General features: G+C 71.9%; 61 protein-coding genes and 3 pseudogenes (1 of these 64 only partly in view). 23 read left to right on the top strand and 41 right to left on the bottom strand.

Annotated elements, in window-relative coordinates:
- From ABZS66_RS07905 to ABZS66_RS07885, 5 genes and pseudogenes are all read right to left on the bottom strand, one after another.
- On the bottom strand, positions 1–485 hold the start of the coding sequence (locus ABZS66_RS07905) for an ABC transporter permease (protein WP_354756222.1). 700 nt of this gene lie to the left of the window's left edge; the window shows 485 of its 1,185 coding nt (coding positions 1–485); it begins with the start codon at positions 483–485; the stop codon falls past the left edge of the window.
- Positions 485–1,159: pseudogene (locus tag ABZS66_RS07900) on the bottom strand (ABC transporter ATP-binding protein); the annotation flags it as partial. The gene ABZS66_RS07905 and the pseudogene ABZS66_RS07900, both read right to left, overlap by 1 nt.
- Entirely contained in the window at positions 1,156–2,493 is a 1,338-nt protein-coding gene (locus ABZS66_RS07895) for an HlyD family efflux transporter periplasmic adaptor subunit (protein ID WP_354756221.1), read from the bottom strand. The gene ABZS66_RS07895 and the pseudogene ABZS66_RS07900, both read right to left, overlap by 4 nt.
- Before the next feature lie 10 nt (positions 2,494–2,503).
- Positions 2,504–3,922 (bottom strand): basic secretory protein-like protein, encoded by a 1,419-nt coding sequence (locus tag ABZS66_RS07890; protein ID WP_354756219.1) that lies wholly within the window; start codon positions 3,920–3,922, stop codon positions 2,504–2,506.
- A 63-nt stretch (positions 3,923–3,985) separates the two neighbouring features.
- Positions 3,986–4,906 carry a proline dehydrogenase family protein gene (locus ABZS66_RS07885; RefSeq protein WP_354756217.1) on the bottom strand — a complete coding sequence of 307 codons (921 nt, stop codon included), beginning with the start codon at positions 4,904–4,906 and terminating at the stop codon, positions 3,986–3,988.
- A gap of 78 nt (positions 4,907–4,984) precedes the next feature.
- Here ABZS66_RS07885 and ABZS66_RS07880 point away from each other — a divergent pair, with 78 nt between their 5' ends.
- Both ABZS66_RS07880 and ABZS66_RS07875 read left to right on the top strand, forming a co-directional pair.
- Positions 4,985–5,572 (top strand): CGNR zinc finger domain-containing protein, encoded by a 588-nt coding sequence (locus tag ABZS66_RS07880; protein WP_354756215.1) that lies wholly within the window; start codon positions 4,985–4,987, stop codon positions 5,570–5,572.
- A gap of 227 nt (positions 5,573–5,799) precedes the next feature.
- Positions 5,800–6,000, top strand: a complete 201-nt coding sequence (locus ABZS66_RS07875) for a cold-shock protein (RefSeq protein ID WP_354756214.1) — start codon at positions 5,800–5,802, stop codon at positions 5,998–6,000.
- A gap of 64 nt (positions 6,001–6,064) precedes the next feature.
- Here ABZS66_RS07875 and ABZS66_RS07870 read toward each other — a convergent pair whose 3' ends face one another.
- Positions 6,065–6,868, bottom strand: coding sequence for a sugar phosphate isomerase/epimerase (locus tag ABZS66_RS07870; RefSeq protein ID WP_354756212.1), 804 nt, complete (start codon positions 6,866–6,868; stop codon positions 6,065–6,067).
- A 40-nt stretch (positions 6,869–6,908) separates the two neighbouring features.
- On the bottom strand, positions 6,909–7,838 hold the full coding sequence (locus ABZS66_RS07865) for a Ppx/GppA phosphatase family protein (protein WP_354756211.1): 930 nt from the start codon (positions 7,836–7,838) through the stop codon (positions 6,909–6,911).
- 61 nt (positions 7,839–7,899) lie between these two features.
- On the opposite strand from ABZS66_RS07865, the gene ABZS66_RS07860 reads away from it, so the two are divergent.
- Positions 7,900–8,724: a hypothetical protein gene (locus ABZS66_RS07860; protein WP_354756209.1), complete on the top strand. Its 825-nt coding sequence runs from the start codon at positions 7,900–7,902 to the stop codon at positions 8,722–8,724.
- Here the strand turns inward: ABZS66_RS07860 and ABZS66_RS07855 are convergent.
- Positions 8,701–8,925: a hypothetical protein gene (locus ABZS66_RS07855; protein WP_354756207.1), complete on the bottom strand. Its 225-nt coding sequence runs from the start codon at positions 8,923–8,925 to the stop codon at positions 8,701–8,703. The two genes, ABZS66_RS07860 and ABZS66_RS07855, sit on opposite strands and share 24 nt — an antisense overlap.
- A gap of 76 nt (positions 8,926–9,001) precedes the next feature.
- Here ABZS66_RS07855 and ABZS66_RS07850 point away from each other — a divergent pair, with 76 nt between their 5' ends.
- On the top strand, positions 9,002–9,649 hold the full coding sequence (locus tag ABZS66_RS07850; protein ID WP_354756206.1) for an acyltransferase: 648 nt from the start codon (positions 9,002–9,004) through the stop codon (positions 9,647–9,649).
- A gap of 81 nt (positions 9,650–9,730) precedes the next feature.
- On the opposite strand, the gene ABZS66_RS07845 is transcribed toward ABZS66_RS07850, so the two are convergent.
- Positions 9,731–10,414, bottom strand: coding sequence for a response regulator transcription factor (locus tag ABZS66_RS07845; RefSeq protein ID WP_354756204.1), 684 nt, complete (start codon positions 10,412–10,414; stop codon positions 9,731–9,733).
- A gap of 77 nt (positions 10,415–10,491) precedes the next feature.
- A pseudogene (locus ABZS66_RS07840) lies at positions 10,492–11,529 on the bottom strand (ATP-binding protein); the annotation flags it as partial.
- A gap of 206 nt (positions 11,530–11,735) precedes the next feature.
- Here ABZS66_RS07840 and phoU point away from each other — a divergent pair.
- Entirely contained in the window at positions 11,736–12,392 is a 657-nt protein-coding gene (phoU, locus tag ABZS66_RS07835; RefSeq protein WP_354756202.1) for a phosphate signaling complex protein PhoU, read from the top strand.
- A gap of 49 nt (positions 12,393–12,441) precedes the next feature.
- On the opposite strand, the gene ABZS66_RS07830 is transcribed toward phoU, so the two are convergent.
- On the bottom strand, positions 12,442–13,194 hold the full coding sequence (locus tag ABZS66_RS07830; protein WP_354756201.1) for a phosphoglyceromutase: 753 nt from the start codon (positions 13,192–13,194) through the stop codon (positions 12,442–12,444).
- Positions 13,195–13,258: 64 nt separating this feature from the next.
- Here ABZS66_RS07830 and ABZS66_RS07825 point away from each other — a divergent pair, with 64 nt between their 5' ends.
- Genes ABZS66_RS07825 through ABZS66_RS07815 form a run of 3 tightly spaced genes read left to right on the top strand, consistent with a single transcriptional unit; the run spans position 13,259 to position 16,072 of the window.
- Entirely contained in the window at positions 13,259–14,482 is a 1,224-nt protein-coding gene (locus ABZS66_RS07825; protein WP_354756199.1) for an MFS transporter, read from the top strand.
- Between the two features lie 56 nt (positions 14,483–14,538).
- On the top strand, positions 14,539–15,723 hold the full coding sequence (locus tag ABZS66_RS07820; RefSeq protein ID WP_354756370.1) for an MFS transporter: 1,185 nt from the start codon (positions 14,539–14,541) through the stop codon (positions 15,721–15,723).
- Positions 15,724–15,757: 34 nt separating this feature from the next.
- Complete coding sequence (locus ABZS66_RS07815; protein ID WP_238010890.1) at positions 15,758–16,072, top strand: STAS domain-containing protein; 315 nt, start codon at positions 15,758–15,760, stop codon at positions 16,070–16,072.
- Here the strand turns inward: ABZS66_RS07815 and ABZS66_RS07810 are convergent.
- The 4 genes from ABZS66_RS07810 to mshA form a co-directional block, all read right to left on the bottom strand.
- Complete coding sequence (locus ABZS66_RS07810) at positions 16,067–17,098, bottom strand: chlorophyllase (RefSeq protein WP_354756197.1); 1,032 nt, start codon at positions 17,096–17,098, stop codon at positions 16,067–16,069. The genes ABZS66_RS07815 and ABZS66_RS07810 overlap by 6 nt on opposite strands.
- A 337-nt stretch (positions 17,099–17,435) precedes the next feature.
- Positions 17,436–18,908: a glycosyltransferase family 39 protein gene (locus tag ABZS66_RS07805; protein WP_354756195.1), complete on the bottom strand. Its 1,473-nt coding sequence runs from the start codon at positions 18,906–18,908 to the stop codon at positions 17,436–17,438.
- 10 nt (positions 18,909–18,918) lie between these two features.
- On the bottom strand, positions 18,919–19,422 hold the full coding sequence (locus ABZS66_RS07800; RefSeq protein ID WP_354756193.1) for a YbjN domain-containing protein: 504 nt from the start codon (positions 19,420–19,422) through the stop codon (positions 18,919–18,921).
- On the bottom strand, positions 19,419–20,720 hold the full coding sequence (gene mshA, locus ABZS66_RS07795) for a D-inositol-3-phosphate glycosyltransferase (RefSeq protein WP_354756191.1): 1,302 nt from the start codon (positions 20,718–20,720) through the stop codon (positions 19,419–19,421). Before mshA ends, ABZS66_RS07800 begins: the two co-directional genes overlap by 4 nt.
- 134 nt (positions 20,721–20,854) lie before the next feature.
- On the opposite strand from mshA, the gene ABZS66_RS07790 reads away from it, so the two are divergent.
- From ABZS66_RS07790 to ABZS66_RS07780, 3 genes are read left to right on the top strand one after another with little or no spacing between them, the layout of a single operon-like run.
- Entirely contained in the window at positions 20,855–21,610 is a 756-nt protein-coding gene (locus tag ABZS66_RS07790; protein ID WP_354756190.1) for an SDR family oxidoreductase, read from the top strand.
- Between the two features lie 2 nt (positions 21,611–21,612).
- On the top strand, positions 21,613–22,362 hold the full coding sequence (locus tag ABZS66_RS07785; RefSeq protein ID WP_354756189.1) for a class I SAM-dependent methyltransferase: 750 nt from the start codon (positions 21,613–21,615) through the stop codon (positions 22,360–22,362).
- A gap of 9 nt (positions 22,363–22,371) precedes the next feature.
- Entirely contained in the window at positions 22,372–23,166 is a 795-nt protein-coding gene (locus ABZS66_RS07780; RefSeq protein ID WP_354756187.1) for an EI24 domain-containing protein, read from the top strand.
- Here the strand turns inward: ABZS66_RS07780 and ABZS66_RS07775 are convergent.
- The 15 genes and pseudogenes from ABZS66_RS07775 to mtfM all read right to left on the bottom strand — a co-directional run bounded on the left by ABZS66_RS07775 (position 23,138) and on the right by mtfM (position 33,105).
- Positions 23,138–23,896 carry a maleylpyruvate isomerase family mycothiol-dependent enzyme gene (locus ABZS66_RS07775; RefSeq protein ID WP_354756186.1) on the bottom strand — a complete coding sequence of 253 codons (759 nt, stop codon included), beginning with the start codon at positions 23,894–23,896 and terminating at the stop codon, positions 23,138–23,140. The genes ABZS66_RS07780 and ABZS66_RS07775 overlap by 29 nt on opposite strands.
- A gap of 390 nt (positions 23,897–24,286) precedes the next feature.
- Complete coding sequence (locus tag ABZS66_RS07770; RefSeq protein ID WP_354756184.1) at positions 24,287–25,024, bottom strand: alanyl-tRNA editing protein; 738 nt, start codon at positions 25,022–25,024, stop codon at positions 24,287–24,289.
- Positions 25,025–25,114: 90 nt separating this feature from the next.
- On the bottom strand, positions 25,115–25,543 hold the full coding sequence (locus tag ABZS66_RS07765; protein WP_354756183.1) for a hypothetical protein: 429 nt from the start codon (positions 25,541–25,543) through the stop codon (positions 25,115–25,117).
- Positions 25,540–26,112 (bottom strand): sigma-70 family RNA polymerase sigma factor, encoded by a 573-nt coding sequence (locus ABZS66_RS07760; RefSeq protein WP_354756181.1) that lies wholly within the window; start codon positions 26,110–26,112, stop codon positions 25,540–25,542. The genes ABZS66_RS07765 and ABZS66_RS07760 overlap by 4 nt, the downstream gene beginning before the upstream one ends.
- A gap of 8 nt (positions 26,113–26,120) precedes the next feature.
- On the bottom strand, positions 26,121–26,888 hold the full coding sequence (locus ABZS66_RS07755) for a hypothetical protein (RefSeq protein ID WP_354756179.1): 768 nt from the start codon (positions 26,886–26,888) through the stop codon (positions 26,121–26,123).
- A 34-nt stretch (positions 26,889–26,922) separates the two neighbouring features.
- Entirely contained in the window at positions 26,923–27,810 is an 888-nt protein-coding gene (locus ABZS66_RS07750; protein ID WP_354756177.1) for an alpha/beta hydrolase, read from the bottom strand.
- A 6-nt stretch (positions 27,811–27,816) separates the two neighbouring features.
- Positions 27,817–28,143 carry a DUF2516 family protein gene (locus tag ABZS66_RS07745; RefSeq protein WP_354756175.1) on the bottom strand — a complete coding sequence of 109 codons (327 nt, stop codon included), beginning with the start codon at positions 28,141–28,143 and terminating at the stop codon, positions 27,817–27,819.
- Between the two features lie 69 nt (positions 28,144–28,212).
- Entirely contained in the window at positions 28,213–28,647 is a 435-nt protein-coding gene (locus ABZS66_RS07740; RefSeq protein WP_354756173.1) for a hypothetical protein, read from the bottom strand.
- 62 nt (positions 28,648–28,709) lie between these two features.
- Positions 28,710–29,042, bottom strand: a pseudogene (locus ABZS66_RS07735) (helix-turn-helix transcriptional regulator); the annotation flags it as partial.
- 69 nt (positions 29,043–29,111) lie between these two features.
- Positions 29,112–30,065, bottom strand: a complete 954-nt coding sequence (locus ABZS66_RS07730; RefSeq protein WP_354756172.1) for an asparaginase — start codon at positions 30,063–30,065, stop codon at positions 29,112–29,114.
- Complete coding sequence (locus tag ABZS66_RS07725) at positions 30,058–30,891, bottom strand: 3-keto-5-aminohexanoate cleavage protein (RefSeq protein WP_354756171.1); 834 nt, start codon at positions 30,889–30,891, stop codon at positions 30,058–30,060. Before ABZS66_RS07725 ends, ABZS66_RS07730 begins: the two co-directional genes overlap by 8 nt.
- A 31-nt stretch (positions 30,892–30,922) precedes the next feature.
- Positions 30,923–31,987 (bottom strand): folate-binding protein, encoded by a 1,065-nt coding sequence (locus ABZS66_RS07720; RefSeq protein WP_354756169.1) that lies wholly within the window; start codon positions 31,985–31,987, stop codon positions 30,923–30,925.
- The gene (locus ABZS66_RS07715; RefSeq protein WP_354756167.1) at positions 31,981–32,406 is read right to left on the bottom strand and encodes a transcriptional repressor; all 426 of its coding nucleotides are present in this window, start codon (positions 32,404–32,406) and stop codon (positions 31,981–31,983) included. The genes ABZS66_RS07720 and ABZS66_RS07715 overlap by 7 nt, the downstream gene beginning before the upstream one ends.
- Positions 32,407–32,416: 10 nt before the next feature.
- Positions 32,417–33,004, bottom strand: coding sequence for an FABP family protein (locus ABZS66_RS07710; RefSeq protein WP_354756166.1), 588 nt, complete (start codon positions 33,002–33,004; stop codon positions 32,417–32,419).
- Positions 33,001–33,105 carry a small membrane protein MtfM gene (mtfM, locus tag ABZS66_RS07705; protein ID WP_354756164.1) on the bottom strand — a complete coding sequence of 35 codons (105 nt, stop codon included), beginning with the start codon at positions 33,103–33,105 and terminating at the stop codon, positions 33,001–33,003. The genes ABZS66_RS07710 and mtfM overlap by 4 nt, the downstream gene beginning before the upstream one ends.
- A 12-nt stretch (positions 33,106–33,117) precedes the next feature.
- Between mtfM and ABZS66_RS07700 the strand changes: the two genes are divergently transcribed.
- Positions 33,118–33,492 (top strand): DsrE family protein, encoded by a 375-nt coding sequence (locus ABZS66_RS07700; protein WP_354756162.1) that lies wholly within the window; start codon positions 33,118–33,120, stop codon positions 33,490–33,492.
- Here ABZS66_RS07700 and ABZS66_RS07695 read toward each other — a convergent pair.
- Genes ABZS66_RS07695 through ABZS66_RS07685 form a run of 3 tightly spaced genes read right to left on the bottom strand, consistent with a single transcriptional unit; the run spans position 33,489 to position 36,691 of the window.
- Positions 33,489–35,345 carry a M91 family zinc metallopeptidase gene (locus ABZS66_RS07695; protein ID WP_354756160.1) on the bottom strand — a complete coding sequence of 619 codons (1,857 nt, stop codon included), beginning with the start codon at positions 35,343–35,345 and terminating at the stop codon, positions 33,489–33,491. The two genes, ABZS66_RS07700 and ABZS66_RS07695, sit on opposite strands and share 4 nt — an antisense overlap.
- The gene (locus ABZS66_RS07690; protein WP_354756158.1) at positions 35,345–35,671 is read right to left on the bottom strand and encodes a hypothetical protein; all 327 of its coding nucleotides are present in this window, start codon (positions 35,669–35,671) and stop codon (positions 35,345–35,347) included. The genes ABZS66_RS07695 and ABZS66_RS07690 overlap by 1 nt, the downstream gene beginning before the upstream one ends.
- Before the next feature lie 42 nt (positions 35,672–35,713).
- On the bottom strand, positions 35,714–36,691 hold the full coding sequence (locus ABZS66_RS07685) for a Gfo/Idh/MocA family oxidoreductase (protein WP_354756156.1): 978 nt from the start codon (positions 36,689–36,691) through the stop codon (positions 35,714–35,716).
- 56 nt (positions 36,692–36,747) lie between these two features.
- Between ABZS66_RS07685 and ABZS66_RS07680 the strand changes: the two genes are divergently transcribed.
- Entirely contained in the window at positions 36,748–37,164 is a 417-nt protein-coding gene (locus tag ABZS66_RS07680) for a hypothetical protein (RefSeq protein WP_354756155.1), read from the top strand.
- A gap of 9 nt (positions 37,165–37,173) precedes the next feature.
- Positions 37,174–37,935 (top strand): NUDIX hydrolase, encoded by a 762-nt coding sequence (locus tag ABZS66_RS07675; RefSeq protein WP_354756154.1) that lies wholly within the window; start codon positions 37,174–37,176, stop codon positions 37,933–37,935.
- On the opposite strand, the gene pstB is transcribed toward ABZS66_RS07675, so the two are convergent.
- From pstB to ABZS66_RS07645, 6 genes are all read right to left on the bottom strand, one after another.
- Positions 37,932–38,708, bottom strand: coding sequence for a phosphate ABC transporter ATP-binding protein PstB (pstB, locus tag ABZS66_RS07670; RefSeq protein ID WP_354756152.1), 777 nt, complete (start codon positions 38,706–38,708; stop codon positions 37,932–37,934). The genes ABZS66_RS07675 and pstB overlap by 4 nt on opposite strands.
- A 15-nt stretch (positions 38,709–38,723) precedes the next feature.
- Entirely contained in the window at positions 38,724–39,806 is a 1,083-nt protein-coding gene (gene pstA / locus ABZS66_RS07665) for a phosphate ABC transporter permease PstA (RefSeq protein ID WP_354756150.1), read from the bottom strand.
- Complete coding sequence (gene pstC / locus ABZS66_RS07660; protein ID WP_354756149.1) at positions 39,806–40,795, bottom strand: phosphate ABC transporter permease subunit PstC; 990 nt, start codon at positions 40,793–40,795, stop codon at positions 39,806–39,808. Before pstC ends, pstA begins: the two co-directional genes overlap by 1 nt.
- Before the next feature lie 29 nt (positions 40,796–40,824).
- On the bottom strand, positions 40,825–41,943 hold the full coding sequence (pstS, locus tag ABZS66_RS07655) for a phosphate ABC transporter substrate-binding protein PstS (protein ID WP_354756147.1): 1,119 nt from the start codon (positions 41,941–41,943) through the stop codon (positions 40,825–40,827).
- Positions 41,944–42,180: 237 nt separating this feature from the next.
- Complete coding sequence (gene mshD, locus ABZS66_RS07650; RefSeq protein WP_354756145.1) at positions 42,181–43,092, bottom strand: mycothiol synthase; 912 nt, start codon at positions 43,090–43,092, stop codon at positions 42,181–42,183.
- An 8-nt stretch (positions 43,093–43,100) separates the two neighbouring features.
- Positions 43,101–43,802, bottom strand: coding sequence for a response regulator transcription factor (locus tag ABZS66_RS07645; RefSeq protein WP_354756143.1), 702 nt, complete (start codon positions 43,800–43,802; stop codon positions 43,101–43,103).
- Positions 43,803–44,012: 210 nt separating this feature from the next.
- On the opposite strand from ABZS66_RS07645, the gene ABZS66_RS07640 reads away from it, so the two are divergent.
- The 6 genes from ABZS66_RS07640 to ABZS66_RS07615 all read left to right on the top strand — a co-directional run bounded on the left by ABZS66_RS07640 (position 44,013) and on the right by ABZS66_RS07615 (position 48,211).
- A complete protein-coding gene (locus ABZS66_RS07640) occupies positions 44,013–44,942 on the top strand; it encodes a hypothetical protein (protein WP_354756141.1) in 930 nt (309 codons plus the stop codon).
- Positions 44,943–45,054: 112 nt separating this feature from the next.
- A complete protein-coding gene (locus tag ABZS66_RS07635) occupies positions 45,055–45,825 on the top strand; it encodes a DUF2993 domain-containing protein (protein ID WP_354756139.1) in 771 nt (256 codons plus the stop codon).
- 31 nt (positions 45,826–45,856) lie between these two features.
- A complete protein-coding gene (locus tag ABZS66_RS07630; RefSeq protein ID WP_354756137.1) occupies positions 45,857–45,949 on the top strand; it encodes an Ms5788A family Cys-rich leader peptide in 93 nt (30 codons plus the stop codon).
- Between the two features lie 211 nt (positions 45,950–46,160).
- On the top strand, positions 46,161–47,012 hold the full coding sequence (locus ABZS66_RS07625; RefSeq protein WP_354756135.1) for a sulfurtransferase: 852 nt from the start codon (positions 46,161–46,163) through the stop codon (positions 47,010–47,012).
- Positions 47,013–47,026: 14 nt separating this feature from the next.
- A complete protein-coding gene (locus tag ABZS66_RS07620; protein ID WP_354756133.1) occupies positions 47,027–47,338 on the top strand; it encodes a DUF1416 domain-containing protein in 312 nt (103 codons plus the stop codon).
- An 84-nt stretch (positions 47,339–47,422) separates the two neighbouring features.
- Complete coding sequence (locus ABZS66_RS07615) at positions 47,423–48,211, top strand: hypothetical protein (RefSeq protein WP_354756131.1); 789 nt, start codon at positions 47,423–47,425, stop codon at positions 48,209–48,211.
- Between the two features lie 711 nt (positions 48,212–48,922).
- Here ABZS66_RS07615 and ABZS66_RS07610 read toward each other — a convergent pair.
- Positions 48,923–50,998: an ATP-dependent DNA helicase gene (locus ABZS66_RS07610; protein WP_354756129.1), complete on the bottom strand. Its 2,076-nt coding sequence runs from the start codon at positions 50,996–50,998 to the stop codon at positions 48,923–48,925.
- Here ABZS66_RS07610 and ABZS66_RS07605 point away from each other — a divergent pair.
- Positions 50,997–51,497, top strand: coding sequence for a DUF402 domain-containing protein (locus tag ABZS66_RS07605; RefSeq protein WP_354756128.1), 501 nt, complete (start codon positions 50,997–50,999; stop codon positions 51,495–51,497). The two genes, ABZS66_RS07610 and ABZS66_RS07605, sit on opposite strands and share 2 nt — an antisense overlap.
- On the opposite strand, the gene sigJ is transcribed toward ABZS66_RS07605, so the two are convergent.
- Positions 51,480–52,355, bottom strand: a complete 876-nt coding sequence (gene sigJ, locus ABZS66_RS07600) for an RNA polymerase sigma factor SigJ (RefSeq protein WP_354756126.1) — start codon at positions 52,353–52,355, stop codon at positions 51,480–51,482. The two genes, ABZS66_RS07605 and sigJ, sit on opposite strands and share 18 nt — an antisense overlap.
- A 368-nt stretch (positions 52,356–52,723) precedes the next feature.
- Here sigJ and ABZS66_RS07595 point away from each other — a divergent pair, with 368 nt between their 5' ends.
- Positions 52,724–53,350: a DUF47 family protein gene (locus ABZS66_RS07595; protein WP_354756124.1), complete on the top strand. Its 627-nt coding sequence runs from the start codon at positions 52,724–52,726 to the stop codon at positions 53,348–53,350.
- Positions 53,351–53,352: 2 nt separating this feature from the next.
- A partial coding sequence (locus ABZS66_RS07590; protein WP_354756368.1) for an inorganic phosphate transporter occupies positions 53,353–53,883 on the top strand: 531 nt, incomplete at its 3' end.

The raw sequence follows: 53,883 nt of genomic DNA, 5'->3' as shown, positions 1-53,883 counted from the left end.
AAGAGCGCGTGGGCCACGCTCCAGCCGAGCACGGCGACGCGCCGCTGGGTGTCGACGTCGGAGCGGCTGAGGTACGTGCCGCGGGCCAGGTGACGCACGAACACCTGCGGCGTCGTCTCGATGACGCCGTTGATCGTGGCGAAGGTGTCGGCGGCCCCGGCGGCGACGGTCTCGCCGGACGCCACCGTCACGGCCACCCGGTTGCGGTCACCGACGATCTTGGTGACGGCGTCGACGTCGGAGAGGTCCAGCCGGGACACGGACGGCGCCGAGCCGATGTTGACCTGCCCCGGCACGACGATGAGCAGGTTGGAGCCGAGGCCCTCGACCTGCTGCTCGATCTTCTGCTTGGTGCCGGTGCCGATCGCGACCAGGACCACCACCGCGGCGACGCCGATGATCACCCCGAGCATCGTGAGCATGCTCCGCAGGCGGTTGGCCCGGAGCGCGTCGATGGCGACCCGCCACGCCTCAGCCAGCCTCATGACACGATCTCGCCGTCGCGCATCACGATCCGGCGGGCGGCGCGGGCGGCGACCTCGTTGTCGTGGGTGACGATCACCAGGGCCACGCCCTGCTCCCGGTTCAGGGCCTCCAGCAGGGCCAGGACGGCCTGGCCGTTCCTGGTGTCGAGGTTGCCGGTCGGCTCGTCGGCCAGCAGCACCTGCGGGTCGGTGACCAGGGCGCGGGCGATCGCGACCCGCTGCTGCTCGCCGCCGGAGAGCTGGTTGGGCCGGTGGTCGAGGCGGTGGCCGAGGCCGACCCGCTCCAGCACCGCCCGGGCCCGCCTGCGGCGCTCGGCCGCCCGCGTGCCGCGATAGACCAGCGGAAGGGCGACGTTCTCCACCGCACTGGTGCGGGCGAGCAGGTGGAACGACTGGAAGACGAACCCGATCGTCTCGTTGCGCAGCCGGGCCAGCTCCTGCGGCCCGAGCCCGGCCACGTCCCGGCCGCCGATGAGCAGCCGCCCCGAGGTGGGCCGGTCGAGGCCGCCCAGCAGGTGCATGAGCGTCGACTTCCCGGAGCCCGACGGCCCGATGATCGCCACATAGTCGCCGGCTTCGACGGTAAAGCTGACCCCGCGCAGCGCCGGGACGGTGACGCCGTCGAGGGCGTACTCCCGGGTGACGTCCTCGGCGACGAGCGCGGCGGGGCTCATCCCGGCAGTTCCATGCCCTGTTTGACCTTGTCGGTGCCGCGCACGACGATCCGGTCGCCGTCGGACACCCCGGCGAGCACCTGCACCCGGTCCTGGCCGGACACGCCGACGGTGACCGGCGTCTGGACCGCCCTGCCGTCGCGGACCAGCCACACCACGTCCTCGCCGCCGACGTTGAACACGGCGGCCGCCGGGACCGTCACCGCGTTCTGGATCGAACGCACCTGCAGGTGGGCGACCGCGTTCATGCCGGGCCGCGGCGTCGGGGCGGCCCGGCCGTCGTCGAACTTCCCGGCGCCCAGCGTGAGGCGCGTGCGATACGAGACCCCGCCGCGCGCCGAGGTCGTCGGCAGCACGTCGGCCGACAGCACGGTGGCCTCGTAGGCGGCGCCGGGGGCCGCGTCGAGCTCCACCCGCGCGGTCACTCCCGGCTGCACCAGCAGGACGTCGGTCTCATCGATCTCGGCCATGAGGCCCAGCTGCGAGAGGTCGACCACGGTGAGGATGGCGGCGCCGGCGGAGACCTGGCCGCCGACCGGCACGGCCGGGTCGATGCCGGGGCCGGTCTGCTGCGGCGACTCGACGGGGAGGCTGCCGGCGCCGAGCAGCTCGGTGATCGACGGGGCCGAGCCGGCCGAGGTGCCGCCCAGCTGGACCACGCCCGCCACCGGCGCCCGCAGGGTGAGCGCGTCGACCGTCGACCTCGCCAGGTCGTACGCGCTCTGCGCCTGAGCCCGCTGGGCCGCCGTGAGCGCCGACATCGCCTGGTTGACGCTCGCCAGGCCGCGCTGCACCGAGGCGATCAGCGCCCGGGCCGAGGCCGCCGCCTCCTGATACGTCTTCTCGGCGAGATCGAGCTGGTTCAGCAGCGCCTGCCGTACCGCCGGATCCGCCACCTTCTCCGCGGCCTTGCGGGCGTCATCGAACGCCTTCGCTGCGGCGTCATCGGTCTTCTTCTGGGTCGCCGAGAGGTTCTTGACGCTGCCGCCGCCTCCCCCGGCACCCTTCAGCGCGTCGAGGGCCTGGCCGGCCGCCGCCAGCCGCTGCTGGGCCGACGGCGAGTCGATCACCGCGAGCACCTGGCCGGCGGCGACGGTGTCGCCCGGCTTGACCGCGAGCGTGGCGAGGGTGCCGTCGGCCGCCGCGGTGAGGGTGGCGGCGGCCCGGGCGGTGATGGTCGCGGGGGCATCGACCACCTCGACGACGTCGCCGCGGCCGGCGCTGCCGAGCCCGATGTCGTTGTCCTCGCCGCCGCAGGAGGCCGCGGTCAGCGAGACGATGCTGAGCAGGCCGACGAAGACGGTGAGCTGGACGCGCGGGGGAACGCGATGCACGCTCGCAATCTTAGATACGGTTCTTGATGTTCTTCACACAGTCGGCGGCCACGTCGTCCCAGCCGACGCCGAAGGCCTTCGATGCCGCCTCGTCGAAGGCGACGCCCTGCCGCGCGGCGAGATCGAAGAACTGGAGCATGCGGTCCTCGCCGAACCGGTCGACCAACCGCTGCACGGACAGGTACGCGATGCCGTAGCGGCCGCTCACGTCGGCCGTCGACGTCCCCTCCGGCGGGTCGTCCAGCGCGATCTCGTTGTTCTTCCAGTGGCCGCTGCGGACGAACGTGCGCACCTCGCCCATCGCGCCGAACGGCTTGCCGGTGCCCTTCACCCGCACGTACTCGGCGATGCCCTCGACGAGCCACCACGTGTTGTCGTAGGAGCGGTCGACGTGCGCGAGCGTCACGACGTGCGTGAACTCGTGGCGCAGCACGTCGAGGGTCTCCTTGGTGTCGACCCGGGCGGCGTTGAGCACGATCTCGGTGGCGTCGGCGGTGAGTGGCAGCGCGAAGCCGGCCACCCAGTTCTCCTGCTTCATGCCGTACCAGGACGCCCACTCGTCCGGCCCGGCCAGGTAGACGACGTACCGCGACGGGGGCGACCCCCACTTGGCGTAGCGGTCGGCCAGGGCGGCGGCCCGCTCCGCCGCGCTCAGCATCGACTGGAGGCGGCCGGCGTACTTCGGGGTGGTCGACAGCACCACCCGGTCGCCGACGGCGGTGCGCAGCTCGCTGGCCTCCCACGGGCGCGGCCCGAGGTCCTGGCTGGTCCCGAAGTCGAGCAGCGTGACGGTCTTGCCCGCGATCTTCCAGCGGGTGGCGGCCTGGAGGTTCATGCGGTCGCAGGTGGTGACGACGTAGCAGTACTGCACGAAGACCGTGGCCGACGCGGTGCCGTCGGCGGCGGTGTCGACCTTGCCGACGAGGGCCGCGTCCCAGACCTTGACCTGCAGCTGCCGGAGCGAGGCGTAGCGCTTGGCCAGCCGCTCACGCAGCTGCGGTACCGAAGCATCCACCGCCGCCAGGAAACCCCCCTCGTCGCCGGCGAGGAGGCTCGCACCCTGCTCCGTCAGCGCGAGGCGGACCCGGCCGTCGAGCGTGGTCGGCGCCGGGCCCTTGGTGGCGCCCGGCGTGGCCTTGGGCCCGGCGCCGTCCGACCGGCCGGGCCCCCGCTCGCCGCCGGTGACGGCGCCCTGGCCGACGAGCGTGCGCGCGCGGTCCTGCCGGACGGTCGCGAACGCGATCGCGGCCGGTGGCGCGACGAGCAGCACGGCCAGGGCGACGAGCAGCACGATCCGCACCACCCCGACCCGGGACGGCTGGGCCGGCGTGGGCGGCGGGAACGGGTAGTGGGTGGGGCGCTGGTGCGGCAGCGGCGGGTGGCGCAGGTCTTGCGCGTATCCCGTCGCGTCCGGTCGCTCCCCTTCCATCACTGCCGGACCGTACGCGAACCGGTCAAGTGGTCGCGTCGCCCGTATGGACGAGATGTCGCATTAGCCCTTTGATCGCAGTGCCCTCGCGAAAAAGGCCAGGTTGGCCGGTCGTTCGGCCAGCCGGCGCATCATGTACGCGTACCACTGCGTGCCGTAGGGCAGATAGACCCGGACGGTGTACCCCAGCTCGGCCAGCCGGCGCTGCTCGTCCGGGCGCACGCCGTACAGCATCTGGAACTCGAACTCGTCCGGCGTGCGGTCGAACCACTTGGCGCGGTCCTCGCCGATGGCCACCAGGCGGGGGTCGTGCGTGGCGATCATCGGGTGGCCGGCGCCGGACATCAGCACATTGAGGCAGCGTACGTAGGACTTGTCGACGTCGAGCCGGCGCTGGTACGCGACCGACTCGGGCTCGTTGTAGGCGCCCTTGCAGAGCCGGACCCGGGAGCCGCTGACCGCCAGCTCACGGCAGTCGGCCTCGGTGCGCCGCAGGTACGACTGGACGACCGCGCCCGTCGTCGGGAAGTCGGCGCGCAGCCGGGCCAGCACCTCCAGCGTCGAGTCGGTGGTGGTGTGGTCCTCGGCGTCGAGCGTGACGGTGGTGCCGGCCTCGGTCGCCTTGGCGCAGATCGCGCGGGCGTGCTCGTAGGCGAGCTTCTCGTCGAAGACCTGGCCGAGGGCGGACAGCTTCAGGCTGACCTCGGCGGCGGGGGTGAGTTCGGCGGCGTGCAGGGCGTCGAGCAGCTTGATGTACTCGTCGCGGGTCGCCTCGGCCTGCTGGGGGTTGGTGGTGTCCTCGCCCAGGAAGTCGATCGTGACCGCCAGCCCGTCGGCGACGAGGTCACGGGTGCACGCCAGGGCGTCGTCCGCGTGCTCACCAGCGATGAAGCGACGCACGATGGACCGACTGACCGGGGCGGATTCAACGAGCCGCTCGACCCTGTTTGAGCGGGCGGCGGCGAGGATTGCCGATCTGAGCATGTGCCGAGCGTAAACAGATCGGACCGGGTCCGGTGACGCCTGGTCGCCAGTGTGGCATTTCTTGACTACCTTGGTCGGGTGGACTTCGACGCGTATGCGCGGACCGCCGTCGACATCGTCAACGCGCCGCTCGAAAGCATGCAAGACCTCTCCGCACTGTTCGGCGAGGACAGTTGGCAGACGGCCGAGGCGACGGAGCGTGACCTCGTCGCCCTCCGGCGCGCTCGCAAACGCCTCCGGGAGGTGTTCGAGCACGGCTCCTCGGGCCGTGACGTCGCGGCCGTCGCCGAGCTCAACGCGCTCCTCGAGGCGTATCCGATGCAGCCGCGCATCTCCGGCCACGACACCCACGACTGGCACATGCACGTGACCGGCCGGGGCTCGTCCGTGAGCTCGGAGCTGCTGGCCGGCGCCGCCTGGGGCCTGGCCGTGTGGCTGTGCGAGCACGGCAGTGCCCGGTTCGGCGTGTGCGCCGACGAGCGCTGCGGCAACGTGTATCTCGACACGTCCTCGAACTGCTGCCGCCGGTTCTGCTCGGAGCGGTGCGCGACGCGCTCCCACGTCGCCGCCCACCGCGCCCGCAAGCGCGCCGCCGAAACCGGCGCCACGCTGGCTCCGGTACAGGTCACCACGGGCGAGGCCGATCGGGCGGTCGTCTCGGCGTAAGGCCGGGTCCAGCGCCGATCGGCCCCGGCCGAAAAGCATTGAGAAAACCGAAACGGGCCACAGGGCCGCTCGCCGCGGCATATCTTGCGTGATGTGGTTCGCTTTACCGCCTGTCCGACTTGTCGGACAGGCGGGGTTGGGCGATGCGGGGACGCTGCGGTCTGTGGCGACCCCGGACACCGGGTAAGACCCCGGATCACAACGCCCTACGAAGGAGTAACAGCACCATGGCCCAGGGAACCGTGAAGTGGTTCAACGCTGACAAGGGCTTCGGCTTCATCAGCGTGGACGGCGGAAACGACGTCTTCGTCCACTTCTCCGCGATCGTCTCGGAGGGCTACCGCAGCCTCGACGAGAACCAGCGCGTCGAATTCGAGATCAAGCAGGGCCCCAAGGGCCCCCAGGCCGAGTCCGTCCGCAGGATCTGACCCACCCACGACTTTGCCGCCCCCGGCGCTCTTGCCGCAGCGCCGGGGGCGTCGTCGTGCGTGCTCAGGCCACCGGGGACGGCGTGGCCAGGTGCTGGCGGGCGAAGCGGAGCGACTCCGCCAGGTCGGCCTCGCGGTCGGCGCGGCTGCGGGACTTCCGGGTGCCCACCTCGACCGCGACCGAGCCGGTGAAGCCGCGGGAGTCCAGGGACGCCAGCAGCTCGGCGCAGGGCTGGGTGCCGCGGCCCGGGACCAGGTGCTCGTCGCGGCCCTTGCCGGTGCCGTCGCCCAGGTGGACGTGGGCCAGGTTGCCGCGCATCGTGTCGGCCAGCTGGATGGCGTCGGTGCGCGACGCGGCACAGTGGGAGAGGTCCAGCGTGTAGGCGTCGAAGCCGATCAGCGTCGGATCCCAGCCCGGTGCATACGGGACGAACTCCCGGCCGACGCCCCGCAGCGGGAACATGTTCTCCACGGCGAAGCGGATGCCGGGGTGCTGCCGGCCGAGCCTCAGCAGGCCGGACTGGAACGTCCGGGCGTAGTCGCGCTGCCACGCGAACGGCGGGTGCACCACGACGGTGTCAGCGCCCAGCGTGTCGGCGAGCTCGGCGGCGCGGCGCAGCCGCTCCCACGGGTCGGGGCTCCACACCCGCTGGGTGACCATGAGACATGGGGCGTGCACAGACCGCACCGGCACGCCGTAGTGCTTCGACAGCCCGACAAGCGCCCCCGCGTCCTGGCTCACCGCGTCGGACCAGACCATGACCTCGACTCCGTCGTAGCCGAGCGAGGCGGCCACCTCGAAGCCGGCCGCGGTCGGCTCGGGGAAGACGGAGGAGGTGGACAACAGGACCGGAACTTGACGACTCACAACACCAGGCTAGCCCGACCGGGGTAGCGTCTCTTGTCGATCAACTCGACTCCAGCACTTCCAGCCGGCGAAGAATCACTCCTTCGCGCAGTGCCCACGGGCAGATCTCGACCTCGTCGATGCCCAGACTGCGCATCGTGACCTCGGCCACGACGGCGCCGGCCAGGATCTGGTGCGCGCGGCCCGGGCTGACGCCGTCGATCTCGGCCAGCGCCCCCGACGGGATCCGGCGGATGAACGACAGCACCTGGTGCAGGCCGACGCGGGTGAGCCGGCGCGGCATGCGGGGGCCGGCGTTCGACGGGGCGGCCCCGGCGAGGCGGGCCAGCGTGCGGAACGTCTTCGAGGTGGCGACCGGGCGGTCCCAGCCGCTGCCGGCGAGCTTGTCGACCGCCTTGGCGACCTCGGCCTCCGCGTACTCGTACAGCGCGTCGACCGACGCCGCGGTCGGCGGGTCGCCGTGCAGCCGCTCGCGGGTGAGCCGGCCGACGCCGAGCGGCACCGACATCGCCACGTCGGGCTCCTCGTCGATGCCGGCCGCGAGCTCCAGCGAGCCGCCGCCGATGTCCATGACCAGCAGCCGGCCGGCCGACCAGCCGAACCAGCGGCGCACGGCCAGGAACGTCATGATGGCCTCGGCCTCGCCGGAGAGCACCTGAAGGTCGACGCCCGTCTCCTCGCGCACCCGCTTGAGCACGCGGGCGGAGTTGCGCGCGTCGCGCACCGCCGACGTCGCGAATGCCAGCAGGTCGTCGGTCTCCAGCCCGGCGGCGGCGTCGCGCGCCTCGGCCACCGCCGCGACGAGGCTGTCGGCGCCGGTCCTGGTCAGCTCGCCGTTGGCGCCGATCCGTTCGGCGAGGCGCAGCTCGGCCTTCTGCGAGTGCGCCGGCCACGGGTGCGCGCCGTGGTGGGCATCGACGACCAGGAGGTGGACCGTATTTGAGCCCACATCGAGCACACCGAGACGCATCGCTTCACCGTAGTCGCGTCGGGTTGCGGCCGTCCGCGCAGGACGGCGTACGCTTCGTCAAATGGACATCCACGTCGAGGTGCTCGACTCGGACGACCCGCGCGCCCTCGAGGTCGACCTCGACTTCCCGCGCGAGTGGCTGGAGTTCGCCGACCCGGCCGATTCCGACCACCTCATCCGGGCCGACCTGACCTGGCTGCTGTCCAACTGGACGTGTGTGTACGGCAACGGCTGCCACGGGATCGTCGAGGGCGCACCGGAGCAGGGCTGCTGCTCGCACGGCGCGTTCTTCACCGACGAGGACGACCAGAAGCGGGTGCGGGCCGCGGCCAAGCGGCTGACCCCGCAGCACTGGCAGCACTACCGCAAGGGCTTCAAGAACTACACCGAGATGGACACCATCGACGGCGAGAGCCCGGCCCTGCGCACCGCCACCCGGCCGGGCGCCGGGTGCGTGTTCCAGAACGACACCGACTTCGCCGGCGGTGGCGGCTGCGCGCTGCACGGGCAGGCCCTGCGCGACGGGGTGCACCCGCTGGAGTACAAGCCCGACGTGTGCTGGCAGCTGCCGGTACGGCGGGACCAGGACTGGCGCAAGCGCGCCGACGGCACCAAGGTGCTCGTCTCCACGCTCGGCGAGTTCGACCGGCGCGGCTGGGGCGAGGGCGGCCACGACCTGCACTGGTGGTGCACGTCGTCGCCCGAGGCGCACGTCGGGGCCCAGCGGCTCTATCAGGAGTACGAGCCGGAGCTCACCGCGCTCGTCGGCAAGGCGGCCTACGCGAAGCTCGCCGAGCTGTGCGCGGCCCGGGCCGAGCAGGGCATGATCGCGCCGCACCCGGCCACCGAAGCCGCCCGCAAGCTAATCCCCCTCCGCCCCGTCTGAGCTCTCACCCGCCCGCCGCTGCCGCCGGGCCCGCGACACGAGCGGGTAGCCCACGGCCACCAGCGCCAGGCCGATGACGATGCTCGGCAGGGACTCGGGCCAGGTCGCGGCGCCGACGGCGGTCCACGCCGAGCTGGCGGCCAGCAGCAGCCCGACCAGCATCAGGAGCATTCCGGCGGGGCGGGTGTTGAAGTCACGCACGAGAGCCGACGGTACGGCGAGGGTGGTGTCCGGTGTGCGACAACCGGCGAACCCGCTGCCCCGATAGGTTCGATCCGTGAGTGAAGAGATCTTTCCGGGAGTACAGCTCGGCGAGGGCACCGTCGTGGAGCCGGGCGCCCGGATCGGCGTGCCGCCGCGGGGCCGGGAGCCGGGCGAGCTGCCCACCGTCATCGGCCCGAACAGCCGGATCCGCTCCGGCACGGTGATCTACGCCGGCACGGTCATCGGCGAGCGGTTCAACTCCGGACACGGCGCCATGATCCGCGAGAACAACGTCATCGGTGACGGCTGCTCCGTCGGCACCAACGCGGTGCTCGAGCCGGGCAACCGGATCGGCGACGGCAGCCGGGTCCACTCGCACTGCTTCCTGGAGAACGTGACCCTCGGCCGCCGGGTCTTCCTCGGCCCGGGCGTCGTGTTCACCGACGACCCGCACCCGCCGTGCCCGCGCTACGACGAGTGCGTCGGCGGCGCGACGGTCGACGACGACGCCTCGATCGGCGGGAACGCGACGATCCTCCCCGGTGTCCGGATCGGCGCCCGCGCGCTCGTCGGCGCCGGCTCGGTCGTCACCCGGGACGTCCCGTCCGACACGGTCGTCGCCGGCAGTCCCGCCCGGGAGCGGCGCAAGATCGACGAGCTGGTGTGTGCCCCGGGCCACTTCGCCAAGCCGTACGAGTGGCGCGCGGCACTCGACTCCTGATCCCGGCGCCAATTCGAGCCAATTCGAGCCAAGCGGAACGGCCGGCTCCCCACCCCCGGGGACCCGGCCGTTCGGCGGTCTCTACGGCTCGAACTTGTAGCCCAGGCCGCGGACCGTGACGATGAAGCGCGGCGCGGAGGGCTCGGGCTCGATCTTGGAGCGGAGGCGCTTCACGTGCACGTCCAGGGTCTTCGTGTCGCCGACGTAGTCGGCGCCCCAGACCCGGTCGATCAGCTGGCCGCGGGTCAGGACCCGGCCCGCGTTGCGCAGCAGGAGCTCCAGGAGCTCGAACTCCTTCAGCGGCAGCTGGACCGCGTCGCCGGCCACCGTCACCACGTGGCGGTCGACGTCCATCCGGACCGGGCCGGCCGACAGGGTCGGCGGCGCCAGTTCGCCCACCGCGTCCACCTGGCGGCGGAGCACGGCGCGGATGCGGGCGACCAGCTCGCGCGGCGAGTAGGGCTTGGTGACGTAGTCGTCGGCGCCGATCTCCAGGCCGACCACCTTGTCGATCTCGCTGTCCCGAGCCGTGATCATGATGATCGGCACGTTGGACTTCTGCCGCATCTGCCGGCACACCTCGGTGCCGGACATCTCGGGGAGCATCAGGTCGAGCAGGACGATGTCCGCGCCGGTGCGGTCGAACTCGGTCAGGGCCTCGGTGCCGGTCGCGGCGATGGAGACCTCGAAGCCCTCGCGACGGAGCATGTACGACAACGGGTCGGAGATCGAGTCTTCGTCCTCGACCACGAGTACGCGCGCCAACGTGCTGTCCTTTCGTAGCTGCCGGGGAACCGCACTGCGCTGCGAACCGCGGATCTGAGATTGCTGTTGCATAACGATCATGGGGCCCCTCCGATCTCAACTGACGGCGGTAGCGCCAACGCGGCGTCCGACGGACGCGAAGGCAGCCGCAGGGTGAACGTCGAACCAACTCCGACGGTGCTCTCCACCGTCACCCGGCCGCCGTGGTTGGTCGAGATGTGCTTGACGATCGCCAGGCCCAGCCCGGTGCCGCCGGTGGCCCGGGAGCGGGCGCGATCGGCGCGGTAGAAGCGCTCGAAGATGCGGTCGAGGTCCCGCGGCTCAATGCCGATGCCCTGGTCGGCGACCGCGATCTCGACGTAGCCGTCGCCGCTGGTGGAGGTGGTGACCGTGACCTCGGTGGCCTCCGGCGAGTACGCGATCGCGTTCTCCACCAGGTTGACCACGGCGGTGACGAGCTGGTTCTCGTTGCCGTAGACGGTCAGGCCGCGGGTGCCCCGGAAGACGACCTGCATCTCCTTGGCGGAGGCGGGCGTCTTGGTGCGGTCGACGACCTCGGCCGTGATCTTGTCGACGTCGACCGGCTCCGGCTCGGGCAGCGGCTCCGCGCCCTGGAGCCGGGAGAGCTCGAGCAGCTCCGAGACGAGCCGGCCGAGCCGGGACGACTCGTGCTTGATCCGCTCCGCGAACCGGATGGCGGCGGCGGGGTCCTTGTCGGTGGCGTCCAGCAGCGCCTCGGCCAGCAGTTGGAGCGCGCCGACGGGCGTCTTGAGCTCGTGGCTGACGTTGGCGACGAAGTCCCGGCGCACGCGGGCGACCCGGTGGGCCTCGGTCACGTCGGCGGCCTCGATCGCCACCCGGCCGTTGTCGAGGGGCACGGCCCGCACGTTGACCCCGAGCGGCTCGCCGTAGGTCAGCCGGGGCAGGTCGAGCTCGACGACCCGGGTGACCCCGTTGCGGCGGACCTGGCCGGCGAGGGTGCGCACGATCGTGTGCGCCTCCTCGGGGCCGCCCGCCCGCTGTCGCACGAGACCCATCTCCCGGGCCGCCGCGTTGGCCAGCACGGGATGATCGGACTCGTCGAGAACCAGCACCCCGACCTGCAACGCGTCAAGGATGTCGGTCATCGCCGGCCCCTCGGACCTTGCCTGCCGGAACTTCCACTCCACGGCTTGATGGTAGGAGGTGCATTACCCGACCGACGGCTCGCAGGGGCACGAAACGGGCTCACGTAGTCCAGTGTTCACCCTGGTGGAAGGGGATGTTCACGTGCGGCGCAGCAGTGCCGCCATACCGTGAGGTTCGACACGATAGGAGCAGTATGCGCGACGAATACCGTGCGGATCTTGTGCAGGTCAATCGGCTGCTGGTCTGGATGGCCGACGCCGTCCGCAGCGCCATGAGCCGGGCCACCAACGCCCTGCTGAAAGCGGACCAGACCGACGCCGAGGAGGTCATCGCCCGCGACCCGGAGGTCAACGCGCTGTACCGCCTCGTCGAGGACAAGGTGTACGACCTCTGCGCCCGCCAGGCGCCGGTGGCGTCGGACCTGCGGCTGGTGCTGACCGCGCTGCACCTGGCGGCCGACCTGGAGCGCATGGGCGACCTCGCCGAGCACGTGGCCAAGACGGCGCTGCGCCGCCACCCCAACGTGGCCGTGCCGGAGCCGCTGGTCGAGACGTTCGAGCAGATGGGCACCGTGGCCGACCGGATCGCCGGGAAGATCTCCCGGGCGATCTCCACCTCCGACATCGTGGCGGCCGGCCAGCTCGACCGCGACGACGACGAAATGGACCGGCTGCACACCAGCCTGTTCACCACGATGTTCGGGCCCGGCTGGTCGGAGGGGACCGAGGCCGCCGTCGACTCGGCGCTGCTCGGGCGCTACTACGAGCGCTACGCCGACCACGCGGTCAACGCCGGCCGGCACGTGGTGTTCCTGGTCACGGGCGAGGCGCTGGACAGCCGCCCCGAGTGACGAGACAGCAAAGGGGGAGGGCCGCGGCCCTCCCCCTTTGTGGTGCGCGTCAGCGACCCTGGTTCGCCACCGCGGCCGCGGCCTCGGCCGCCGCCTCCGGGTCCAGGTAGGTGCCGCCGGTCGTGACCGGCTTGAGCGACGCGTCGAGGTCATAGCGCAGCGGGATGCCGGTCGGGATGTTGAGCTTGGCGATCGCCTCGTCCGAGATGCCGTCGAGGTGCTTGACCAGCGCGCGCAGCGAGTTGCCGTGCGCGGCGACCAGGACGGTCTTGCCGTCGAGCAGCTGCGGGACGATCTGGTCGTACCAGTACGGCAGCATCCGGGCGACGACGTCCTTCAGGCACTCCGTGCGGGGCCGCAGCTCCGGCGGCAGGTTCCCGTACCGCGGGTCGTCGACCTGCGACCACTCGTCGTCGTCGGCGATGGGCGGCGGCGGCACGTCGTAGGAACGGCGCCAGAGCATGAACTGCTCCTCGCCGAACTCCTCCAGCGTCTGCTTCTTGTTCTTGCCCTGGAGGGCACCGTAGTGCCGCTCGTTGAGCCGCCAGTTGCGCTGGACCGGGATCCAGTGCCGGTCGGCGGCGTGCAGGGCGATCTCGCTGGTGCGGATGGCACGGCGCAGCACTGACGTGTGCACCACATCCGGCAGGAGACCGGAATCACGGATCAGCTCGCCGCCCCGCCGGGCCTCGGCCTCTCCTTTGGCGCTGAGGTCCACGTCGACCCAGCCGGTGAACAGGTTCTTGGCGTTCCACTCGCTCTCACCGTGCCGCAAGAGCACCAGTGTCCCGACTTCGCTCATGGATCCATCCTCCCGCACATAACCTTTCGACAGCGCAGGGGTCCGGATGTAAGGATGCCAAACCGTGCCGGTCATTACGGGGAAACAGCCGCTGCCCGCCCAGTTCTGGGCCGTGTGGACGGCCACGCTGATCAACCGCGCCGGCGGGTTCGTGATCATCTTCCTCGCGATCTACCTCACCTCCCAGCGCGGCTTCTCCGAGACGACGGCCGGCCTCGTCATCGGCTTCTACGGGCTGGGCGGCGCGATCGGCGTCACGGCGGGCGGCCACCTGACCGACCGCTGGGGCCGCCGGCCCACCGCCCTGCTCGCGCTCGGCTCGGCGTCGGCACTGATGATCGCGCTGGGCCTGGTGCGCGGCGAGATCGCCATCATGGTCGCCGCGGGGCTGCTGGGCCTGGCCGCCGAGGCCGCCCGGCCCGCGCTCGGCGCGATGATCACCGACATCGTGCCCGACGGCGACCGCATGCGGGCCTTCAACATCTACTTCTGGGCGATCAACCTCGGCTTCGCCGTCGCCGCGGTCCTGGCCGGCTTCGCCTCCTCGGCCGGCTACTTCTGGCTGTTCGCCGCCGACGCGGCCACCACGGCGTTCGCCGCCGTCCTGATCGCGGTCAAGACGCGCGAGACGCGCCCGGCGCACCTCGAGGCGAAGCACGAGGGCGGCTCCCTGGCGGCCGTCGCGAAGGACCGGGTCTTCCTCGGGTTCATCGCCTGCAACCTGCTGATCGCGCTGGTCATCCTCCAGCACATGTCGATGCTGCCGCTGGCCATGGTCGACGACGACCTGCCCGCCAGCACCTTCGGCGTCGTCATCGCCCTGAACGGCATCCTGATCGTCGTGGGACAGCTCGGGCTGACCCGGCTGCTCGTCCGCCGCCGCCCGGCCTACATCCTGCCGGTCTCGGCCGCGATCATCGGCCTGGGCTTCGGCCTCACCGCGTTCGCGCACACCCCGGTCTGGTACGGCGCGACGGTGCTCGTCTGGACCCTCGGCGAGATGCTCAACGCACCGTCGAACTCCGCCCTGCTCGCAGGCCTCTCCCCCGTCGCCATGCGCGGCCGCTACCAGGGCGGCTACTCGCTGTCCTGGCAGCTGGCGTCGTTCCTGGCCCCGACGCTGGGCGGCGCCGTGCGCCAGCACGCGAACAACACCGCGCTGTGGCTCGGCTGCCTCGGGCTCGGCCTGGCCGCCGGCGCGTGGAGCCTGCTGGCGGCGCCCGCCCGCGAGCGCCGGGTCGAGGAGCTGGCCGCCGAGGAGCGCGAAGCCAGCCTCGTTAAGATCTGACTGTAAAGCTTCCTAATAGAAGAGGCAGAGTGCGCATCTTCGGCGGTCTCCCCCGGATGTACTGGTACCTCTGGACCGGCATGCTCATCAACCGCGTCGGCGGCTTCGTGGCGCTGGTCCTCTCGCTGTACCTCACCTCCGACCGCGGCCTCTCGCCCAGCGTCGCCGGCCTGGTCGTCGGCGGGTACGGCATCGGCGGCATCGGCGGCGTCCTGCTCGGCGGGGTGCTCGCCGACCGCTGGGGCCGCCGCCCGACGCTGCTCGTGGCGCACTTCGGCGCCGTGGTCCTGCTGGCCGGCCTCGCCCTCACCGACCGGATCGCCGCCATCGCCGTGCTGGCCGCACTGCTCGGCGTCATGCACTCGATGCCCGGCCCGGCATTCGTGGCGGCGATCGTCGACGTGACCCCGGCCGACGACCGCAGCCGCGCGTTCAACCTCCAGTTCTGGGCGTTCAACCTGGGCATGGCGGTCGCCTCGCTGATCGCCGGCGCGCTCGCCGAGGTCAGCTTCACGCTGCTCTTCAGCATCGACGCCATCGGCACGCTGATCACGGCGCTGCTCATCCTGTGGAAGGTGCGCGAGACCAGGCCCCGGCAGCACCGGACCGTGCGGGCGCCGGGCGGGCTGCACACCGCGCTCACCGACCCGTCGTTCATGCTCTTCGTCGGCCTGTCGCTGCTGCTGTCCGTGGTGACCCTCCAGACGTCGACGATCCTGCCGCTGGCCATCGACGCCGACGGGCTGCGGCCCTCGGCGTACGGGTCGGTGGTCGCCTACGCCGGGCTGCTCATCGTGCTCGGGCAGCTGTTCGTGCCGAGGCTGATCGGGCGCTGGCGCAAGGGCACCGCGCTCGCCGTGGCCAACGTGTTCCTCGGGCTCGGCTTCGCCTACGTCGCGCTGGCCGACAACCTCTACGGCTACCTCATCGCCGCGAGCATCTGGACGATCGGCTCGATGATCGCCGCGCCGCCGAACGCCGCGGTCATCGCCGAACTGTCCCCCGAGGCCCTGCGCGGGCGGTACCAGAGCGTCTTCTATCTGGTCTTCCCGGCCGCGAGCTTCATCGCGCCGGCCGCCGGCGGCGCCAGCCTGGAGCACCTCGGCAACTGGCACTGGGCGATCTGCGGCGCGCTCGGGCTCACGGCGGCCGCCGGTCACCTGCTGGTCCAGCCGGCCCGGGAGCGCCGGGTGGCGAAACAGCGGGCAGCCGAACGGTTTGAGGTGCCGATCGCCGGGTAGAGGCTGCCCTCCACGGGACGGGCGGGGGGCGACTTTGGACGGGCTGTCGGCAACGCTGGAGGCCAAGCAGGCGGGCACGGTCGTGATCCGCCTGGCGGGCGAGCTCGACCTGGCGACCCGCGAGCAGGTGGTGCTGGCGGTCCGGGCGGTGCTGCCCGCGTTCGAGCCCGGCGAGCTGGTCCTCGACCTGGAGGCGGTGACGGTGCTCGACTCGGCCGGCATCGGGGCGCTGGTGAGCTGCTGGAAGCTGGCGAACGGCGCCGGCTGCACGCTGTCGCTGCGCAACCCGCGGCCGCTCGCCTACGCCCAACTGGAGCTGACCGGCCTCCTCGACGTGTTCGCGCTATAGCGTTCCGTCGTACTTCGCGGCGCCGCTCACTGTCGCGTCGCCGCGCAGGCGGGACTTCGCCGGGCCGTCGCCGTAGAGCGAGTAGCGGAAGAAGTCGATCATCGTCTTGCTCACCGCCTGCGCCGCCGGCGTGCTGCCGAACAGGGCCGCGCCGTGGTCACCGCCGAGCAGGGTCAGGAAGCCCTTCGGCCACGAGCAGCCGTCGTAGAGGCTTTTTCCGCTGCTGTACGGCACGGTGCCGTCCTTGTCGCCGTGGATGAACAGCACCGGGGTGGCGGCGCCGCTGAACTTGCCGCCCATCCCGCCGCCGGCGACGATGATCCCGCCCTTGAGCCGGCTGTCGCGGCCCGAGCCCGACAGCATGCCGGCGGTCGTGTAGCCGCCCGCCGAGTGGCCGGCCGCGCCGACCCGCCCGGTCTCGATGTGCCCGGCCAGCGCGGCGCCGGCCTTGGCGTCCAGCTTCAGCACCTCGGTGATCACCGCCGACGCGTCTGCCGGCTGGTTGCTCATGTCGCCCTGGTTGAACGGGTTCGCCTTGTCGTTGGTGAACGGGTACGCCGGAGCGGCCACGACGAAGCCGGCCGCGGCGATCTTCGCGCTGACTCCCTGGTACCCCTCGGGCGAGCCGTGCAGCCCGTGGCTCCACAGCACCAGCGGGAAGCGGCCCGCGGCGACCGGGGCGTTGTTCTTGGGCGAGCCGCCGGCGCTGCCGGTCGACGGGTAGAAGACGAGCGTGCGCAGCGTGCGGCCGGCGCGGGAGAAGGTGAACTGGCTGACCCCGACGCCGAACGTCTGGGTCGGCGCGGTCTTCGGCCCGGCGCTGCTCGGCTTGGCCGAGGCCTGGCCCGCCGCGTTCAGGGCCGCCACGCCGCTCTCGTCCGGGGAGGCCGCCTGCGCCGACTCCTCGGCGACGACGTCGGGAACGCCCGAGGCGGCCAGCGACGGATCGGACGACGGCTGATCGCCACATCCGGCGAGTGCAAGCGCGAGAAAGGCAGCGGCGACGGCACGCGGCAGCGTTCGCATGCGAGGAAGCTACGGGTTTTCGACCCGGCGCGTCTTTATGCCCGGATTAAGTTTCACGGGCCTTGACGCAGTGCTCGTACCGGCGGCAGCGGGTGGCGTGCACCCCCAGTCCACGACACCCGCTCTGCAGCAGCCTTTCGGCCGCGCGGTGCCGCCGGTTTGCGATGACGCGCCCCGCCCGGACACATCACCGCGAGTGGGCCGCGAAGGCCCAGAACACCCCCGTCGCTCCCCAACTTCAGGAATCGCCGGATCCGTGAACGACGTTACGCGCCGCGCGATTCGAGCGACAAGTAAACGCGCTGTCGGCTCGCTCACACACTCGAAATAATCGAAATCAATCGAAATGCTGGAAGCGCGGCCACAGCTCAGCCCAGGTGCCGACCCGGTCGCGGCAAACGTAGACCCGCGCTGTTTGCTCCTCGTTATCGACGCCGTAACCATTGTCGAGCCGGGCCCGTTCCTCGCACGAACCGAACGCACGCAGCCGATCCGGGTCGCCCTGGAAGACGAACACGACGACGGTGGCCGACTCCGGCGGCGGGCCCAGGTGCCACAGCTCGTTTTGTCCACTGTAGACATCGGGCAGGCCGAGCGGCTTGCCGTAGCGGTCGAGCGACCCCGCCTCGCCGTAGTTGCCGGTGAGCAGCACGGTGCGGGCACGGTCCTCCGCGGGCAAGGACTCATAGACGTCGGCGACCTGGCGGACATAGCGCGGCCAGCCGATCTGGTCGGCGACCACCTGGTTCATCGCCGGGATCGGGGTGCGGCCGACGACGTCGACCGGGATCACCGGCAGTGAGCTCACGATCGCGATGCCGCAGTTGACCACGGCCCCGGCGGCGAACAGCGCCCGGCGCCGGGTCGTGCTCAGCCACCGCTCGACCGGCACCGACCCGACGGCGAACAGCGCGGCGAGCAGGCCGATGCTGTAATACGGCTGACCGGCCAGGGCGAACAGCAGGACCAGCATGAGTGGATAGGCCAGCCCGAACGCCCGCACCGGTCGCAGCGCGGGGTTGCGCAGCAGCGCGACGATCCCGCACCACCAGACGGGGACAAAGAGCGGTCCCAGCCACACCAACTGCAGTGGCAGGAGCGTGATGCGGGCCTCGTCGCCCTTGTTCTCGCGCAGCGCGTCGGCCATCGACACCTGCGGAAAGTCGTTGGCGATCTGATACAGCAGGTTGGGCAGCCCGACCACGACCGCGATCGCCACGCCGCCCCACAGCCAGGGCGACACCAGGGTCCGGCGCGGGCCGACGACCAGCAGCGCGGCGGCAACGGTCAGGAGGAGCAGCACGATCAGGTGCTTGTTGTAGAGGGCCAGCCCGACGACCAGGCCCGCCGCGGGCCAGTAGCGCGGCTGCTCGCGCAGCAGCGCCCGCATCATGCACAGGATCGCCAGCAGCCACATCACCAGGTCGGGCCCGGTGGTAACGGTGACGTGCCCGCTGATGAGCGGAAACGTGGTGAGGACGGCGAGCGCCGCGATGCCCTGCGCGCGGGCGCCGCCGCCCACCTCACGGGCGATCAGCGCGAGCAGGCCGGCGGTCAGGACGGTCAGGATCAGGCCGGGCAGCCGGATAGCCCAGACAGAGTCGCCGAACAGCTCGACGCACGCGCGCATGAGCAGCGGCGTGAACGGCGGCTGGTCGACGTAGCCCCACTTGGGATGGGCGCCCAGCATGCGGAAATACAGCTCGTCGCGGTGGTAGTCATACCGCGAGATGGTGACCAGCAGCGCAGTGGCTGCCCCGGCGGCGATGGTGCCGACGGGCTTCCAGGCGAATCGGGGACGCTCGATCACGTGCCCCACGCTAGGTGGAGGGCGTACCACGCTCCACGAAGGCCGTGAATGCCCGCAGGTTGTCCAGCGGTTCGCCGCGCTTGACCCGCCACTCCCACTCGCGGCGGATCGCCGAGCCGAAGCCGATCTCCAGCATCGGGTCGAAGCTCTCGTCGGCGTACGTGAGCACCGCGCCGAGCAGCCGGTCGAGCTCGTCCTCGGTGACGGCGTGCAGCGGCAGGCGGCCGACGAGGTACACGTCGCCGACCGCGTCGATCGAGAACGCCACCCCGTACATGCGCGCGTTGCGCTGGAGCAGCCACTCCCACAGCGCCTCGCGGTTCTCGTCCGGGTGCCGCATGACGAACGCCTCGACGCGCAGCGTGTGCTCGCCGACGATCAGGTTGCAGTTCGTCTTCTGCTTGTGGGTGCCGGGCAGCGTCACCACGAAGGAGTGCTCGCCGGTCACGTCGAAGGGGATCTCCCGCTCGGCCGCGACCTTGCGGATCAGCTCGGCCGCCTCGTCGCGTGTCATGCCGCCATGACCTCCCTGTGCACGTCGAGCGCGTCGCGGTAGGCGGCCAGCAGGCCGCTCGCGGTGTGGCTCCAGGAGAACTCGGACGCGTGCCGGACGGCGCCGGCCGCGAGCTCGGCCCGGCGGCGCGGCTCCGCGAGCAGCCGGCCGAGCGCGGTGGCCCAGTCGCTCGCGTCGTGGGTGTCGACCAGCAGCCCGGAGACGCCGTCGCGCACCGCGGTCACCAGCCCGCCGACGGCGGCCGCGACGACCGGCGTGCCGCAGGCCTGCGCCTCGATCGCGACCAGGCCGAACGACTCGTTGTAGCTGGGCACCGCGACCACGTCGACGGCGCGGTAGAGATCCGCGAGCGCGGTGCGGGGCTGCGGCTCGATGAACCGGACGATGTCGGCGATGCCCAGGTCGCGGGCGAGGTCCATGAGCGCGGTGGGCCGGTCCAGGCCGGACCCGCTCGGGCCGCCGCAGACCGCGACGACCAGCTCCTGGCCGCGCCGGCGCAGCTCGGCCGCCGCGCGCAGCAGCACGTCGGGCGCCTTGAGCGGCTGGATCCGCCCGACGAACGCCACGACCTGGGCGTCCGCGGGCAGGCCGAAGCGCCGCCGGGCCGCCTCGCGACGCTCCGGGCGGCTCGTGAACGTCTCCAGGTCGACCCCCGGCGGCACCACGCTGACCCGGCGCGGGTCGGCGCCGTAGAGCTCGATCAGCTCGCGCGCCTCGGCCGGCGTGTTGGCGACCAGGCCGTCGGCCGCCGCGACCACCTGCTCCTCGCCGATGACGCGGGCGCGCGGCTCCGGCTTGTCGCCGTCGGCCAGCAGCTGGTTCTTGACCTTGGCGAGGGTGTGCGCGGTGTGCACCAGCGGCACGCCCCAGCGGTCCTTGGCCAGCCAGCCGACCTGGCCGGACAGCCAGTAGTGCGAGTGCACCAGGTCGTACCAGCCGAGCGGGCGGGCGGCCTCGGCCCGCAGCACGCCGCTGGTGAAGGCGCACAGCTGGGCCGGCAGGTCCTCCTTGGCCAGGCCCTCGAACGGGCCCGCGACCACGTGCCGGACCAGCACGCCGGGCGCCATCTCGACGACCGGCGGCAGGTCGCTGGTCGTGGCCCGGGTGAAGATCTCCACCTCGACACCGGAGCGGGCCAGGCGCTCGGCGACCTCCACGATGTACACGTTCATGCCGCCTGCGTCCCCGGTGCCTGGTTGATCGAGCGGGGAGGTGTGGACGGAGAGCGTGGCGACCCTCCTCGGAAGGGACCGACCGGACTGCGGGGTATGGCTGTGCAGCGATCCGACCCGCGCCACGTCGTGCTCCTTTGCCTGTTGCCGGTGGGTTACATCTTCCCAACCGTCCATGTTCCCTCGTCGGCGGCTGTCTACCCACCGTTGCGTTGGTCACTGCGGTGTGTCCGCGCTTGTGCGTGGGGCAGGATTGCCATATGTCCTCACGTATTGCCGTGGTCACGGGCGCGTCCAGCGGCATCGGCCTGGCCACCGTCCGCCGCCTCGCCGCCGGCGGCTACCGCGTCGTGGCGGTCGCCCGCCGCGCCGACCGCCTCGACTCCCTCGCCGACGAGCTGTCCTCGGTGACCCCCGTGGTCGCTGACGTGACGTCCGACGCCGACGTCGCCCGCCTGGCCGAGGTCGCCGGCGGCCTCGACGGCCCGGTGGAGCTGCTGGTCAACAACGCCGGCGGCGCCGTCGGGGCCGACCAGGTCGAGGACGCCGACCTGGCCGGCTGGCAGTGGATGTACGACGTCAACGTGCTCGGCACGGTCCGCGTCACGAAGGCCCTGCTCCCCCTGCTGGAGAAGTCCGGCCGCGGCACGATCGTGGTGCTCAGCTCGACCGCCGGCCTGATCGTCTACGAGGGCGGCGGCGGCTACGCGGCAGCCAAGCACGCGCAGACCGCCGTGGCCGAGACGCTCCGGCTGGAGCTCAACGGCCGGCCGGTCCGGGTCGTCGAGATCGACCCCGGCATGGTCAGGACCGACGAGTTCGCCCTGAACCGGTTCGGCGGCGACGCCGACAAGGCCGCCGCGGTGTACGCCGGCGTCGAGTTCCCGCTGGTCGCCGACGACATCGCGGATTGCATCGTGTGGACCGCCACCCGGCCGCACCACGTGAACGTCGACCGGCTGGTCGTCCGGCCGCTGGCCCAGGCCGCGCAGCACAAGGTGCACCGGGTCCTCTGACGATGCGGCCGGTCGGCTCGATCACGCGGGGGACGACCAATCCCAACCGGCTGCGCCGGGTCGACAACTGGATCGCCGCCACGTTCGGCGACCGGCTCCGGCAGGCGGACGACCCGCTCGTGATCGACCTCGGCTACGGCGCCTCCCCGGTCACCGCGGTCGAGCTGCGGGCCCGGCTCGGCGTCCGGGTCGTCGGCCTGGAGATCGACCCGGCCCGGGTGGCGTCCGCGCAGCCGTTCGCGGACCCACCCGGGCTGGAGTTCCGCCGCGGCGGCTTCGAGCTGGCCGGCCTGCGCCCGGCACTGGTTCGCGCGTTCAATGTCCTCCGGCAGTACCCCGAGTCCGAAGTGGACGGCGCCTGGGCGGCGATGACGGCGTCGGGCGCCGTGCTCGTCGAGGGCACCTGCGACGAGCTGGGCCGGCTCGCGTCCTGGGTCACCGTGACCGGGGCCGGCCCGCAGACGCTCACCCTCGCCGCCCGGCTCTCCACCCTGGACACTCCGTCGACCCTGGCCGAGCGTCTGCCGAAAGCGCTGATCCATCACAACGTGCCCGGTGAGCGCATCCACGCCCTGCTGTCCACACTGGACGACGCCTGGAAGGCCGCCGCGCCGCTCACCGTGTTCGGCCCCCGGCAGCGGTGGCGCCAGGCGGTCGCGGCGACCAGGGCCGCGGGCTGGCCGGTCGTTGACCGGCCCGCACGCTGGCGGCTCGGTGAGCTGACCGTCCGGTACGGTGCCGTCGCACCGTAGTCTGGTGCGGTGAAGTCGACCTGGCAGGAGTTCCTCGAGGGCATCAGGCTGCTCGGGCGGGGATTCGGGCGATACGGGCGGAACCCCGGCCTGCTGTTCCTCGGCATGATCCCGGCCGTCATCTCGTTCGCCCTGCTCGGCGTGGCGTGGTTCTTCCTGATCATCTTCATCGACGACCTCGCGGCCGCCACGACCTGGTTCGCCGACGACTGGTCGGACTTCTGGCGCATCCTGCTCCGCGTGGGCGCCGGCGCCGGCATCCTGGGCGCCGCCGCGCTGCTGTCGATCATCAGCTACACGGCGTTGACGCTGCTCATCGGCGACCCGTTCTACGAGGTCATCTCGGAGCGGATCGAGGGCCAGCTGGGCGGGACGCCGGGTGCGCTCGATCTTCCGTGGTACCGCACGCTGTGGCCGAACCTGGTCGACTCGCTCCGGCTGATCGCGCTCGGCGTCGCGCTCGCGATCCCGCTGTTCCTGCTCGGCTTCATCCCGATCGTCGGGCAGACCGTGGTCCCGGTGCTGAACGCGGTCATCGGCGGCTGGCTCATCGCGGTCGAGCTGACGGGCATCCCCTTCAACCGCCGCGGCATGCGATTGAAGGAACGCCGGAAGATCCTGCGGGCCCACCGGCCGCTCGCCCTGGGCTTCGGGGTGCCGGTCTTTCTGGTACTGCTGCTGCCGCTCGCCGCGATCGTGGTCGTGCCGGCGGCGGTCGTGGGCAGCACCCTGCTGACCCGCCGCGTCCTCGGCCTGCCGATCGAGTCGGCCGCGGTCAGACCCGCAGCCCCTGTAGCAGGGTGACGTCACCGGTCGCGAGCAGCGCGTCGAACGGCACCCGCCCGTAGAGCGCGAGCACCAGGTCGCTGGCCGGCCCGCTCGCGGTGGCCCGCTCGTGCCGGTCGTCGGTGTCCAGCAGCGTGTCGGTGTCGAGCAGGGCGACACCGGCCCCGCGGAGCCGCACATACCAGACCTGCTCCAGATCCGTGGCGTGCAGCGCGATCATCCCGGCCCGGTCGACCGGCCCGCTGCGCCGCCCGGCGGGCAACCAGCTGTCGAGCACCTCGGTGACGCCGTCGCTGGCCAGCCTGGCCTCGATCGGCTCGCTGAGCCCGCCGGCCATCTGCGCGTCCCACCGGTGGATGGCCGTCTCGTGGGCCATGCGGCGGTGCCAGAACCCGGCCTTCTTGGCCTGGGGCGCCCAGTTCCAGGCGGCGAGCTCGGGATCGACGGCGTCGAGGGTGGCGACCAGCTCGGTGAAGGCGTCGGTCCAGGCCACCACCGGGTCCACACCGTCGGGCAGCGCGGTCTGCGGCCGCTCCCCGGGCCGGGCGGTGACGCCCCGGCCGACGTGGCCGGTGACCCAGGAGTACACCAGGTGGAGATGCCAGGCGAGATCACCGAGGCTCCAGCCGGGGCAGCTGGGCACGGGGGCATCGATGGGCGTGCCGCTGCCGAGGGCGGCCCGGAAGGCGTCACCTTCGGTCCGCAGGGCGGCCAACCAGTAGTCCTTCGTGAGCTGAGGCTTGCTCATCGCCATCCCTCCCCCTGATGCACCAACCTTAGGCCACGGACCCCCGGCACGGCGCCGGCCAGCACCGCGCCGGGGGTGGACCGGACTCAGGTCGGATAGACGTGCACTCGCCTCGGGGATGACCGTCAGCGCTGGTCCCGGTCCTGCTCCGCGTCGTCCTTCCGCGCCCGCTGGATCAGGTCGTCGACGAAGCGCTCGCCCTCGGGCGTGCTGCCCGGAACCCGGTCCGCGCCCCAGCGCTCCCGGAGGAGCCGGGCACCCAGGCCGGGCGTGTGAAGCGGCAGCTGGGGCTCCGGCGGCTCCCGTGACCAACCGGGCGGCGGACCCGCGGGAATCCGGCGGCGAGCCAGCGCCCGGAGGGCTTCCTGGACGACGTCGTGGACGCGGGCGTCAGTCGGCCAGGCGGACCCTCACCCGGCGGTTGGCCTTGCCCTTGCTCTCCACCTTCACCACCTGGACGCGGCCGATCTGGGACGTCGAGGCCACGTGGGTGCCGCCGTCCGCCTGGGAGTCGAGGCCGACGATGTCGACGATGCGGATCTCCTCCTCGTCGTCCGGGATCAGGTTGGCCTGCGTGCGGATGATGTCGGGCAGGGCCAGGGCGTCGTCGCGGGCCAGGACCTTCGTGACCACCTTGCGGTCGGCGACCACCTCGGCGTTGATCAGCTCCTCCAGGCGGGCCTTGAAGTCCGGCGGCACCTCCGGGAGGTTGAAGTCCATGCGGGCCTCGGCCGGCTCCATCGAGCCGCCGGTCACCAGGGCGCCGAAGTCGCGGAACACCACGCCGCACATGACGTGCAGGCCGGAGTGGGTGCGCATGAGCTTGCTGCGGCGGTCGTCCTCCACCGCGCCCATGACGTCGGTGCCGGGCGGCGGGAGGGGGTCGCCCTCGGCGGGCAGCAGGTAGAGGTCGTCGCCCTTGCGGGTGCCCGTGATCCGGGTCTGGACGCCCTGCCACAGCAGGACGCCGTGGTCCGGCGGCTGGCCTCCGCCGCCGGGGTAGAACGCCGAACGGTCGAGCACGATGCCCTCCTCGGGGTCCGAGGACAGCACGGTGCAGGTCCATTCGCGAAGGGTCGGGTCGGCGAGGTCGAGGCGGTAGGTACGTCCGTGATGCGTGACACCCATACCGTCGGACTTTAGACCCGGGTCGGACCGGCCCAGCGGGCGAGCATTTTCTCCATACTCCTAGGAGCATGGGGCGCCGCCGGTGATGCGTTACAAGGTCACCCATTCGGTCAGGATCTGCGAGCCGTCCGGCGTCTGGAGGTACAGGCGGAACATCCCGGTCGGCAACGGACGGAACGCGAACCAGCCGACCTCGTCGACCTCCGAGGCCATGACGGTGCCGGTGCCGGTGCGCAGTTCGATGCGGCCCGGGCGGGGCGGCACGACCTGGCCGACCAGGGCGTCGGCGGTCACCTCGACCTCGATGGACAGCTCGCGGGCGGCGAACGTGAACGCCCGCAGCGCGGCCGGCTCGGCCCGGGTGCCGACGGCCGCGGGATCCTCGGTGAGGGAGGCCAGCTCGGCGTCGACGTTGCGCCAGGCGAAGGCCGCCCGGCCGGCGGCGCGGAAGGACTCCGGGACCCGTGCGGCGTCGCGGACCGCCGCGCCCAGCTCCTCCAGCAGCGAGTCGTCGCTCATCGCGCGACCTCCGTTCCGTCCAGCAGGGAGGCGAGGGCCGGGTCGCGGCGCAGCCGGTCCAGGCAGCGCTGGCGGTTCGGCCCGATGGCGCCGACGGCGATGCCGATCGCGGCGCTGATCTCGCTGTACGGCGTGGGCGGGTCGGCGAAGAGCAGCGAAAGCAGCCGCCGGCAGCGGTCCGGCAGCCCGGCGAACGCGGCGCGCAACGCGATGCCGCGCTCCTGCGCGACGAGCCAGTCGTCGAAGGGCGGGTCGTCGGCCGCGAGCCGCTCGTCGGGCTCGGCCGGGATCGTGCGCTGCCGGGCGCGCAGCGCGCGGAGGCACTCGTTGCGGGTCGTCGTCGCGATCCAGCCGGGCAGCGCGGCCGGCTCGCGGATCGTGTCCAGCCGCTCGACCAGGCGCAGCCAGACGGAGGCGCCGACGTCGTCGACGTCCATCCCGGCCAGCCCGTGGCGCCGGCAGATCCCGTAGACGAGCGGCGCATACCGCTCGACGAGCTGGTCCCACGCCGTCTGGCTGCCGTCGCGGGCGGCCAGGACCAGGGCGACGAGCGTCGGATCGTCCCGCATGGTGTCCATCATCCCGGCGGCAGATAGCGGCGCACCATCGGGTCACCTCCCGCGAGCAGCTTCTCGAACGCCTCGCGGGGGCTCACCGAGCCGGGCACCGTGCCCGCCGCGATCAGGCCGGCGACGGTGGCCGCCCCGCCGTCGGCGAAGCAGTTGAGCCAGGGGGGCGCCTCCTGGCCGGGCACGCCGACGGTCACCACGCCGGCGCAGGCGGCCGGGTAGCCGGTCTGCGCGCCGGCCGGGGCGACGATGACGGCGCGCGGGCTCAGCACGTCGACCGCGCGCTGGAGGACCAGGGGCGGCTGGCCGTCGTACGGCGTGCAGGTCACGGCCGCGTACAGCAGGTCGGCGGCGAACCCGGCCAGGGCGGTCGCCGCCTGCCAGGCGGTCGTCACCGGCGCCGACCGGACCTCGGCGCGGGGCGCCAGCGCACGGATCGCGGCCTCGCCCGGGCCGATCACGCCGACGCGGACCCCTTCGCCGGCGCCCGCGGACCCACCCCGTTCGAACCCCGACGGAACGGGCGCGAGCGTCCGGTTCTTCCCCACGAGAGGGGTCCAGCCCGCGTGCTGGAACATGAACGCGTCCCGCAGCTCGGCGATCGTGCTCTCCAGCCACAGCGGGCACTCGGCCCCGGGCAGGCGCAGCAGCGCCAGCCGGAGCGTCTCGTGCCGCTCCACCTCGGCGAACCCGATCTTCCGCCCGGACAGCCACTGCGTGACCACGGGCACATGATCGAGGTCGACGATCAGGTCGGACTGTTCGAAGGGGTCCATGCCAGACAGAGGAGCCGCGCGGCGCCCTGATACGTCAGGCGTTGAGGAACGTCGAGATTCGTGACCTGAGGTCGGCCCGCTGGGTCCACAGGATGCCCGGCCGGTCGTACACGTACAGCTCGGCGTCGGGCAGCGCCTCCGCGAGCTGCTCGGCCACCGGTGCCGGGTGCAGCTCGTCACCCCGGCAGGCGAGCACCAGGCACTTCGCGGTCACCGAGGACAGCGCCGCGCGGTCGTCGATCGCGGCCTGCTCGGGCAGCGACTGCAGGCCGGCGGCCAGGCCGTCGCGCATCAGCTGGTCGAGGCGCTGGCGCAGGAACGCCCAGACCGCGGGCGTGTTGCGCATCTGCGACGGGACCTCCTGCGAGATCACGTCGGCCACCGCTGCCGCGTCGCCCGCCTCGATCGACTCCAGCAGGGCGCTCAGCCGCTCCTGGGCGGCCGCCGGGCGGGGCGCGTCGAGCACCGCGGGCAGGAAGAACACCGCGCGGTCGAAGCGGCCCGGGTTGTCGGCGAGCAGCCGGCACAGTGCGCCGGCGCCCATGCTCACCCCGAGCGCGTGGGTGGCGCCCGACAGGTCGGCGACGGCGCGCAGGTCGCGGGCCAGGTCCTCGTAGGTCCAGCGCCCGCCCGGCGCGGCCGAGTGGCCGTGGCCGCGGAAGTGGAAGAAGACCTTGCGGCCGGCGACGGCGCTGCCCAGCGGACGGGTCTCGGCGATGCCACTGCCGAGGCCGTGGGCGAAGACGGTGACCGGCTCGCCGTCGCCGGTGACCAGCCACTCCAGCTCGACGCCGTGCGGGGTGGCGATCTGCTCGGTCGGCGGGGTCGGGAGGGTCGGGCGCCCGGTCTGCGGGCCCCTGGTCACGGGCGGGCGGAAGCGGTCAGGCCGTCCGTCGGGCGGAGGTGGCCAGCGGAAGTCCATGGGGCGCTACCAGGAGCCGTGCCCGTCGACCGCGTCCCGCAGCGTGGGTCTGATGTCCAGCAGGTAGACGGCGAAGATGCCGGCCGCGATCAGCGGGAAGATGCCGAGGAAGCCCAGTCCGATGGACGGGGAGATCGCCGTGAAGAACTCGCCGCCGATGATCATGGCGAGCCAGATGGTCTTGGACATCGTGCCGATCGCCGGGAACGCGTCCGCCCGCTGCACGACACAGTGCAGGAACGCGGCCGCGCCGAGCACCAGGCAGAAGATCCACACGACGATCGCGATGTACCACTCGACATCGTCGTAGAACACCGGCACCGCACTCACCATCCCCTGAGCTTATGCCGAAGCCCCCCGGCCCGTGCGAGACGGTGCCGGAGGGCTCCCGAGAAACTCCGGTTACTTCTTCGCGGCGGTCGTCTTCTTGGCCGCGGTGGTGGTCTTCTTCGCCGTGGTGGTCGTGGTGGTGGTGACCTTCGCCTCGGCCGGCTCCAGCTCGATCCTGGCCTCGGTGGTGCCGGTGGTGCCGACGACCTTCTCGCCGCGGGCGACGAGCCCGGAGTAGACGGCGGCGGCGCGGTCCTGGACGACCTGCGCGCCGGCCTGGGCGCTCGCGAGGACGGCGCCGGCGTTGCGGCGGGCGACGACGGCCAGGCGGTCGAGGTCGGACCGCAGGGTGGCGTCGGTTCCGGCCGGACGCAGCTCGCCGACCCGGTCGCGCAGCTGGGCGACCTGGCCGGGCAGCTTGCGCAGCTGCTCGTAGGCGTAGTCACCCGCGCCGGCGGCGGCGTACAGCGGGTTCGGGATCTTGCGGGTGGTGGTCTTCGTGGTCATGTGGGCTCCTTGTCGTCGTTGTCGGCGTCGCCGTTTTCGCCGCTCAGGCCCTCGGCCGCGGTGCGCGCGTTCTCCCGGCGGAACGTCTCGTAGATCTGCGTGAGCGACTGCTTCTGGGCGACCGTGAGATCACCGTCCGCAGCGATCGCGGCCAGCACGTCGTGGCCCTCGCGCTCCAGCAGGCCGGCGCGCAGGTACATCAACGGGGTCGACACCCGCAGTGCACTCGCGAGCTGTGCCAGCACCTCGGCGCTGGGTTTGCGCAGGCCACGCTCGATCTGGCTGAGGTATGGGTTGCTGACTCCCGCCTGCTCGGCGAGCTGGCGGAGTGAGATGCGCGCGTTGCGGCGCAGGTCCCGGATGAACCCGCCCAGATCGCGCGGCTCTTCAGTCACGCTACCGACCGTAGCTCGCCGTGCTAGCTATAGCAAGCAAAATGCTAACTTCTGCTAGCGTGAGCCCGCTCACCAGATCGACCTCACCACACCCACCTTGCCGCCACCGCCGTTCACCGCAACTTCCACCTCGGTGTCGACCGAAACACCCAGCCGGCGCAGCGCGGCGACGAACACGGGCACCCGGGCCCGCATCCCGCCGTCGTCGATCTTCAGCGCGACCGCACCCACCCCGGGCAGGGCCGCGACCAGCACACCCTCGGCGCCGCTCTTCACCAGCAGGCCGGGAACGGCGCGCATGAGGCGCGTGTCGTCGCCGCCCTCGTCGTCGCCGGACACGAGCTCGGGGTGGGCGCGCATGGCATCGGCGGTCGACCGCTCCGGCGTGCCCGCTTCGGCCTCGACCAGGCGCTGGATGCCGGTGGCGAGGCCGCGCAGCGACAGCGCGAGCAGGGGCGCCCCGCAGCCGTCGACGCCGGTCGTCGCCGTCTTCTCGGCGCACAGATCCTCGAGCGTGGCCTTGATTCCAAGTTGTACCGAGTGATCGGCGTTCAGGTAGGTCTCCAGCGGCCAGCCGTTGAGCGCCGCGGTCCGCAGCATGCCGGCGTGCTTGCCCGAGCAGTTCATGAACAGCCGTTCGCGGCCCCGCCCGGCGCGGATCAGCTCGTCGCGGGCGTCCTCCGACAGCGGATAGTCCGGCGGGCACCCGAGGGCGCTCTCCGCAATGCCGGCCTCATCGAGCAGATGCTGTACCGCCCGAAGGTGCATCGGCTGCCCACGGTGGCTGGCCGCGACCACGGCGAGCTGCGGCGGGGTGAGCCGCAGCCCGGCCCGGAGCAGGCCCACGGCCTGGAGCGGCTTGTTGGACGAGCGCGGGAAGATCGCGCCCGTCACGTCCCCGGCCCAGGCGGTGACCTCACCGTCGGAGCCGAGCACGACGACCGAGCCATTGTGCCGGCTCTCCACGAACCCGCTGCGGACGACCTCGGCGAGCGGCTCGCCACCCAGGTACGCGTCAGCCATTGCTGATCCCGAGCATCGTGCGGGCTTCGGCGGCACTCATCGGCGGCCGCTGGGCCAGCCGGGCGAACCCGGAGGCGCGGGCCACGAGCTGGGCGTTGCTCTCGACGGGCTGCCCCTTGGCGTACGTGACGGTGTCCTCCATGCCGACCCGCAGGTGCCCGCCGGCGGCGAGCGACGCCAGCAGGACGGGCAGGCTGGTGCGCCCGATCCCGGTCGCCGAGAACGTGGTGCCCTCGGGCAGGTCGCCCAGCGCCTGGAGCCCGGCGGCGAGGGCCGGCACGGTGCCCGGCATCCCGCCGGGGACGCCCATGACGAAGTCGACGTGCACGTGCCCGCCGTGGGGCAGGCCGTGCCTGCCGAGCAGCCGCTGGAGGCTGGTCAGCTGCCCGAGGTCGAAGATCTCGTACTCGGGGACGATCCCCCGGTCCTGCATCCTCGTGTGCAGCTCGACGATGAACCCCCACCGGTTGAGGAACACGTCGTCGCCGAAGTTGACCGTGCCCATGGTGCAGCTCGCCATGTCGGGCTGCGCGTCGAGCACCCGGAGCCGATGTTCCTCGGGGTCGGTCACGGCGCCGCCGCTCGACAGCTGGACGATCAGGCCGGTGTCGGCCCGGAGGGCGGCGACGGCCTCCTTGAGGCGGCCGAGGTCGAGCGTGGGGTTGGTGTCGTCGTCGCGGAGGTGGACGTGGATCACGCTCGCCCCCACCGCTTCGCACTCTCGGGCGGTCGTGACCAGCTCAGCCAGGGTCACCGGCAGGGCGGGCACGTCGGATTTGCGGGATTCCGCACCGGTGGGAGCCACCGTGATCAACGTCGTCGTCATCACGGCCCCGATCCTGCCATGCCCTCCCGGGTCAGGACGGGTCGATGGCCGCCGTCGACGGGCCTACCTGCAGTACCGCATCCTGGGCCACGTTCTGCTTGACCACGGCCAGGGCGATCATGCCGAGCTCGTAGTGGCGGACGGCCGTGCCCACGAAGCCGACCGCCCGGCCCCCCAGCTCGACCGGGGTGTGGCGGGGCGGCAGCTCGTCGGTGGTCACGCCGTCGAGGTGCAGCAGGACCAGCTTGCGCGGCGGCCGGCCCAGGTGGTGGACCCGCGCGATCGTCTCCTGGCCTCGATAGCAGCCCTTTTCCAGGTGTACCGCGGCCGCGGTCCAGCCGACCTCGGCGGGCAGCGTGCGATGGTCGGTCTCGAAGCCGAAGCGCGGGCGGCGGGCGGCCACGCGCAGGGCCTCGAACGCCCAGATGCCCGCCGGCGGCAGCCCGGCCGCGGCCACCAGGTCGGGCACCGCGGCCCGCGGGACCAGCAGGTCGGCGCCGAACGGCATGCGGCGGGCCCAGCCGTCGAGGTCCGGCAGGCGGGCCGCCGAGTACCGCACGGTCGGGCGCGATGGCACGGTGCCCGTCGCGAACTTCGCCTCCGGGACCGGGACGGTGTCCGGCGGGAGCAGCGGCCCGACGCCCAGCGTGACCAGGGCCTCGTCGGTCTGCGGGCCGACGATCGACAGCAGCGCCCAGTCGTCGGTGACGTTCGCGGGCTCCACGCGCATCAGGAAGCGCATGCGGTTGAGGAAGTCGAGCAGCGCGTCGCCGGCGCGGGGCTCCAGGTCGAGCCAGGTCTTGGCGCCGTCGTCGGTCAGCACGGCGTGGTGCTCGACGTGGCCGTGCGGGGAGAGGACCAGCAGCTCCGAGCCGGTCAGCGGCGGCAGGGACTCCAGGTGCTGGGTGGTCAGGCTGTGCAGCCAGGTGAGACGGTCGGCGCCGGGGACGGCCAGGACGCTGCGGTGGGAGCGGTCGACCAGGCCCACCTCGGTGTCCAGGATGCGCTGCTCCCGGTTGGGGTCGCCGTAGTGGGCCACGGCCCCGGCGTCGGGGTCGGCTGGGTCGAGGGCGGCGACGGGGACTGCGCTCAGCATGATGCTCCTTCCGGCGCACACTTGCCGCAGAGTCCGAAGAGGGCGACGTGCCCGATGTCGAGCCGGAACCCGCGCGTGCCGAGCAGCTCGCCGGACAGGCCGTCGAGCATGGCCGTCGGCAGCTCCTCCACCGACCCGCAGCCCCGGCACACCAGGTGGGCGTGCGAGTGCTCGCCGACCGGGTGATACGTGGGTGCGCCGTGGGAAAGGTGCGCATGGGTGATCAGCTCGAGCTCTTCGAGAAGCTCCAGCGTGCGGTACACCGTGGTGATGTTGACCCCGGCGGCGCGCTCGGCGACGTCGGCGTGGATCTGATCGGGAGTCGCGTGGCGCAGGCGGTACACCGCTTCCAGCACGAGCTGCCGCGGCGCGGTCAACCGCAAGCCACGCGACCTCAGGACCTCGGCCAGTTCCTCCACGGGATAAAGGCTAGCCCGCCACCCGGTCGAGTCGCGCCCACAGATGGGACTGGAGCTCCTGCCCCACCGCGGCGAGATCGAAGGTGTACAGCAGGGCGCCGTCGATGATCCCGTAAAGGCGCTGGCCGCCGCGGACCTCCTTGGCGGTGGCGGTCCGGCCGATGCCGTCGGTCGCCATCTGCCACTGGGTCGTGCTGCGGCTCACACCCGCATACAGCTCGACGATCCCGGTCGGCGAGCACGTGACGACCTCGATGTCGTCGGTCGCCTTGCCGTCCTTCATCACCGGGCGCCAGAAGCCGGTCTCGCGCTGGGCGGGCCGGATCGGGTTGCCGTCGTAGTCGATGATCCAGGCGCGCGACTCGTAGAAGAGGAACGGCCGCCCGTCGTGGCTGAAGCGCATCTCGACGCCGAAGTGGAAGCCCTCGATCGTCGGGTAGTCACCCTCGCCCCGCCCGCGCCACACCCCCACCAGCGGGAGCAGCCCCAGCAGCGCCGGATGCAGGTCCGGCCCCGTCCGCAGGTCGTGCGTCTCCTCATACGGATACTCGCCCACCGGGGCCAGACCGGCCCACGGCGGCGGCTCGACCTCAGTCACCAACGCCCCCTCGACACCCGCACCGCGAGATAGATCAGCCCGCCGGCCAGCGCGCCCAGGCCGGCGACCAGCAGGCTGACGAACCCGATCTCGGTAACCATCCCCCCGATCCTATGCTGCGAGGCATGGCTCGTTCTCTCGTCGTCAAGGCAACCGCCGGGGCGGACGCCCCGGAGCGCTGCTCGCAGGCGTTCACCGTGGCCGCGACCGCCGTCGCCGGCGGAGTGCCCACCTCGCTCTGGCTCACCGGCGAGTCCGCCTGGTTCGCGCTGCCCGGGCGGGCCGCCACCTTCGAGCTGGAGCACGCCGCGCCGCTCGCCGATCTGCTCGACTCGATCCTGGCGGGTGGCACGGTGACGTTGTGCACGCAGTGCGCCGCCCGGCGGGGCATCGGCCCCGGCGACGTGATCCCGGGCATCCGGATCGCGGGGGCGGCGGTGTTCGTCGAGGAGGCCCTCCAGAACGACGCGCAGGCGCTCGTCTACTAGGGGCTTCCGTAGGTGGCCCGCGGCGGGAGGTTGAACTCCTCCCGCAGGCCGTTCTCGGTGTACCGCAGCGGGTGCGCGGGATCGACCTCGTTCGGCGTCCCGGGGTCGCCGTCGTGGTCGATCGGCAGGCCGACCGCCTGGCGCTCGGAGTTGCGCACCGGCTCGCCGGCCGCCGTCACGTCCCGGCCGCCGGCCCCGTTGTAGAGGCGATGGTTGGTCGTGCCGTGGGCGTGGTCGTACGTGTGGGCGAGCTCGTGGAAGAGGGTCACGACGGGCGGCGCGGAGCCCGGGAGCCCCTGCCAGCCGGGGTTGTACCGGATCGACTCCGGCTTCGCGAACCCGTTCGGCTCGTCCGTCGGCGCGATGACCACGACGTCGAGCGCCGCCAGCATCTGCTGCCCGGTCGGTGAGGCGCGCAGCAGGTCGAGGTCGGCCCGCACGCGCTCCTCGAACTCGAGGTCGCCGTCGGGCACGATCAACGTGCCGAGATCGTCGCGGATCGGCGTGGCGACGAGCCGCTCGACGCCGCCGACGCTGTCCTCGGCCTGGCCGAAGAGCCGGTCGTCGCCCTCCCCGCCGGTGACCGCGTCGGCGCCGGCCCCGGAGTACAGCACGTCGTCCCCGGCGCCGCCGTCGAGCGTGTCGGCGCCCCGCCCGCCGGAGAGGACGTCGGCGCCCGCGCCGCCGTCGAGCCGGTCGTCGCCGGTCCCGCCCTCCAGGAAGTCGGCGCCCTCTCCCCCGCGCAACACGTCGTCGCCGGACAGCCCGTACACGGTGTCGTCCCCGGCGCCGCCGTCGACGAGGTCGCGGCCGGCGCCGCCGTCGGTGTAGTCGCGGCCGTCCTCGCCGAACACCGCGTCGTCGCCCCGGTTGCCGGTGAGGTCGTCGTCGCCGGCGCCGCCGCTGAGCAGGTCGTCGCCGAGCCCGCCGGCGACGGTGTCGTCGCCGGCCCCGGCGAAGATCAGGTCGTCGCCGGCGCCGCCGTCGACCTCCTCGGCGCCGAGGCTGCCCCACAGCCGGTCGTCGCCGACGCCGAGGAACGCGCGCTCGACCTCGGGCCCGCCGGGACCGCCGGGCCGGCCCGGCCCCAGCGACACGCGGTCGTCGCCCCAGCCCGCGACGACCGTGTCGCTGCCGGCACCGGCGAGGAGGGTGTCGTCGCCGGCCGAACCGCTCAGCCGGTCGTCCCCGTCACCCCCGAGGACGGTGACCGCGCCGCCACCGGTCACCCGGACGGTGTCGTTGCCGCCGCCGGTCCGCACCAGGACGCGGGCGCCGGCCGCAACCGGGACGACATTGCCGTTCACGACGACCGCGTCGCCCCGGATCTCGACCACGTCGTCGCCGTCGCCGGTGTTGACCACGGCGAGTCCGCCGGCCGCGAACCCGTCGGCGTCCCGGGCGGCGGGGGCGAGCCAGTCGTCCATCCGCCCGGCCACGACGGCGGCCCAGTCGTGGCGGAGGTCGGCCCACTCCCGCCGCGCCGCCGACAGCGCCCCGCCCAGGCGGAGCAGTTCCTGGTCGACATCGGCCCGGATCGCGGCCGCGTCGGCCTCGGGCGCCCGCCGGGTGTACGCGTCATCGAGGGCCGCCTGCCCGCGGCGCAGCAGCCCACCGATCCCGTCGAGCGCGGCCGCCGTGGCCGTGGCGGTCGCGGCCGCCCGCTCCAGGTCCCGGCCGAGCCGGGCCCGGTGCGACCGGTACGTGTCGGCCGTGTCACCGGCCCAGTCCACCGGCGCGGCGGCCCGGTCGAGCTGCTCACGGGCCGCCCGCAGGTCGTTCCCCACCGCCCGCCACACGCCGGCTGCCACCTCCGGGGCGGCGGGATCGGCCCGCAGGTCCCAGACGCTCATCAGCGGCCCGGCCGGCGCGAGCCGCCGAGGCGGGAGTCGGCCGCCACGTCCGCCGCGTGGTAGGCGAACGCCGTGCGCAGCAGCGCGTCCGCGTCGGTCTCCAGGACCGCCGCCAGGCCGCTCACCGCGTCATGGGCGTCGGCCAGCAGGCCCTCGGCCGTGTGCGCCACCGCCGGCGCGGACGGGAGGTCGCCCAGCGCCGCGGCGGGGACCGGCAGGTGGCGGAAGCCGGACCGGTAGCGTTCGCCGGCGCGGTCCGCCGCCGCCAGGCTCGCCACGGCCAGGTCGACCAGGGCGCTCGGATCGACCCGGATCTCTTTCCCCATAGGCCGCAGGGTAGCTACGCCACCCCGCGGCCCGTGACCCGTTCAGGCCGAATAGTCAAGACCGACCTTTGCCCGTACAACATCCAAAACCCGGAGAATCTCCAACGTCTCGGACAGCGGGATGAGCGGGCTCTCCCGGAGGCCCTCGCGGAGGCAGCGCTGCACCTCGGCCGCCTCGAAGTGGTAGCCCAGGCCATCGAACGGCATCTCGACGCGCTCGGCCTCGTCGCCGCGCCAGAGGGTGTACTCCGGGGGGCAGAAGAAGTCGCGCGGGATCTCGAACCGGCCGGTCGTGCCCGTGATCGTCGCCCGGCGGGAGCTGTCGCCCAGCAGCGAGCAGGTCAGTGCGGCCATCGCGCCCGACTCATAGCCGAACAGCATGCCGGTGTTCTCGTCGACGCCGCCCGCGCTCATCCGGGCCCACGCCTGGATCTCGCTCGGCGCGCCGAGGAACAGGTGCGCGAACGTCACGGGGTAGATCCCGACGTCGTAGAGGCCGCCGCCGCCGAGCGCGCGGTTGCGCAGCCGGCCGGTCTCCTCGAACGGGCCCTGCATGCCGAAGTCGGCGTGCACGCTCACCAGGTCACCGATCGCGCCGTCGGCGATCAGGCCGGCGATGCGGCGGATGACCGGGAAACAGCGCATCCACATCGCCTCCATGAGGAACACGCCCGAAGCGCGGGCGGTCTCCACGAGGCGCTCGGAGGAGGCGACGTCGAGCGTGAACGGCTTCTCGGTCAGTGTCGCCCGCCCGGCGCCGAGGGACAGCATCGTCGCCTCGTAGTGCGCGTTGTGCGGGGTGGCCACGTAGATCACGTCGACGCCGTCGTCCTCGACCAGGTCGCGCCACGAGCCGTGGGCCCGCGGGATGTCGTGGGCGTCGGCGAATCGCTGTGCGGATGCGGTACTGCGGGATCCCACCGCTGCCACCTCGGCATCGGGCAGCAGGCGCAGATCCTCGACGAACTTGCTGGCGATGGCGCCGGTGGACAGGATGCCCCAGCGGATGCGGTCGGCCATGGCGTGAGCGTAGTCCTCCGTGGTTGGAGCCATGATCGACCGGGTATCCGGGACCGGTGAACCCTCGTGAACGTCGCCCGGAAGGGGTGTCGGACCGGACCGTGGAAGGCCTCGGCAAGCTCAGCGAGGCCCTGGAGACGGTGGAGCGCGCCCGCGGCCGCCTGTACGACCTGCACCAGCTCATCGGGCACGCCGACCTGATGCTCGACGAGGCCGTGGAGCTGCTGCGCGCGGCGGGGCACGGCCCGCTCGCCGACCGCATCGACACGGAGCTGGTCGGCCGCAACGTGATCCCGGGCCGCTGGACGTTCCAGCTGGTCGAGGAGTTCGACGACGGCTACTACTCGCTGTTCCGCGAGCTGGAGCGGACCGCCCGCGACGAGCTCGCGCAGGGGCGCCGGCACGTCTTCGAGGCCGAGATGAAGGAGGCCCGGCGGACCCACGGTGCACCCGGCCACGAGGCGACCCCTTAACGTTGGCTCATGGTGGAGTTCCGGCTGCCGCCCGCGTTTGCGGAGCAGGCCCGACGATTCGCGGAAGAAGGTGGCGTACCGGCGAAGGTGCGCCTCGCCAGCACGGTGGTGCTGCTGCGGGAGCCGTTCGAGGCGTACCTCATCCGGCGGGTGCCGACGATGGCGTTCGCGGCGTCGATGTACGTCTTCCCCGGCGGTGGCGTCGATCCGCGGGACGCCGCCGCGCACCCGGGCTGGGCCGGGCCGGCGCCGGACGAGTGGGCGCGGCGGCTGCGGCTCGAGGAGTCGGTGGCCCGGTCCGTCGTGTGCGCGGCGGTGCGGGAGGTCTTCGAGGAGTCCGGCGTCCTGCTGGCCGGGCCGTCGGCGGACACCGTCGTCGGCGACGTGAGCGGCGCGGAGTGGGAGGAGGCCCGGCTCGCGCTCATCGCGCGGGAGTTCGGCTTCGCGGACTTCCTCAGCCGCCGGGGCCTGGTGCTGCGCAGCGACCTGCTCGTGCCGTGGTCGCGGTGGATCACGCCGGAGTTCGAACCCCGGCGCTTCGACACCTACTTCTTCCTCGCCGTGCTGCCCGAGGGGCAGCTGACCCGCGACGTCGGCGGCGAGGCCGACGAGACGGTGTGGTGCGGGCCGGCCGACGCTGCGGACGGCCGGTTCACCATGCTGCCGCCGACCATCCACACGCTCACGGAGCTCGCGGAGGCCGGCAGCATTGCGGCGGCGCTGGCGGCGGCGCCGGCCCGGGATCCGGCCGACGCCATCCGCCCTGTCTAACCGAAGCGGCCGGTGATGTAGTCCTCGGTCTTCTTGACCGAGGGGTTAGTGAAGATCTTCGCCGTGTCGTCGTACTCGATGAGCCGGCCCGGGTCGCCCGTCTTGTCGATCGAGAAGAACCCGGTGCGGTCCGAGACGCGGGCCGCCTGCTGCATGTTGTGCGTGACGATCACGATCGTGTACTGGTTCTTCAGCTCGGTGATCAGGTCCTCGATCGCCAGCGTGGAGATCGGGTCGAGGGCCGAGCAGGGCTCGTCCATGAGCACGACCTGCGGCTCGACCGCGATGGTGCGGGCGATGCACAGGCGCTGCTGCTGACCACCGGACAGACCGGCGCCGGGGCGGCCGAGCCGGTCCTTGACCTCGTTCCACAGGTTGGCGCTGCGCAGCGCCTTCTCGGCGACCTCTTCGAGGACCGACTTCTTCCTCACGCCGTTGAGGCGCAGGCCGGCGACCACGTTCTCGAAGATGGACATCGTCGGGAACGGGTTGGGCCGCTGGAAGACCATGCCGATCATGCGGCGGACGGCCGTGACGTCGACGTCACGGTCGTAGATGTTCTGCCCGTCGATGAGGAGCTGACCCTCGATCCGCGCGTTGGGCAGCACCTCGTGCATGCGGTTGATGGACCGCAGGAACGTGGACTTGCCGCAGCCGGACGGTCCGATCAGCGCGGTGACCGACTTGGGCTCGATGGTCATCGAGACCCCGTCGATCGCCTTGAACGAGCCGTAGTACGACGTCACGCCGTGGGCTTCGATCCGCTTTGCCATTGGGGGCTCCAGTGTCTATCGAGCGAGCTTGTTACGGCGGGCGAGCAGCTTCGCCGCGACGGTGAGGACCAGCACGAGCACGACCAGTGTGAGGGCCGCCGTCCAGGCCCGCCCGGGGGCGAACTCGGAGGCCACGCCGGCCTGCTGGAAGACGTACAGCGACAGCGAGGACTGACCGCCGTTGAACACGTTGAAGTTGATCGCGCTGAGGCCACCGGCGACCAGCAGGACCGGGGCCGTCTCGCCGGCGGCGCGGGCCACGGCGAGCATGACACCGGTGACGATGCCGGGGCCGGCGGTCGGCAGCACGATGCTGGTGATCGTCTTCCACTTCGGCACGCCGAGCGCGTAGGCACCCTCCCGCAGCGCGCCGGGCACCAGCCGCAGCATCTCCTCGGTCGAGCGGACCACCGTCGGCAGCATGAGCACGCTGAGCGACAGGGCCGCCGCGAAGCCGGAGTACGCCGGCCGGCCGTCGTTGTAGAGCGGGGTGATCGTGAAGACCCAGAACGACAGCACGAACAGGCCGGAGACGATCGACGGGATACCGGTCATGACGTCGACGAAGAAGCGGATCGCGTTGGCCAGGAAGCCCCGCCCGTACTCGACGATGTAGACCGCGCCCATGATGCCGAGCGGCACCGTGATCAGCGTGGCGATGCCCGCCTGCTCAAGCGTGCCGATGATCGCGTGGTAGGCGCCGCCCTTCTCGTCGAACACGCCGATGTTGTTCATCGACGTGTTGAAGAAGTTGGCGTCCAGCCGCGTCGAGCCCTTGCTGACCAGCGTCCAGACCACCGAGATCAGCGGCAGCAGCGCCAGGATGAACGCACCGTAGATCAGGATGGTGGCCATCCGGTTGCGGGCCGAGCGGCCGCCCTCGACGAAGGTCGCCGCGAGGCCCATGAAGATCACGAACAGCAGCGCGGCCACGACGCCCGTGAGGATCATCCCGCCGTACGACGTCAGGTAGATCAGCACGAACGAGACGGCGATCGCCGCCGCGGCGGTCGCCCACGGCGCCCACGACGGCAGCGACTTGACCCGCAGCTGGTGGGCGTCCTGGACGCCCATCCGGGTGGGTGTTTCGACGCTCATCATGCGCTCCCGACGAACTCACGGCGCCGGTACACGATGGCCCGCGCAGCCATGTTGACGACCAGCGTGATGGCGAACAGGGCCAGGCCGGAGGCGATCAGCGCGCCGCGGCCGAACTCGTTGGCCTCGGCGAACCGGTTGGCGATGTTCGAGGCGATCGTGACGCCGCCCGGGCCCAGCAGGTCGAAGTTGATGGCGAACACGCTGCCGAGGGTCAGCGCCAGCGCGATGGTCTCGCCGAGCGCGCGGCCCAGGCCGAGCATGACCGAGGCGATGATGCCGGCCTTGCCGTAGGGCAGCACGGACGTGCGGATCATCTCCCACTTGGTCGCGCCGAGGGCCAGCGCGGCCTCCTGGTTCTCCGGCGGGGTCTGCATGAAGACCTCGCGGGAGAGGGAGGTGACGATCGGCAGGATCATGATCCCGAGGACGATCGAGCCCAGCAGGACCGACTTGCCGTAGGGACCCTCGCTGCCGAAGATCGGCAGCCAGCCGGCCGTGTCGTGCAGCCACTTCGACAGGTTGCTGACCGGCTCGTAGAAGTAGTCGCGGCCCCAGAGGCCGAAGACGACGCTGGGGACGGCGGCGAGCAGGTCGATGATGAAGCCGAGGGTGGTGGCGACCCGGCGGTGCGCGTAGTGCGAGAGGCACAGCGCGATGCCGAGGGCTACCGGCACGGCCAGCAGAAGCGCCAGGAAGGCGGTGAGGATCGTGCCGAACACCGTCGCGGCGATACCGAACTTCGGATCGTCACCGTCGGTGAACCACTCCTTGTAGGTGAAGAAGTTGGCGTTGTCGTCACGGATGGCCGGGATGGCCTTGACGATGAGGAAGACGGCGATGGCGGCGATGATGACCAGCACCATCGAGCCGGCGGCCGTCGCGGTACCGCGGAAGATGACGTCCCCGCCGAAGCGCTTCTTCGGCGGAAGACCACCACCTCCGCCGGACGAACCGGCGGAGGTGGAGGGCAGAGTCTGCTGGCTCAACGAGTTTCCTGGGTTCCTGGGGTTTCCGGTCAGGCCAGGTTCTTGACGGAGGTCTCGACCTTGGCCCGGACCGTCTCGGGCAGCGGGGCGTAGCCCAGCTTGTCGAGCAGCTTCTGGCCGTCAGCGCTGGCGGTGTAGCCGAGGAAGCCCTTGACGAGCGCGAGCTTGTCGGCCGCAGTGCCCTTGCTGCAGACGATCTCGTAGGTCACCAGGATGATCGGGTAGGCCCCGGCCTCCTTGGTGGCGTAGTCGATCGACAGCTTCAGGTCGTCGCCGGTGCCCGTGATCTTGGCACCCGCAACGGTCTTGCCGGCGGCCTCGCCGGTCAGCGCGGTGAACTCACCGGCACCGTTGTAGACCTTGGCGGTGGCGAGGCTGTTGGTCTTGGCGAACGACCACTCGACGTAGCCGATGGAGCCGGCGCTCTTCTTCAGCGCGGCGGCAACGCCGTCCGACTTCTGCTCACCCTGGCCGCCCTGGGCCTTCCAGACCTTGTCCTTGCCGAAGGTCCAGTCGCTGGCCGCGGTCTTGGTCAGGTAGTCGGTGAAGTTCTCCGTGGTGCCCGACGAGTCCGCGCGGTGCACGGCCAGGATCGGGGTCGACGGCAGGGTCGCGCTGGGGTTGTCGGCCTTGATGGCCGCGTCGTCCCACGTCTTGATCGAGCCGGAGAAGATCTTCGCGAGCGTCGCGGGCTTGAGCTGCAGGTCCTTGACGCCGTCGAGGTTGTAGGCGATGGCGATCGGGCCGGTGACCATCGGCAGGTTGAGGGCCGGGTTGCCGCCGCAGCGCGCGGTCGACTTCGTGGTCTCGTCGCCGTCCTTGAGGGAGGAGTCGGAGCCGGCGAAGTCGGCGGTGCCGCCGTTGAACGCGGTGATGCCCGCGCCCGAACCGGTGCCCTGGTAGTCGATCTTGGCGCCGGAGCAGGCCTGCTGGTACGCCTTGATCCACTCGTCCATGGCGTTCTTCTGGGCGGACGAGCCCTGAGAGGTCAGCGAGCCGGTCGCACAGGTGATGCCGCCACCGGCAGCGCCGGACGAGCCGGCCGCACCCGGGGTGCTAGGGGTCTCGTTGTCCGAGCCGCACGCGGCGAGCGCGAGCGTCGCGGTGATCGCGATGCCGGCGATGAGGCCGTGCCGCTTGAGGTTCACTGCGGTCCCTTCGTCGGGATGTTCCGTCTTCCGTGACCTGGGGAGGTAAGTCGGAAGGCCGACGCAGGTCGTCGACTGAAGGCGACGCTAAGAGCGGCAGGTAACCACCCCGCCCGGAGAGGGTGAACGCAGGGTGAACAGGTTCAGGGCTACAGGTGACGCCTGGTCGGAGGACAGTTGGCCATTGGGTGAACTGCCCAGCGGAGATGCGCTGTGTCCGTTTTGGCCGGTCGCTGACTAGAGCGTGCGCTGGAAGGAAACATCGTTCGACCAACGAACGAAACCCAGCCGGTGGTACAGCGCGGCGGCGCGGGTGTTGCTCTCGTCGACGTACAGCATCACCTGGGCGAGGCCGCGGCCGCGAAGGTACCAGAGACCGGCCAGGGTCAGCGCCTTGCCGAGCCCGCCGCCGTTCGCGTCGGGCGACACCCCGAGCACGTAGACCTCGCCGATCGGCTCGTGCGCCTCGTGCCCGTGGACCTTCGTCCAGTGGAAGCCCAGCAGGCGGCCGTCCGCCTCGGACTCGGCCAGCAGGAAGCCCTCAGCGTCGAACCACGGCTCCCGCAGGCGCACGTGCAGGTCGTCGAGCGTCCACTTGCCCTGCTCCGGGTGGTCGGCGAAGGCCGCCGCGTTGAGCGCGAGCCAGGCCTCGTCGTCCTCTCCCGGCCGGAACGCACGCAGCCGTACGCCCTCGGGCAGGCGCACCTCGTCGAGCGGGGCGAACAGCGAGCGGCGCAGCTGGAGCAGCACCCGGGTGCGGTCGAACCCGAGCCGGATGGCGAGCGCCGACGCCGACGGGTGGTCACCGTGGGCCCACAGCCGGAGCCGGCCGTCGTTGCGCTCGTCGGCGACCCGCATGGCCTCGGTCACCAGCGCGCGCCCGATGCCGTGGCGGCGGTGCAGCGGGTGCACGACCAGCTCCGCCGCGGCGCCCTCGACGGCGTCGGTGGTGTCGATGTGCGCGTAGCCGACCACCCGGTCGCCGTCGTACGCCAGCAGATGGACGGCCGGCGCCTCGCCGCCGTGCCGCAGGTGCAGCACGACGTGCTCGGACAGCGGCATGGCACCGTCGGTGTCACCCGCCGCCTGCATGAGCCGCTCGACCTGGGCGATCTGGTCGGCGTTGAGGTGTTCGAAACGCTGCGGCACGAACTTGACTAGACCCTGACCGGTTCCGATTCGTGCAACGGCCGGGCGGGCGGGACGACGAACTTGTAGCCCACCTGGCGCACGGTGCCGATCATCGACTCGTACTCCGAGCCGAGCTTGGCGCGCAGCCGCCGGACGTGCACGTCGACGGTGCGGGTGCCGCCGAAGTAGTCGTAACCCCAGACCTCGCGCAGCAGCTGGTCGCGGGTGAACACCCGGCCCGGGTGCTGGGCGAGGAACTTCAGCAGCTCGAACTCCTTGTAGGTGAGGTCGAGCGGGCGTCCCTTGAGCTTCGCCGCGTAGGTGTCGGGGTCGATCGAGAGCTCGCCGGCCTTGATCATGCCGCCGCTCGCGGCCGCCGCCGAGTTGAGCCGGCCGACGGCCAGGCGCAGCCGGGCCTCGATCTCGGCCGGGCCGGCGGTGGCGAGAATGACGTCGTCGAGGCCCCAGTCGGCATGCAGGGCGACCAGGCCGGCCTCGGTGACGACGGCCAGCAGCGGCACACCCAGACCCGTTGCGTGCAGCATCCGACAGGTGGCGCGGGCGTCGGCCAGCTCGGTGCGAGCGTCGACGATCACCGCGTCAGGGCTCGGGCCGCTCACCAACGTGCGCACGTCCCGAGGGGCGGTGCGCACCGTGTGGGGCAGCAGGTCGAGGCCCGGTAGGACCACCTGTCCCGCGGGTGCCGCAGTCAGCAGCAGAATCTCCACGAGTCACCTCCGTCGCCGCGGCGCATTGTCCCGGCGACTCTGACGGGTTGTGGGTGTATCCCGCACGAGAATATCTGAGTATTGACGTTTTGCTAGCGGCCCAACCGCAGTTCGAGACAGTTGGGTGAGCCACACCCCACCGTTTCCGTCGACATGATAAGGGCCCCACCCGTGCGGCCCCGGGATCCCACCTTCTGGCACGATCGGGGCGTGCCCGCTACCCCGCCCCCCGCCGAGGACCACGGCGCCTGGCCTCCGGCCGCCGAGCCGGCGTCCCGCCGCCACCGGGAGGACGACGAGCCGGCCGCCGACGACCCCTTGCCGCTGCCGCCGGTCCGGCGGTTGCTGTCGCTCGGCATCGCCGGGTTCGCCGCGCTGGTGATGGTCGGCCTGGTCGTGGGCGCGCAGACCCCCCACGAGTCGTACGCCGTGGTGATCTTCGGGGTGCAGGCGCTGTTCGTCGGCGTGTGGACGGTCGCCAGCCGGCCGCCGGCCCCGCGGGTGGTCGCCACGGTCGGGCTGGCCGTGGCCATCGGCACCGACTTCGCCGCGGTCTGGACCCGGCCGGCGTCGCTCGCGCCGCTGGCCTACGTCACCGCCGCCGGCTTCATCATCGGCGTGGTCGGGCAGCTCACCCGCCCGGCCGGCCGCCAGCGGGTCACCGAGTCGCTCGGCTCCTCGCTGCTCGTCACCCTCGGCGTGGTGTCCCTGGCCAGCCTGGTGGTGCTCGGCCGTATTCCGCACGGCACCCAGGCGATCGTGGCCTGCCTGGCCGCCGCCGGGATCGCGCTGTTCATCGCCCGGTTCGTCGACGCGATCGTGGCACTGCCGCGCATCGCGCCGCAGGTGCCGCGGGGCGGCGCCGGGGTGGTGCTCGGCGCGATGGTCGGCACCGCCGCGGCCGGCGCCATCGGCAACTACCTCGACGGGCTCGATCCCCTCCGGGCCGCGCTGGCCGGCCTGGCCACGGCGATCGTCGCGGTGATGGTGGACCTGTCGGTCGGCTATGCCGACGCGAGCCGGGTGATCGACGGGGACGAGCCGGCGTTCTGGCTGGCGCGGCACATCCAGGGCCCGATCGCCGCGTTCGCGTTCGCCGCGCCGGCCGCCTATGTCGCCAGCTCGCTGCTGATCCTGTGAGAGGTTGCCACGGTACGAAATCCTGGTGACTGGGTACGACCGTTCCAGCCGGCCAAGCGCCGAAGGCCGCGGCCCGGAGGGAACGCCTGCGTCATGTTCGGAAGGGAGCGCCGTGGCGGCGAGTCGAGGGGCCAAGGCCGGCATCGTGCTGGTCGTCCTGGCGATCATCCTGTGCGGCGTGCTCTTCGTCGTCGACCGCATCGCGGCGTCGGCGGCCGAGGACCGCATCACCGATGAGACGCGTAGCCAGCTGGCCGCCAACAAGGTGACCTACCAGGGCGACCCCAGGGTCGACGTGACCGGGTTCCCGTTCCTGACCCAGGTCGTGGCCGGGGAGTACAGAAAAATCACCATCTCGCTCGACCGGCCGCAGGTGGAGAACGTCAAGCTCAACGACCTCACCGTGGAGGCGAGCTCGGTCAAGGCGGACGCCCGCGACCTGCTGAACGGCAGCGGTGACGTGGTCGCCGGGCTGGTGACCGGCACGGCGTCGATGACCTGGGAGAACGTGCGCCCGCTGATGGAGCTGGCCGGGCTGCCCTCCCAGATCGACCCGGCGCAGGTCGACCTCAAGGTCGTCAACAACAAGATCCAGCTACGGATACCGCTGCAGTACCAGGGCTTCACGATCACGCTCGTCGCCCGCGGCAGCATGGTCGTCGAGACCGGCAAGGTCCGGCTCAAGCTCGATGAGGTGACCTCCGAGCAGGGGAACCTGCCGCCGGTCGTCGCCAACTTCATCAAGGCCAACCAGAGCCGCCTCCAGGTGACGGTGCGTCTGCCCGGCCTTCCGTACAACCTGGTCATCAACAATGTCCAGACCACGGACGCCGGACTGCAGGTCACCGCCTCGGCGGAAAACGTCAAGCTGACCGGACAGTGACCTGGCGGACGCTGGGCCGACCCGCCCGGCGATGCTAGGCTGCCAGACCATGAGCATGCTGCTCACTCGACGGCGCGCGGTCGACCTGTGCCGCGTGGCCACCTGCCTGTGTTGCCGCTCCTGACGGTGCGGCTGCTCAGCGTGCTCATTTAACGGCTCGAGGCAGCGGCGCCCCAGACCGATGGGTCTGGGCGGTGCATTCTTTTGCTCGCCGACAACGCAGACCCATCGCCGAAACCGTGATCCGTCCCCTCGGGTCGCGCGCGGCGTGGTGCACACCCCGACCCGTGTGTCGACTCGACCCACCCCAATCCTTCCTGGGAGAGAGAACACTCATGAGTCGCGAGTCCGCCCTGGTCACGGCCGACTGGGCCGAGCAGAACATCGGCGCCGACCACGTCGTCTTCGTCGAGGTCGACGAGGACACCACCGCCTACGACGGCGGCCACATCCCTGATGCCGTCAAGATCAACTGGAAGACCGAGCTGCAGGACCAGGTCCGCCGGGACTTCGTCAACAAGGAGCAGTTCGAGGCGCTGCTGTCCAGCAAGGGCATCGCCAACGACGACACCGTGATCCTCTACGGCGGCAACAACAACTGGTTCGCGGCCTACGCGTACTGGTACTTCAAGCTCTACGGCCACGGCGACGTCAAGCTGCTCGACGGCGGCCGCAAGAAGTGGGAGCTCGACGCCCGTCCGCTGAACAAGGACGACGTCAGCCGCGACGCGACCACCTACGTCGCCGCCCATGACCAGGACCTGTCGATCCGCGCGTTCCGCGACGACGCCGTCAAGGCGATCGGCGTGGCCAACCTGGTCGACGTCCGCTCCCCCGACGAGTACGCGGGCCGCCTGCTCGCGCCGGCTCACCTCCCGCAGGAGCAGGCGCAGCGTCCGGGCCACATCCCGACCGCGCTGTCGGTACCGTGGAGCAAGGCCGCGAACGAGGACGGCACGTTCAAGTCCGACGACGAGCTGCGCTCGATCTACGGCGCCGCCGGCCTCGACGACAGCAAGCCGACCATCGCGTACTGCCGGATCGGCGAGCGCTCCTCGCACACCTGGTTCGTGCTGAAGGAGATCCTCGGCCACGGCGACGTCCGCAACTACGACGGCTCCTGGACCGAGTACGGCTCGCTGGTCGGCGTGCCGGTCGCGGTCGGCGACGAGCCCGGCCAGGCCTGAGAGGGGATCGGATCATGAGCACTGTTGACAGCTGCGGCGCGCCCGAGCAGAGCGCGCCCATCCCGGCGAGCGTCGACGTGGAGAAGGAGACGGTGATCACCGGCGTGGTGAGCTCCGGCGAGGGCCCCGTCGGCGGCGCCTACGTCCGCCTGCTCGACTCCACCGGCGAGTTCACGGCCGAGGTCGTCACCTCGCAGGCCGGCCAGTTCCGCTTCTTCGCCGCTCCGGGCACCTGGACGCTGCGCGCCCTGTCCCGCCAGGGCAACGGCGACGCCACGCTGGCCGCGGACCGCGGCATCAACGAGGTCGCCGTCTCAGTCGGCTGAGACCTTACCGGGAAACGTGACGCCGCTCGCCGGGCCCAACCCCGGCGGGCGGCGTCGCGCGTCTCAACTGGCAGGATGACCGCCGTGAAACGTCGCTGGATCATCGCCGGTACCGCCGCGTGGGCGCTCGCCATCGCGGGGCTCGCGTACTTCTCGTATCGGTACGATTCGCCCACGGCGCGCGACCAGACGACGATCGCCGAGGCCCTGCCCACGCTCGACGCCGCGCTGGGGTCGGTCTATTCGGCCCTCGACCCGGCATCGTCGGTGGCGGTCCTGTCGGGCTACACACGGACCGACCAGAGCTGCCGCGTCACGTCGGCCCGCGAGGGCACGCGTTTCGAGAGGGTCCTGATGGTGTACGTCAGGAGCAGCGACGAGGGCCCCACCCTCGACCGCATCAAGGCCGCCCTCCCGGCGTCGTACAAGGCGTCGGTCAGCCACTCGGTCACCACGCACACGCTGAGCGCGGACGCGGGCAACTTCGTCCTGCTGCGGGGCGGGATGGTGGCGCCGGGCCAGCTGCGGTTCACGGCGGACACGGGCTGCCGGGTGCAGGACGCCCCGGTGGAGGAGGCGACCCCACAGTCCCAGAACGCCAACCGCGCCCCGGTCCAGGCGGTGCTGGACACGTTGGCCAAGCCGGCGTCGGAATGGCGGACGCACCGCCTGACCTGCCCGGCGGGCGGCGCGCTGTGGACGGTGGAGGCGAAGGCCGCCACTCCGGACGACGCAAAGGCCCGCACGACGGTCCCGCCATCAGCGGTGATCCTCGATAGCGAGAAACTGTTCGCCTACCGCGCCGGCGCGGCCGGCGTAACCCTACGCAAGGACGCCGACTCCCTGATCATCACGTCCACAGCCGGCTGCTGACCCCTCGCGCCGCTTGTTCCCATGATCAAGGGAGCCGTTTGGCTGCCATAGCGACCACAAGTTTCCCTTGATCATGGCGACAGCCCCGCCCACCTAGTTCCACCACCGGCCGGCCACCATCTGAATCCGCCGCCCGGCGCGCCAGCTCTCGGGCCACGGCCGGGCGTTCGCAGACCGCTCCGCCCACCTCATGATCGATGGCGAGTTCCGGCTGTCATAGCAACCAGAACTCGCCATCGATCATGGAAAGCGACGCAACCCTCGCAGCTCCGGCGACAGGTCTCGACAATCCGGCAGCCCGACCGGCCCGATTCGAAAGCGGCCTCACCGCTTGCCGCCATCACGTCCCGCGGCCACAGCCCAAGAGGCCACAGCCCGCGAAGCCCGAAACCCGCAGCCTCGCCGCCCGGACCCCGCCGCCCGGACCCCGCCGCCCGGACCTCGCCGCACGGACCTCGCCGCACGGACCTCGCCGCCCGGACCCCGCCGCCCGGACCCCGCCGCACGGACCCCGCCGCACGGACCTCGCCGCCCGCAGCCCCGCCGCCCGCAGCCCCGCCGCCCGCAGCCCCGCCGCACGGACCCCGCCGCACGGACCCCGCCGCACGGACCCCGCCGCACGGACCCCGCCGCCCGCAGCCCGAAACCCACAGCCCGCAGCCCCGCCGCACAGAGCTCGCCGCCCGAAATCCGGCCGCGCGGAGTCCGGTGCTACGTGGCGCGTAGGCGTTTCAGGGCGCCTCGCACGAGGTCGGGCTTGGTCGTGTACCAGAACGGGGGGAGGGACGCGCGTAGGTAGGCGCCATACGTGCGGGCCGTCTCCAGGCGGGAGTCCAGCACCGCCACCACGCCCTTGTCCGTGCCAGCGCGGATCAGGCGGCCCACGCCCTGGGCCAGGCGGACCGCGGCGATCGGGACGCTGATCGCGGCGAAGCCCGAGCCGCCCGAGGCGTCGACGGCGGCGGAGCGGGCGGCGGCCAGCGGCTCGTCGGGGCGGGGGAACGGGAGGCGGTCGATGATGACCAGCTGGCAGGCGTCGCCGGGGACGTCGACGCCCTGCCACAGGGACATGACGCCGAGCAGGCAGCTGTTGCGGTCCTGGCGGAACTTGCGGACCAGGATCGGCAGCGCCTCCTCGCCCTGCAGCAGGATCTTGATGCCGGGCGTGCGGGCGCGGAGGACCTCGGCGGCGCGCTCAGCGGCGCGGCGGGACGAGAACAGGCCCAGGGCGCGGCCGCCCAGGGCCTCCACCAGCTCGACCATCTCGTTGGCGGTCGCGTCGGGCAGGCCGGAGGTCTGCGGGCGGGGCAGGTGGGCCGCGACGTAGAGGATGCCCTGCTTCGCATAGTCGAACGGGGAGCCGACGTCGAGCGAGCTCCAGGGCAGCTCGTCGCGGGCGGCGTCGGCGCGGATGACCGCCTCGCGCGCGGCGTCGGCCGGGGAGCCGGGGGCGGCCGGCGACGCGGGCGGCGCCACGGGCAGGCCCAGGGAGCGGGCCACGGTGTCGAACTGGCCGCCCAGCGCGAGGGTGGCCGAGGTGGCCACGACCGTCCGCTCGTGGAACAGGTGGATGTTGAGGGTGCCGGCGACGGACAGCGGCGCGATGACGACGGCGCGGCGGCCGCGGTCGTCGCGCTCGATCCAGGTGACGTCGTGGTCGGCGTTGGCGAGCATGCGCTGCGCGATCTTGGTCAGGTCGCTGATCATCGTCTTGGCCTGCTGCTTGCGGACCGGATCGCTGTCGTCGGCCTTGACGTCGCCGATCGCGTCGAGCGCCTTGCGGCCGCCCGCGTCGAGCAGCGTGAGGGCCTCGGCGAGCGGGGTCGGCAGTGCGCCCGTGAGCCGGCCGGGCGGGGCGTCGGCGAGGGCGACCGTGAGCGCGTCGCCGGCCTCCATCAGGCGGTCGGCCACGTCGTCGTCGACATAGGACCGGCAGCGGCGCGCGGACCGCTCGAGCAGGTCGGGGGTCAGCTCGGCCTGCGACGCGGAGCTGACCCGGTCGGCCAGCTCGTGCGCCTCGTCGACGACCAGCAGGTCGTGCGGCGGGATGATCTGCCGGCCGGAGAGCATGTCGACGGCGAGCAGGCTGTGGTTGGTCACCACCACGTCGACCTCGCGGGCGCGGGCCCGGGACGCCTCGGCGAAGCACTCCGCGCCATAGGGGCAGCGCTGCGCACCGACGCACTCGCGGGCCGGCATCGAGACCATCTTCCAGGCCGAGTCGTCGACGCCCGGGTCGAGCTCGTCGCGGTCGCCGGTCTCGGTCTCCATCGCCCAGTCGCGCAGCCGGTCGATGTGCTTGCCGAGCCGGCCCGCCTCGCCGAGCCACTTCGTCTGCCTGGTCTCGCCCACGTCGAACAGCGCGTCGTCAGGCTCGTCGGCCGACGTGCCCTCCAGCCGGGCCAGGCACAGATAGTGATGGCGCCCTTTCAGCACCGCGAACGTCGGCCGGCGGCCCAGGATCGGCTCGGCCGCCTCGGCGAGCCGCGGCAGGTCGTGGTCGACCAGCTGCGACTGGAGCGCCAGCGTGGCGGTCGACACCACCACCGGCCCCTTCACCAGCAGCGACGGCACCAGATAGGCCAGCGACTTGCCGGTGCCCGTGCCGGCCTGCACGAGCAGGTGCTCGTCCCGGTCGGCGGCGGTGGCGATGGCCTCGGCCATCCGTTGCTGCCCGGGCCGCTCGGCGCCGCCGGGCACCGCGCCGACGGCCGCGGCGAGAAGGTCGGAGACGGAGGCTTTCACGCCAACGCACGCTACTCGCCACGTACGACAGAATTCCTCCATGACCCAAGTGCGTGTCGTCTACCGCAAGTTCGACGGATCGCTCCACTGGAACTACGAGACGAGGCTCCTGGGCGAGGACGACCACGGCATCTGGGTCGGCGCCGACAGCGGCACGATCGTCCACCGTGGACCGACGCGCACCGGCCCGGTGGAGGGCCCGCACGTGCTGCTCTTCCCGCGGCAGAGCTGGTGGACGGCCTGCTTCAACGCCGCGCCGCACCGCACGGAGATCTACTGCGACATCACCACCGTGCCGCACTGGCTCGGTGAGACCGAGGTCACCGCGATCGACCTCGACCTCGACGTGCGGCGCAGGCGAGCCGGCGCCGTGGAGCTCCTCGACGAGGACGAGTTCGCCGCCCACCAGGTCAAGTACGCCTATCCGGCCGACGTGGTGGCCGAGGCCGAGGCCAGCGCCGCGTGGCTGTTCGAGAACGTGCGCGACCGCAACGAACCGTTCGGCTCGAAGTACCACGAATGGCTAGAACTCGTCAGCTAACCCGTGCAGCTTCGCGGGGTTGAGCTGGTTGAACAGGCCCGTCACCAACCCCGACGGGCTGATCGACACGCTCGACACCGCGTAGCCGTCCCCCATCCGCACCACGATCCCCAGGTCGCCGTTGACCAGCGCCGGCATCACCTCCCAGCCGTGCCGCTGCGCCTGCCGGAACAGGCCGAGCACGAACCGGCCCACCTGCAGCGCGCCCTCGATCGGCCGCTTCGCCGCCTGGGCGACCCCGCCGCCGTCACCGATCGCGACGACGTCGGGCGCGAGCACCTTGAGCAGGGCGTCGAGGTCACCACCGGAGGCGGCCGCGGTGAACGCGGCGAACACCTCCGCCTGCCGGGCGCGTGACGTGGTGTGACGGTGTTCGCCGGCCGAGACGGCCCGCCGCGCCCGGGACGCCAGCTGTCTGGCGTTTTCAGCAGTGGTACCGAGGGTGCCCGCCACCTCACCGAACGGCACCGCGAACACGTCGTGCAGCACGAACGCCACCCGCTGCTCCGGGCTGAGCGTGTCGAGGATCAGCAGCAACGCCAGGCTGACGCTCTCACTGAGCGCGACCGACTCGCCCGGGTCGGCGCCCTGGTCGGGCAGGCGCTCCACGATCGGCTCGGGCAGCCACGGCCCCACGTACGCCTCGCGCCGCACCCGCGCGGACCGCAGCACGTCGAGGCACAGCCGCCCGGTCACGGTGGTCAGCCAGGCCCGCAGGTCGACGATCCGGTCCTGGTCCGCCGCCGCGTACCGCAGCCAGGCCTCCTGCACCACGTCCTCGGCGTCGGCCCGGCTGCCCAGCATCCGGTACGCGACGCCGAACAGGTGGCCCCGATGCGCGCTGAACGCGTCCGTCACGCGTCAATTCAACCAGCCTTCGCCAGACGGGCGATATGCGCATTAAGTGCGATTTTCAAATGAGCAAGGCGGCCCCGGCGCCCACGCAGTGCGATCCTCACCACATTCTCGGCGGCCGAGGCCAACCCGACCGGCAGCCGGCACCGCGCAGCTCCTCCGCCGGCCGGTCCAGCGCGAGTTCAAGCACCGCACGGAATGGCGCGGTACACGCCGGAGCGGGCAACCAGTTCAAGGTGAACCACAGGTAAACGCGACATGAACGGCCAGCTGGCGGGGGCTGGCGCCTCGGCGTCGATCTAGGCTTACCCCTACGATTCCCCCAGCCGGGGATGACCGGTGCCCCGTTGATTGACGATCGAGGTCATGCTGTGCGGTTGAGGCTGCGTCCCAGCGACGATTCGTTCTACGAGTTCTTCAGCCGTGCGGCCGCGAACCTCGTGAAGGGCACCGACCTGCTCTCGGAGCTGGCCCTGCCGGGCGCCGACGTGCAGTCGATCAGCGAGCGCCTGGTCGAGGTCGAGCACGACAGCGACGCGATCACCCACGAGCTGTACAAGAAGATCAACTCCAGCTTCATCACCCCGTTCGACCGCGAGGACATCTACCGGCTCGGGTCGCTGCTCGACGACGTCATGGACCACCTGGAGGCGGTCGGGAGCCTCCTGTACCTCTACGGCCTCACCAAGCTGCCCACGCTCCCGCGCGAGATCCACGAGATCGTCAAGGTCCTCGACCAGCAGTCCCGCCTCACCGCCGACGCCATGCCCCGGCTGAAGACGATGAAGGACCTCGAGGACTACTGGGTCGAGTGCAACCGGCTGGAGAACGAGGGCGACAGCGCCTACCGGATGGCCCTCGTCCGGCTGTTCTCCGGCGAGTACGACGCGCTGACGGTCCTCAAGATGAAGGAGGTCGTCGACGAGCTGGAGGCGGCCTGCGACGCCTTCGAGCACGTGGCGAACACGGTCGAGACGATCGTGGTCAAGGAGTCCTAGTCATCGACGCACAGCTCGTCGCGGTCGTCGCCGTCATCGTGGTGGCGCTGGCCTTCGACTACACCAACGGATTCCACGACGCCGCCAACGCCATCGCCACCTCGGTGTCGACCCGTGCCCTCACCCCGCGGACCGGCCTGCTCATGGCCGCGGTCGGCAACTTCGTCGGCGCCCACCTGGGCGGTCACGTCGCCAAGACGGTCGGCAGCGGCATCATCGACCTCCCCGCCGGCATCGCAAGCTTGGGCGTCGTGTTCGCCGGCGTCGTCGGCGCGATCACCTGGAACCTGATCACGTGGTACTTCGGGATCCCCTCGTCCTCGTCCCACGCCCTCTTCGGCGGCCTGGTCGGCGCCACCCTCGGCGCCATCTGGCTGGGCCACGACGGTGAGGTGCTCTGGGCCGGCATCCTGGAGAAGGTCATCATCCCGATGATCGCCTCGCCCCTGGTCGGTTTCCTGCTGGGCGGCATCGTGATGCTCGCGATCATGTGGATCTTCCGCCGCGGCCAGCCGCGCAAGCTCACCCGCGGC

It is taken from the genome of Dactylosporangium sp. NPDC005572, from assembly GCF_040605515.1.
Classification (GTDB): Bacteria; Actinomycetota; Actinomycetes; order Mycobacteriales; family Micromonosporaceae; genus Dactylosporangium.
The sequence above is the reverse complement of the archived record's forward strand: the minus strand, read 5'-3'. Positions and strand labels throughout refer to the sequence as shown.

Excerpts from the sequence above, each read along its gene's own strand:
- ABZS66_RS07760 (WP_354756181.1), bottom strand. The coding sequence starts at position 26,112 with ATGCGGGACGATCCGACGCTCGTCGCCCTGGTCCTGGCCGCCCGCGAC.
- ABZS66_RS07785 (WP_354756189.1), top strand. The coding sequence starts at position 21,613 with ATGCGGCCGGTCGGCTCGATCACGCGGGGGACGACCAATCCCAACCGG.
- ABZS66_RS07810 (WP_354756197.1), bottom strand. The coding sequence starts at position 17,098 with ATGCGAACGCTGCCGCGTGCCGTCGCCGCTGCCTTTCTCGCGCTTGCA.
- ABZS66_RS07630 (WP_354756137.1), top strand. The coding sequence starts at position 45,857 with ATGCTAGGCTGCCAGACCATGAGCATGCTGCTCACTCGACGGCGCGCG.
- ABZS66_RS07730 (WP_354756172.1), bottom strand. The coding sequence starts at position 30,065 with ATGGCTGACGCGTACCTGGGTGGCGAGCCGCTCGCCGAGGTCGTCCGC.
- mtfM (WP_354756164.1), bottom strand. The coding sequence starts at position 33,105 with ATGGTTACCGAGATCGGGTTCGTCAGCCTGCTGGTCGCCGGCCTGGGC.
- ABZS66_RS07750 (WP_354756177.1), bottom strand. The coding sequence starts at position 27,810 with ATGGACTTCCGCTGGCCACCTCCGCCCGACGGACGGCCTGACCGCTTC.
- ABZS66_RS07765 (WP_354756183.1), bottom strand. The coding sequence starts at position 25,543 with ATGAGCGACGACTCGCTGCTGGAGGAGCTGGGCGCGGCGGTCCGCGAC.
- ABZS66_RS07625 (WP_354756135.1), top strand. The coding sequence starts at position 46,161 with ATGAGTCGCGAGTCCGCCCTGGTCACGGCCGACTGGGCCGAGCAGAAC.
- ABZS66_RS07860 (WP_354756209.1), top strand. The coding sequence starts at position 7,900 with ATGGACATCCACGTCGAGGTGCTCGACTCGGACGACCCGCGCGCCCTC.
- pstB (WP_354756152.1), bottom strand. The coding sequence starts at position 38,708 with ATGGCAAAGCGGATCGAAGCCCACGGCGTGACGTCGTACTACGGCTCG.
- ABZS66_RS07775 (WP_354756186.1), bottom strand. The coding sequence starts at position 23,896 with ATGAGCAAGCCTCAGCTCACGAAGGACTACTGGTTGGCCGCCCTGCGG.
- ABZS66_RS07700 (WP_354756162.1), top strand. The coding sequence starts at position 33,118 with ATGCTGCGAGGCATGGCTCGTTCTCTCGTCGTCAAGGCAACCGCCGGG.
- ABZS66_RS07790 (WP_354756190.1), top strand. The coding sequence starts at position 20,855 with ATGTCCTCACGTATTGCCGTGGTCACGGGCGCGTCCAGCGGCATCGGC.
- ABZS66_RS07740 (WP_354756173.1), bottom strand. The coding sequence starts at position 28,647 with ATGACCACGAAGACCACCACCCGCAAGATCCCGAACCCGCTGTACGCC.
- phoU (WP_354756202.1), top strand. The coding sequence starts at position 11,736 with ATGCGCGACGAATACCGTGCGGATCTTGTGCAGGTCAATCGGCTGCTG.
- ABZS66_RS07610 (WP_354756129.1), bottom strand. The coding sequence starts at position 50,998 with ATGGAGGAATTCTGTCGTACGTGGCGAGTAGCGTGCGTTGGCGTGAAA.
- ABZS66_RS07690 (WP_354756158.1), bottom strand. The coding sequence starts at position 35,671 with ATGGGGAAAGAGATCCGGGTCGATCCGAGCGCCCTGGTCGACCTGGCC.
- ABZS66_RS07820 (WP_354756370.1), top strand. The coding sequence starts at position 14,539 with ATGTACTGGTACCTCTGGACCGGCATGCTCATCAACCGCGTCGGCGGC.
- ABZS66_RS07675 (WP_354756154.1), top strand. The coding sequence starts at position 37,174 with ATGGTGGAGTTCCGGCTGCCGCCCGCGTTTGCGGAGCAGGCCCGACGA.
- ABZS66_RS07620 (WP_354756133.1), top strand. The coding sequence starts at position 47,027 with ATGAGCACTGTTGACAGCTGCGGCGCGCCCGAGCAGAGCGCGCCCATC.
- ABZS66_RS07695 (WP_354756160.1), bottom strand. The coding sequence starts at position 35,345 with ATGAGCGTCTGGGACCTGCGGGCCGATCCCGCCGCCCCGGAGGTGGCA.
- ABZS66_RS07770 (WP_354756184.1), bottom strand. The coding sequence starts at position 25,024 with ATGGGTGTCACGCATCACGGACGTACCTACCGCCTCGACCTCGCCGAC.
- ABZS66_RS07890 (WP_354756219.1), bottom strand. The coding sequence starts at position 3,922 with ATGGAAGGGGAGCGACCGGACGCGACGGGATACGCGCAAGACCTGCGC.
- ABZS66_RS07725 (WP_354756171.1), bottom strand. The coding sequence starts at position 30,891 with ATGACGACGACGTTGATCACGGTGGCTCCCACCGGTGCGGAATCCCGC.
- ABZS66_RS07885 (WP_354756217.1), bottom strand. The coding sequence starts at position 4,906 with ATGCTCAGATCGGCAATCCTCGCCGCCGCCCGCTCAAACAGGGTCGAG.
- ABZS66_RS07720 (WP_354756169.1), bottom strand. The coding sequence starts at position 31,987 with ATGCTGAGCGCAGTCCCCGTCGCCGCCCTCGACCCAGCCGACCCCGAC.
- ABZS66_RS07745 (WP_354756175.1), bottom strand. The coding sequence starts at position 28,143 with ATGGTGAGTGCGGTGCCGGTGTTCTACGACGATGTCGAGTGGTACATC.
- ABZS66_RS07685 (WP_354756156.1), bottom strand. The coding sequence starts at position 36,691 with ATGGCCGACCGCATCCGCTGGGGCATCCTGTCCACCGGCGCCATCGCC.
- ABZS66_RS07605 (WP_354756128.1), top strand. The coding sequence starts at position 50,997 with ATGACCCAAGTGCGTGTCGTCTACCGCAAGTTCGACGGATCGCTCCAC.
- ABZS66_RS07865 (WP_354756211.1), bottom strand. The coding sequence starts at position 7,838 with ATGCGTCTCGGTGTGCTCGATGTGGGCTCAAATACGGTCCACCTCCTG.
- pstA (WP_354756150.1), bottom strand. The coding sequence starts at position 39,806 with ATGAGCGTCGAAACACCCACCCGGATGGGCGTCCAGGACGCCCACCAG.
- ABZS66_RS07755 (WP_354756179.1), bottom strand. The coding sequence starts at position 26,888 with ATGGACCCCTTCGAACAGTCCGACCTGATCGTCGACCTCGATCATGTG.
- ABZS66_RS07830 (WP_354756201.1), bottom strand. The coding sequence starts at position 13,194 with ATGAGCGAAGTCGGGACACTGGTGCTCTTGCGGCACGGTGAGAGCGAG.
- ABZS66_RS07875 (WP_354756214.1), top strand. The coding sequence starts at position 5,800 with ATGGCCCAGGGAACCGTGAAGTGGTTCAACGCTGACAAGGGCTTCGGC.
- ABZS66_RS07800 (WP_354756193.1), bottom strand. The coding sequence starts at position 19,422 with ATGACACGCGACGAGGCGGCCGAGCTGATCCGCAAGGTCGCGGCCGAG.